The 56,359-nt window shown below is 64.5% G+C and carries 53 protein-coding genes, 1 tRNA gene and 1 riboswitch (1 of these 55 cut by a window edge); of the genes, 36 read left to right on the top strand and 18 right to left on the bottom strand.

The annotated features are described in order from the left end of the window. A protein-coding gene (locus ACFFJ7_RS20495; protein WP_377594893.1) for an efflux RND transporter permease subunit crosses the window boundary here: on the top strand, positions 1–169 show its 3' portion. The gene continues 2,954 nt to the left of window position 1, outside the view; only the last 169 of its 3,123 coding nucleotides appear in the window; its start codon lies off the left edge, out of view; the stop codon is at positions 167–169. Positions 170–319: 150 nt separating this feature from the next. On the opposite strand, the gene ACFFJ7_RS20490 is transcribed toward ACFFJ7_RS20495, so the two are convergent. Further along, positions 320–700: a response regulator gene (locus ACFFJ7_RS20490; protein WP_166951558.1), complete on the bottom strand. Its 381-nt coding sequence runs from the start codon at positions 698–700 to the stop codon at positions 320–322. A gap of 178 nt (positions 701–878) precedes the next feature. Between ACFFJ7_RS20490 and ACFFJ7_RS20485 the strand changes: the two genes are divergently transcribed. After that, entirely contained in the window at positions 879–1,598 is a 720-nt protein-coding gene (locus tag ACFFJ7_RS20485; protein WP_166951555.1) for a protein phosphatase CheZ, read from the top strand. 25 nt (positions 1,599–1,623) lie between these two features. Here the strand turns inward: ACFFJ7_RS20485 and ACFFJ7_RS20480 are convergent, their stop codons facing one another. Continuing rightward, complete coding sequence (locus tag ACFFJ7_RS20480) at positions 1,624–2,562, bottom strand: LysR family transcriptional regulator (protein WP_166951550.1); 939 nt, start codon at positions 2,560–2,562, stop codon at positions 1,624–1,626. 142 nt (positions 2,563–2,704) lie between these two features. Between ACFFJ7_RS20480 and ACFFJ7_RS20475 the strand changes: the two genes are divergently transcribed. The 3 genes from ACFFJ7_RS20475 to ACFFJ7_RS20465 all read left to right on the top strand — a co-directional run bounded on the left by ACFFJ7_RS20475 (position 2,705) and on the right by ACFFJ7_RS20465 (position 7,997). Beyond that, entirely contained in the window at positions 2,705–3,892 is a 1,188-nt protein-coding gene (locus ACFFJ7_RS20475) for an acyl-CoA dehydrogenase (RefSeq protein WP_377594958.1), read from the top strand. Positions 3,893–3,986: 94 nt separating this feature from the next. After that, on the top strand, positions 3,987–5,189 hold the full coding sequence (locus ACFFJ7_RS20470) for a CaiB/BaiF CoA transferase family protein (protein WP_377594891.1): 1,203 nt from the start codon (positions 3,987–3,989) through the stop codon (positions 5,187–5,189). A gap of 330 nt (positions 5,190–5,519) precedes the next feature. Continuing rightward, positions 5,520–7,997, top strand: a complete 2,478-nt coding sequence (locus ACFFJ7_RS20465; RefSeq protein ID WP_377594890.1) for a DUF3141 domain-containing protein — start codon at positions 5,520–5,522, stop codon at positions 7,995–7,997. A 113-nt stretch (positions 7,998–8,110) separates the two neighbouring features. Here ACFFJ7_RS20465 and ACFFJ7_RS20460 read toward each other — a convergent pair whose 3' ends face one another. Then, positions 8,111–8,566, bottom strand: a complete 456-nt coding sequence (locus tag ACFFJ7_RS20460; protein WP_377594889.1) for a GlcG/HbpS family heme-binding protein — start codon at positions 8,564–8,566, stop codon at positions 8,111–8,113. Positions 8,567–8,637: 71 nt separating this feature from the next. Beyond that, a complete protein-coding gene (locus ACFFJ7_RS20455; RefSeq protein WP_377594888.1) occupies positions 8,638–9,909 on the bottom strand; it encodes a D-amino acid dehydrogenase in 1,272 nt (423 codons plus the stop codon). 166 nt (positions 9,910–10,075) lie between these two features. Further along, positions 10,076–10,165: riboswitch (glycine riboswitch) on the bottom strand. A 335-nt stretch (positions 10,166–10,500) separates the two neighbouring features. On the opposite strand from ACFFJ7_RS20455, the gene ACFFJ7_RS20450 reads away from it, so the two are divergent. From ACFFJ7_RS20450 to ACFFJ7_RS20415, 8 genes are all read left to right on the top strand, one after another. Continuing rightward, complete coding sequence (locus ACFFJ7_RS20450; protein WP_166951538.1) at positions 10,501–11,649, top strand: ABC transporter substrate-binding protein; 1,149 nt, start codon at positions 10,501–10,503, stop codon at positions 11,647–11,649. Between the two features lie 106 nt (positions 11,650–11,755). After that, positions 11,756–12,637 carry a branched-chain amino acid ABC transporter permease gene (locus ACFFJ7_RS20445; protein WP_166951532.1) on the top strand — a complete coding sequence of 294 codons (882 nt, stop codon included), beginning with the start codon at positions 11,756–11,758 and terminating at the stop codon, positions 12,635–12,637. Positions 12,638–12,639: 2 nt separating this feature from the next. Further along, positions 12,640–13,506: a branched-chain amino acid ABC transporter permease gene (locus ACFFJ7_RS20440; protein ID WP_166951529.1), complete on the top strand. Its 867-nt coding sequence runs from the start codon at positions 12,640–12,642 to the stop codon at positions 13,504–13,506. A gap of 4 nt (positions 13,507–13,510) precedes the next feature. Then, positions 13,511–14,290, top strand: coding sequence for an ABC transporter ATP-binding protein (locus tag ACFFJ7_RS20435; RefSeq protein WP_377594885.1), 780 nt, complete (start codon positions 13,511–13,513; stop codon positions 14,288–14,290). Continuing rightward, entirely contained in the window at positions 14,290–15,003 is a 714-nt protein-coding gene (locus ACFFJ7_RS20430) for an ABC transporter ATP-binding protein (protein ID WP_377594883.1), read from the top strand. Before ACFFJ7_RS20435 ends, ACFFJ7_RS20430 begins: the two co-directional genes overlap by 1 nt. Before the next feature lie 400 nt (positions 15,004–15,403). Next, positions 15,404–16,927, top strand: coding sequence for a hypothetical protein (locus ACFFJ7_RS20425; protein WP_377594881.1), 1,524 nt, complete (start codon positions 15,404–15,406; stop codon positions 16,925–16,927). Positions 16,928–17,081: 154 nt separating this feature from the next. Next, positions 17,082–18,074: a glycosyltransferase family 2 protein gene (locus tag ACFFJ7_RS20420; RefSeq protein ID WP_166951514.1), complete on the top strand. Its 993-nt coding sequence runs from the start codon at positions 17,082–17,084 to the stop codon at positions 18,072–18,074. 11 nt (positions 18,075–18,085) lie between these two features. Then, positions 18,086–18,475: a GtrA family protein gene (locus ACFFJ7_RS20415; RefSeq protein WP_166951511.1), complete on the top strand. Its 390-nt coding sequence runs from the start codon at positions 18,086–18,088 to the stop codon at positions 18,473–18,475. Between the two features lie 18 nt (positions 18,476–18,493). Here ACFFJ7_RS20415 and ACFFJ7_RS20410 read toward each other — a convergent pair whose 3' ends face one another. Next, positions 18,494–19,141 (bottom strand): HAD hydrolase-like protein, encoded by a 648-nt coding sequence (locus ACFFJ7_RS20410; protein WP_377594878.1) that lies wholly within the window; start codon positions 19,139–19,141, stop codon positions 18,494–18,496. Positions 19,142–19,452: 311 nt separating this feature from the next. Here ACFFJ7_RS20410 and ACFFJ7_RS20405 point away from each other — a divergent pair, with 311 nt between their 5' ends. The 10 genes from ACFFJ7_RS20405 (at position 19,453) to ACFFJ7_RS20360 (ending at position 30,728) form a co-directional block, all read left to right on the top strand. Beyond that, complete coding sequence (locus ACFFJ7_RS20405) at positions 19,453–19,911, top strand: CesT family type III secretion system chaperone (protein WP_377594876.1); 459 nt, start codon at positions 19,453–19,455, stop codon at positions 19,909–19,911. A gap of 11 nt (positions 19,912–19,922) precedes the next feature. After that, entirely contained in the window at positions 19,923–21,578 is a 1,656-nt protein-coding gene (locus ACFFJ7_RS20400) for a hypothetical protein (protein WP_377594874.1), read from the top strand. 185 nt (positions 21,579–21,763) lie between these two features. Then, a complete protein-coding gene (locus ACFFJ7_RS20395) occupies positions 21,764–22,225 on the top strand; it encodes a CesT family type III secretion system chaperone (RefSeq protein ID WP_377594872.1) in 462 nt (153 codons plus the stop codon). Positions 22,226–22,409: 184 nt separating this feature from the next. Next, complete coding sequence (locus ACFFJ7_RS20390; RefSeq protein WP_377594870.1) at positions 22,410–23,918, top strand: protein kinase family protein; 1,509 nt, start codon at positions 22,410–22,412, stop codon at positions 23,916–23,918. A gap of 264 nt (positions 23,919–24,182) precedes the next feature. Beyond that, positions 24,183–25,697: a hypothetical protein gene (locus tag ACFFJ7_RS20385; protein ID WP_377594868.1), complete on the top strand. Its 1,515-nt coding sequence runs from the start codon at positions 24,183–24,185 to the stop codon at positions 25,695–25,697. Between the two features lie 133 nt (positions 25,698–25,830). Continuing rightward, positions 25,831–26,289: a CesT family type III secretion system chaperone gene (locus tag ACFFJ7_RS20380; RefSeq protein ID WP_377594866.1), complete on the top strand. Its 459-nt coding sequence runs from the start codon at positions 25,831–25,833 to the stop codon at positions 26,287–26,289. 11 nt (positions 26,290–26,300) lie between these two features. Further along, positions 26,301–27,923: a hypothetical protein gene (locus ACFFJ7_RS20375; RefSeq protein WP_377594863.1), complete on the top strand. Its 1,623-nt coding sequence runs from the start codon at positions 26,301–26,303 to the stop codon at positions 27,921–27,923. A 164-nt stretch (positions 27,924–28,087) separates the two neighbouring features. Then, positions 28,088–28,648 (top strand): hypothetical protein, encoded by a 561-nt coding sequence (locus tag ACFFJ7_RS20370; protein WP_166954889.1) that lies wholly within the window; start codon positions 28,088–28,090, stop codon positions 28,646–28,648. Between the two features lie 325 nt (positions 28,649–28,973). Then, positions 28,974–29,873 carry an HD domain-containing protein gene (locus ACFFJ7_RS20365; protein ID WP_377594860.1) on the top strand — a complete coding sequence of 300 codons (900 nt, stop codon included), beginning with the start codon at positions 28,974–28,976 and terminating at the stop codon, positions 29,871–29,873. A 306-nt stretch (positions 29,874–30,179) separates the two neighbouring features. Next, entirely contained in the window at positions 30,180–30,728 is a 549-nt protein-coding gene (locus ACFFJ7_RS20360) for a DUF1697 domain-containing protein (RefSeq protein WP_377594858.1), read from the top strand. A gap of 198 nt (positions 30,729–30,926) precedes the next feature. On the opposite strand, the gene ACFFJ7_RS20355 is transcribed toward ACFFJ7_RS20360, so the two are convergent. Beyond that, positions 30,927–31,001 (bottom strand) — tRNA-Gln (locus tag ACFFJ7_RS20355). Between the two features lie 350 nt (positions 31,002–31,351). Here ACFFJ7_RS20355 and cobT point away from each other — a divergent pair. Then, positions 31,352–32,407: a nicotinate-nucleotide--dimethylbenzimidazole phosphoribosyltransferase gene (cobT, locus tag ACFFJ7_RS20350; RefSeq protein WP_377594856.1), complete on the top strand. Its 1,056-nt coding sequence runs from the start codon at positions 31,352–31,354 to the stop codon at positions 32,405–32,407. Between the two features lie 18 nt (positions 32,408–32,425). Here the strand turns inward: cobT and ACFFJ7_RS20345 are convergent, their stop codons facing one another. Together ACFFJ7_RS20345 and ACFFJ7_RS20340 are read right to left on the bottom strand one after the other, a co-directional pair. Further along, entirely contained in the window at positions 32,426–32,728 is a 303-nt protein-coding gene (locus ACFFJ7_RS20345; protein ID WP_377594854.1) for a hypothetical protein, read from the bottom strand. 123 nt (positions 32,729–32,851) lie between these two features. Further along, positions 32,852–33,517 carry a J domain-containing protein gene (locus tag ACFFJ7_RS20340; RefSeq protein ID WP_377594852.1) on the bottom strand — a complete coding sequence of 222 codons (666 nt, stop codon included), beginning with the start codon at positions 33,515–33,517 and terminating at the stop codon, positions 32,852–32,854. 108 nt (positions 33,518–33,625) lie between these two features. Between ACFFJ7_RS20340 and ACFFJ7_RS20335 the strand changes: the two genes are divergently transcribed. From ACFFJ7_RS20335 to ACFFJ7_RS20325, 3 genes are all read left to right on the top strand, one after another. After that, on the top strand, positions 33,626–33,949 hold the full coding sequence (locus ACFFJ7_RS20335) for a BolA family protein (RefSeq protein WP_343042604.1): 324 nt from the start codon (positions 33,626–33,628) through the stop codon (positions 33,947–33,949). Positions 33,950–34,085: 136 nt separating this feature from the next. Beyond that, positions 34,086–35,366 carry a D-alanyl-D-alanine carboxypeptidase family protein gene (locus ACFFJ7_RS20330; RefSeq protein WP_377594850.1) on the top strand — a complete coding sequence of 427 codons (1,281 nt, stop codon included), beginning with the start codon at positions 34,086–34,088 and terminating at the stop codon, positions 35,364–35,366. A gap of 108 nt (positions 35,367–35,474) precedes the next feature. Continuing rightward, a complete protein-coding gene (locus ACFFJ7_RS20325) occupies positions 35,475–36,671 on the top strand; it encodes a CobW family GTP-binding protein (RefSeq protein WP_377594848.1) in 1,197 nt (398 codons plus the stop codon). A gap of 5 nt (positions 36,672–36,676) precedes the next feature. Here ACFFJ7_RS20325 and holA read toward each other — a convergent pair whose 3' ends face one another. Genes holA through leuS form a run of 3 tightly spaced genes read right to left on the bottom strand, consistent with a single transcriptional unit; the run spans position 36,677 to position 40,930 of the window. Continuing rightward, complete coding sequence (holA, locus tag ACFFJ7_RS20320; RefSeq protein ID WP_166954905.1) at positions 36,677–37,714, bottom strand: DNA polymerase III subunit delta; 1,038 nt, start codon at positions 37,712–37,714, stop codon at positions 36,677–36,679. A gap of 5 nt (positions 37,715–37,719) precedes the next feature. Next, positions 37,720–38,292 (bottom strand): LPS assembly lipoprotein LptE, encoded by a 573-nt coding sequence (lptE, locus tag ACFFJ7_RS20315; RefSeq protein ID WP_377594845.1) that lies wholly within the window; start codon positions 38,290–38,292, stop codon positions 37,720–37,722. Further along, a complete protein-coding gene (gene leuS / locus ACFFJ7_RS20310; protein ID WP_377594843.1) occupies positions 38,279–40,930 on the bottom strand; it encodes a leucine--tRNA ligase in 2,652 nt (883 codons plus the stop codon). The genes lptE and leuS overlap by 14 nt, the downstream gene beginning before the upstream one ends. Positions 40,931–41,126: 196 nt before the next feature. On the opposite strand from leuS, the gene ACFFJ7_RS20305 reads away from it, so the two are divergent. The 8 genes from ACFFJ7_RS20305 (at position 41,127) to ACFFJ7_RS20270 (ending at position 48,724) form a co-directional block, all read left to right on the top strand. Further along, positions 41,127–41,828, top strand: a complete 702-nt coding sequence (locus tag ACFFJ7_RS20305; protein ID WP_166954912.1) for a YggS family pyridoxal phosphate-dependent enzyme — start codon at positions 41,127–41,129, stop codon at positions 41,826–41,828. A gap of 257 nt (positions 41,829–42,085) precedes the next feature. Continuing rightward, entirely contained in the window at positions 42,086–42,649 is a 564-nt protein-coding gene (locus ACFFJ7_RS20300; protein ID WP_377594840.1) for a F0F1 ATP synthase subunit delta, read from the top strand. Further along, positions 42,649–44,178, top strand: coding sequence for a F0F1 ATP synthase subunit alpha (atpA, locus tag ACFFJ7_RS20295; RefSeq protein WP_166954916.1), 1,530 nt, complete (start codon positions 42,649–42,651; stop codon positions 44,176–44,178). The genes ACFFJ7_RS20300 and atpA overlap by 1 nt, the downstream gene beginning before the upstream one ends. Positions 44,179–44,247: 69 nt before the next feature. Continuing rightward, positions 44,248–45,126, top strand: a complete 879-nt coding sequence (locus ACFFJ7_RS20290; protein ID WP_377594837.1) for a F0F1 ATP synthase subunit gamma — start codon at positions 44,248–44,250, stop codon at positions 45,124–45,126. 120 nt (positions 45,127–45,246) lie between these two features. Further along, the gene (gene atpD / locus ACFFJ7_RS20285; protein WP_166954920.1) at positions 45,247–46,698 is read left to right on the top strand and encodes a F0F1 ATP synthase subunit beta; all 1,452 of its coding nucleotides are present in this window, start codon (positions 45,247–45,249) and stop codon (positions 46,696–46,698) included. A gap of 63 nt (positions 46,699–46,761) precedes the next feature. Beyond that, entirely contained in the window at positions 46,762–47,163 is a 402-nt protein-coding gene (locus ACFFJ7_RS20280) for a F0F1 ATP synthase subunit epsilon (protein ID WP_166954922.1), read from the top strand. Positions 47,164–47,315: 152 nt separating this feature from the next. Then, on the top strand, positions 47,316–47,918 hold the full coding sequence (locus tag ACFFJ7_RS20275) for a nitroreductase family protein (protein WP_166954924.1): 603 nt from the start codon (positions 47,316–47,318) through the stop codon (positions 47,916–47,918). A 107-nt stretch (positions 47,919–48,025) separates the two neighbouring features. Further along, entirely contained in the window at positions 48,026–48,724 is a 699-nt protein-coding gene (locus tag ACFFJ7_RS20270; RefSeq protein ID WP_166954926.1) for an orotate phosphoribosyltransferase, read from the top strand. A 126-nt stretch (positions 48,725–48,850) separates the two neighbouring features. Here ACFFJ7_RS20270 and ACFFJ7_RS20265 read toward each other — a convergent pair whose 3' ends face one another. After that, on the bottom strand, positions 48,851–49,813 hold the full coding sequence (locus ACFFJ7_RS20265; protein ID WP_166954928.1) for a tyrosine recombinase XerC: 963 nt from the start codon (positions 49,811–49,813) through the stop codon (positions 48,851–48,853). Between the two features lie 91 nt (positions 49,814–49,904). Between ACFFJ7_RS20265 and ACFFJ7_RS20260 the strand changes: the two genes are divergently transcribed. Continuing rightward, positions 49,905–52,127 (top strand): primosomal protein N', encoded by a 2,223-nt coding sequence (locus tag ACFFJ7_RS20260; protein WP_377594833.1) that lies wholly within the window; start codon positions 49,905–49,907, stop codon positions 52,125–52,127. Positions 52,128–52,151: 24 nt separating this feature from the next. Here ACFFJ7_RS20260 and olsA read toward each other — a convergent pair whose 3' ends face one another. The 6 genes from olsA to ACFFJ7_RS20230 all read right to left on the bottom strand — a co-directional run bounded on the left by olsA (position 52,152) and on the right by ACFFJ7_RS20230 (position 56,314). Beyond that, positions 52,152–52,958, bottom strand: coding sequence for a lyso-ornithine lipid O-acyltransferase (gene olsA / locus ACFFJ7_RS20255; RefSeq protein ID WP_377594831.1), 807 nt, complete (start codon positions 52,956–52,958; stop codon positions 52,152–52,154). 13 nt (positions 52,959–52,971) lie between these two features. After that, complete coding sequence (locus ACFFJ7_RS20250; RefSeq protein WP_246225410.1) at positions 52,972–53,346, bottom strand: Fur family transcriptional regulator; 375 nt, start codon at positions 53,344–53,346, stop codon at positions 52,972–52,974. A 219-nt stretch (positions 53,347–53,565) separates the two neighbouring features. Beyond that, complete coding sequence (locus tag ACFFJ7_RS20245) at positions 53,566–54,069, bottom strand: GNAT family N-acetyltransferase (protein ID WP_377594957.1); 504 nt, start codon at positions 54,067–54,069, stop codon at positions 53,566–53,568. A gap of 36 nt (positions 54,070–54,105) precedes the next feature. Beyond that, complete coding sequence (gene tsaB / locus ACFFJ7_RS20240; RefSeq protein WP_377594829.1) at positions 54,106–54,858, bottom strand: tRNA (adenosine(37)-N6)-threonylcarbamoyltransferase complex dimerization subunit type 1 TsaB; 753 nt, start codon at positions 54,856–54,858, stop codon at positions 54,106–54,108. A gap of 120 nt (positions 54,859–54,978) precedes the next feature. Further along, entirely contained in the window at positions 54,979–55,587 is a 609-nt protein-coding gene (locus ACFFJ7_RS20235; protein ID WP_166954938.1) for a malonic semialdehyde reductase, read from the bottom strand. Between the two features lie 157 nt (positions 55,588–55,744). Beyond that, positions 55,745–56,314, bottom strand: a complete 570-nt coding sequence (locus ACFFJ7_RS20230) for a NifU family protein (protein ID WP_377594827.1) — start codon at positions 56,312–56,314, stop codon at positions 55,745–55,747. Between the last annotated feature and the right edge of the window lie 45 nt (positions 56,315–56,359).

Here is a 56,359-nt window from a genome sequence, read left to right as displayed (position 1 = left end):
GACGCTGGGGACATTGCTGACGCTGTTCGTGGTGCCCACCGTCTACAGTTTCCTTGGAAGGCGCTTCTCGCGGGAGCACGGCAACGACGAGGCGCAGGCTGCCCTGGCAGGGCATGAGGCGGGCCGGGCGTCGGGAACCGCGGGGGCGCATACCGTCCCGGCCGAATAACACTGCTCCGCGATGAGCCTGGTTCGTCGCGGCACGGTCAAGCCCGCGCGGTGCTTGAGCAAAGCCGCACGCGAACGGCCCAAGACCGGGAGCGTTGGGACGAGGCGTTCCGCGCCTCCGCCGCGCTGCCTCCGCGCATTGGCCTGCGTGTCAGGCGAACACGGCCTCGATCTTGTCCTTCAGCGTCTGGGCGTTGAACGGCTTGACGATGTAGTTGTTCACGCCGGCCTTCTTCGCGGCGACGACGTTTTCGCTCTTGGCCTCCGCCGTGACCATGATGAAGGGGATCGCTTCCAGCGCCGGGTTTCCGCGCACCTGCTTGAGCAGTTCGTATCCCGTCATCGGCTCCATGTTCCAGTCGGAAATGACGAGGCCGTACTTGCGTTCGTTCAGCTTCGCCAATGCCTCGCTGCCATCGGCCGCGTCATCGATGTCCTGAAAGCCCAGTTGCTTGAGCAGATTCCGGATGATGCGAATCATCGTCTTGTAGTCGTCTACGACGAGAATAGGCATCGAAAGATCAAGGGCCATCGATAACTCCGATCGTGGATACGCTGTACATTGAGATCCGCCGCATATGCGTCGCACAGGCAGTAGATTGCATCTCAGGCTTGCCTGAAGCTTGCATCCGGAAGCTTGCGAATATTGCGAATTTGCTGCCGATCGTCTATCTGTGGGTCAGGTATTGCTGATGGCGGGAGAAAAGCCGATGCCAGCAGATCGTCGGCCGTTCCGGATCGAGACGGGCATGGACGCGGAGCACGAGGAGCGCGACTTGCGCCCGGCGGTCGAGCCGGTCGACAGCACGGCGCTGTTCGAACGGGTGTTCCAGGAGTTGGCGGATATCAAGGGGCTCGTGCAGCAGGGCATGGCCGTGGCGCCTGCCGACGCCCGGGCGGCCAACGGCCCGATGCGGTCGGAGGTCGCGCTGATTCATCACGCGATATCGCAGACCAAGCGGGAAATACTCAACCTGCAGGTGAAGGGGTTGAGGGGCGACTCGTCCAGCCGTGCGCTCGACGAGCTGGATGCCGTGGTCAACGGCACCGAGGCGGCGACGGAGACGATCCTGTCCGCCGCCGAAACGGTCGAGGAAACGGCGGGCAGGCTGCTGGCCAAGCTGGGCGGCGCCGATCAGGCGATGGTGGTGGAAATCCACAAGCAGGCCATCCGCATCTTCGAGGCCTGCAACTTTCAGGACCTCACGGGCCAGCGCATCGGCAAGGTGGTGCAGGTGCTCCACTTCATCGAGGACCGCGTGGCAACCATGATGTCGATCTGGGGCGGCGAGGAAGGGTTCTCCTTCATCCCGGATCAGGACGCGGCGTCGGACAGGCGCGAGGGCGACGCCGCCCTGCTGAACGGGCCGCCGCTGAAGGCGGACGTCGATGTCGTCTCGCAGGACGACATCGATTCGCTGTTCTCGTGACGCGGGCGGACAGGGGCGTTTGCCGTCAGGTTTCCGGCCCACCCTCGTCGTATCCGCCCTCGCTTTTCCAGGTGTCGACTTCCGCGATGAGCCAGCGCCGGAACGCCGCGACGGGGGCGAGGCGCGCCCGCGCGCGTGGCGAAATCAGATAATACGAGCGTGGACTTCTGACCGGATGGTCGAAGGCGACGACGAGCTGGCCGCTGCCGATTTCCGACGCGATCAGGAAAAGCGGCAGCAGCGCGACGCCCACACCGGCCATGCAGGCCTGCGCCACCGTCGAAAACTGTTCGAAGCGCATGCCGCGCATCGCCGCCGGCGCCGAAACGCCCGCCGTCCTGAACCAGTGATCCCATGCCTCCGGCCGTGACCCCATGTGCAGCAGGGGCAGCCTGGCGAGATCGTCAGGCGCCGTAATCGGATGCTCGCGCAGGAAGGCGGGGCTCGCCATGGGTGCCACCGTTTCGTGCATCAGGAACGTGCTTTCCGTTCCCGGCCAGTCCGCGGTGCCGATGTGGGTCGTGGCGTCGAAACCCTCCGCCTCGATGTCGAAGCGCCCGATGCGGGTGGCGAAGTTGAGTGTCACTTCCGGATGCCGGGCGATGAAGGAGGGGATGCGCGGCATCAACCAGCGCGTGCCGAAAGTGGGCAGGATCGCGAGATTGAGCGTCTGGCGGGCTTCGCCCGCCATGGCGCGCAGGGAGGCGGCGCGGATGGTCGCCAGCGCATCGGCGACGGCGACCGCATAGGCTGTTCCCTGCTGCGTCAGCGCGACGCCCCGGCCCGTGCGCTCGAACAGCGCGATACCGAGCTGCCCCTCCAGCGCGGCGATCTGCTTGGAGATGGCGCTCTGGGTGAGGGACAGTTCCTGCGCGGCGGCGGAAAAGCTGCCGAGCCTCGCCACGGCATCGAAAGCGGCCAGCGCCCCCGTGGCGGGCAGCAGGCGACGTTGCATCGCAATCATGATACATGAATATATCTCATGGGGACGGTGAGTAAACATCGTTTGAGAGAGGCGGCAAAGCTTTGCATGATAGCCGTATCGATAGGGGAGATCGCCGGGAGCCCGGCGCGTGACGCTGTTTAAGGACTGGGAGGGACATGCCGTGGCGGAATACAGCGCCTTTACGTGGAACGATCCGTTTCAACTCGACAACCAGTTGACGGAAGACGAACGCATCATCCGCGACTCCGCGGCCGCCTTCGCGGCGGACCGGCTCGCGCCGCGCATCCAGGAAGCCTACCTGCACGAGAAGACGGACCCGGCGATCTTCCGCGAGATGGGCGAGGCCGGGTTGCTTGGCCCCACGGTGCCGGAAGAATATGGCGGCGCGGGCGCGAGCTATGTTGCCTATGGCCTGATCGCCCGCGAGGTCGAGCGTATCGACAGCGGCTACCGGTCGATGATGAGCGTGCAGTCGTCGCTCGTCATGTATCCGATTTATGCCTACGGCTCCGAGGAACACCGCCGGAAGTACCTGCCGAAGCTCGCCTCGGGCGAGTGGATCGGCTGCTTCGGCCTTACGGAGCCCGACGCCGGTTCCGACCCCGGCGGCATGAAGACGCGCGCGGAGAAGATTGACGGCGGCTATCGCCTCAACGGCTCCAAGACGTGGATTTCCAACGCGCCGATCGCCGACGTGTTCGTGGTCTGGGCGAAGTCGGCGGCGCATGACGGCCAGATTCGCGGCTTCGTGCTGGAAAAGGGCACCAAGGGCCTTTCCGCGCCCAAGATCGAGGGCAAGCTCAGCCTGCGCGCCTCCATCACAGGCGAGATCGTGCTGCAGGATGTCGAGGTGGGCGAGGAGGCGCTGCTGCCGCACGTCGCCGGGCTCAAGGGGCCGTTCGGCTGCCTCAACCGCGCGCGCTACGGCATCTCGTGGGGCGCCCTCGGCGCCGCCGAGGACTGCTGGTTCCGCGCCCGCCAGTATGGGCTGGACCGCAAGCAGTTCAACAGGCCGCTGGCGGCGACGCAGCTCTTCCAGAAGAAGCTCGCCGACATGCAGACGGAGATCGCGCTGGGCCTGCAGGCTAGCCTGCGTGTCGGGCAGCTGATGGACGAGGGCTCCTTCGCGCCCGAGATCATCTCCATCGTCAAGCGCAACAACTGCGGCAAGGCGCTCGATATCGCCCGCACGGCGCGCGACATGCACGGCGGCAACGGCATCCAGATCGAGTATCACATCATGCGCCACGCGCAGAATCTGGAAACCGTGAACACCTATGAGGGCACCCACGACGTGCACGCCCTCATCCTCGGGCGCGCCCAGACCGGGCTGCAGGCGTTCTTCTGACGCGCGTCCACTACCCTGACTTCCCCAACTGGTCCGCGCCGGCGCCTTTTCAGGCAGGGCGGCGCGGGCCGATCTTTTTCGAGGTCTAACAGCCATGCCCGACATCAACTGCGGTTCCGGCACGGGCGAGGCGCCCCTTTCCGGGCTCAGGGTCGTCGAACTCGCGCGCATCCTCGCCGGCCCGTGGATTGGCCAGACGCTCGCCGATCTGGGCGCGGACGTGATCAAGGTCGAGAGCCCGCAGGGCGACGACACGCGCGGCTGGGGGCCACCTTTCATCGATGTCGAGGGTGAGCGGTCCGCCGCCTATTTCCATGCCTGCAACCGGGGCAAGCGTTCGATCGCCGCCGACTTCACCACGGACGAGGGGCGGGCGCTGGTGCGCCGCCTCGTGCAGGACGCCGACGTGCTGGTGGAGAATTTCAAGGTTGGCGGCCTGGCGAAATACGGCCTCGATTACGAAAGCCTGCGGCAGATCAACCCGCGGCTCGTCTATTGCTCGGTCACCGGCTTCGGCCAGACCGGCCCCTACGCGAAGCGGGCCGGCTACGATTTCATGATCCAGGGCATGGGCGCCATCATGGATCTGACGGGCGAGCCCGATGGCCCTCCGCAGAAGATGGGCGTCGCCTTCGTCGACATCTTCACGGGCCTCTACGGCGTGATTGCCATTCAGGCCGCGCTCTGGCAGCGCCAGCGCACGGGCGTCGGTCAGCACGTGGACATGGCGCTGTTCGACTGCATCACCGGCGTGCTCGCCAATCAGGCAATGAACTATCTGGCCTCCGGCGCCGTGCCGCACCGGCTCGGCAACGCACACCCGAACATCGCACCTTATCAGACTTTCGCCGTCGCGGACGGCTTCGTCATCGTCGCGGTCGGCAACGACGGCCAGTTTCGCCGCTTCGCGCGCGTGCTGGGCCGCGAGGCGCTGGGCGGCGATCCGCGCTTCCTCACCAATGCCGACCGCGTCGCCAACCGCACGGCACTGACGGAACTGCTGGGCGAGGCTATCGCCACCTGGCAACGCGATGCGCTGCTCGCGGCGCTGGAGGCGGAGGGCGTTCCAGCCGGGCCGATCAACACCGTCGCCGACGTTTTCAGCGATCCGCAGATCGAGGCGCGCGGCATGCAGATCGCGCCGCAGGGAGTGCCCGGCGTGCGCACACCCGTCACCCTCTCGGGCGCGAGCCTCCGGCTCGACCGCCGCTCTCCCCGGCTCGGCGAGCATACGGCGGAGATTCTGGCGGAACTGGACGCGGCCGGGGAGAGCGGCGAAACCGGCAAGGCGTCCTGAACGGCCGGGAGGGCGGCGGCCGCGCCGGTGGTTCGCCGTTCCATATGACCAGGAGGGTGCCGGCGCGGTGCCAGAGCCCCTGTTGGCGGCGCTGTTCTATCCGGCCGGCCCCTTGCCCTGTTCTATGTATGACACTTAAATGACAGTCGTCGGACCGTTTTGATCTCGCCCGGCTATGTATAGATACTTATGTATGGTCAGTATTGCTGCCGTCTTGCTTTTCGCGATTGATATGGATCATGGACGTATCACCGTTATGATATCTACGTATATCGTGATGTAAGAGTTCCGACCTCAGCTTCCCGGTGGGGCGAGGCTCTGGAGGCGTCAATGACATCGCAAGCAGCAGAACTGGGTCGGGGTAGTGCCGAGGGCCGCGACGGTGCGGGCCTTGAGGAAGACGTGTTCCTGATCGCCCGCATTCTGGACGGCCAGCGCTTGACTGCGGAGCAGCGGGCGCATGCGTTGAAGGCGCAGCTCTCGGAGTATTCGGCGCTGGGCGATCTCACCACCCAGTCGTCGAGCCACCATATGGCGAGCATCGCCTCCAACCACAGCGAGCGCGTCCGCGCGGCGCTCGACGAGGCCCGGTCCATCACCGATGCGTTCGGGCGGCGTGTGCGCACCGGCGGGCTCGATCTCGCCGGAGACCTTGGCCATTACTGGGCCGACCGCGCACAGCGCGCAGTGCTTTACGCCGACACGATCCGTGAACGCGGCGACATCTTTCTGGTGCACGAGGCCGCTGGATGCCCGCCCGTGCTCATCTACGACTACGACGTGATCATGGACGGTGTCGACCAGCCGCGGCCCACAAACTACGTGCTGCTCAAGATTCGCCCGCCTGCGGGCATGCAGACCTTCGACTGGAAGCGCCCCTACATCATCATCGATCCGCGCGCGGGGCAGGGGGCGGGCATCGGCGGCTCGCAGATGGACAGCCAGGTGGGCGTGGCGTTGCGCGACGGCCACCCGGTGTATTTCGTCAGCTTCCGCCGCGAGCCCGAGCCCGGCCAGACGCTTGCCGACGTTACGCGCACCGAGGCCGCCTTCGTGCGCTACGTGCAGTCCCTGCATCCCAAGTCCGCGAAGCCGGTGGTGATCGGCAACTGTCAGGGCGGCTGGGCAACGCTGCTGCTGGGCGCCAGCAATCCGGACATCACCGGGCCGCTGGTGCTGAACGGCGCCCCTGTCGAGACGTGGTCGGGCGAGATCGGCCGCAACATCATCCGCTACAACGCCGGGCTTCTCGGTGGCCAGATACTGCCGATGTTCTGGTCCGATATCGGCAACGGCGTTTTCGACGGCGCGTGGCTGGTGCTCAACTTCGAGTTGATGAACCCCGGTCGCAACTATTTCCGTAAATATTACGACTACTTCAACGAAGTGGATACCGGTCGCGGGCGCTTCCTCGAATTCGAGAAGTGGTGGGGCGGCTTCTTCCTGATGAACGAGGAAGAGATCGTCTGGATCGTGCGCGATCTTTTCATCGGCAACCGGCTGGCCCGCAACGAGGCCCGGCTTGAGCACGGGCGCAATCTCGACGTCAAGCAGATCCGCTCCCCGGTGATCGTGTTCACGAGCCTCGGGGACACCATCACGCCGCCCAAGCAGGCGCTGAACTGGATCGTCGATACCTACGCCGACGAGACCGAGATCAGGATTCGCGGCCAGCGCATCATCTATATGGTGCACGAGAAGGTGGGGCATCTCGGCATCTTCGTTTCCTCGTCCATCGCCAAGCGCGAGCACACCGAAGTGGCGTCCACGATGAAAACCATCGAGGCGCTGGCGCCGGGCCTCTACGAGATGAAGATCGAGGACATCATCGGCGAGGGCGAGAATCAGCAGTTCAGCGTCTCCTTCGCCGAGCGCAAGATGAGCGACCTGCCGGGCGCGAACGAGGGGCGGCGCGACGAAGTGCCGTTCGCGGCGGTGGCGCGCATTTCGGAATTGCAGGCCGACTTCTACGACATCGCGCTGCGGCCCGTCGTGCAATCGGGCGTGACCCAGGCGACGGCCGAGCTGGCGCGGACATTGCATCCGCTGCGCCTGCAGCGCAGCCTGCTGTCGTCGCGCAATCCGCTGCTGCAGCCGATCGAGCTTCTCGCCGACATGGTGGGCAACAACCGCACCGCCGCCGGGGACGACAACCTGTTCGTGCGGACGGAACACTGGCTCGCCAACGCCTTCGAGCAGTCCGTCGACATCGCGCGCGACCTGCGCAACGCCTGGTGCGAGACGCTGTTCTTCAGCATCTATGCCACGCCTTACATGCGCTGGTTCGGCCGCCGCTACGAATTCGGCCGCACGCGCAAATCCAAGGAAGAGCTGTTCGCGCTGCCGGAGGTGCAGTCCGCGCTGTCGCACATCGGTTCCGGCGGCTATGTCGAGGCGGTGATCCGCATGCTGATCCTGCTGGCAGATTCGCGTGGCAACGTGCGCAGGGACAGGCTGGAGCGCTCGACGCATCTGCTGAACAAGACCGAACCTTTCAGCCATCTTGCGCCCGTGGAGCGCGCCCGCGTCATCCACGAACAGAGCCTCACCGCCCAGTTCGCCCGCGAGGAGGCGCTTGAGCGCCTGCCTGACCTGCTGCACACGGAGGAAGAACGCGAACAGGCGATGGAGGCCGTGCAGTTCGTGCTCGGACCGCTTTCCGACGCTTCCCCGAACGTGGCGGCGACCTTCCATGCCTTCCGCCGCGTGCTCGGCCTCAAGCCGGCGCTTGTGGACGTCGCGGCGGGAACGCCGGAAGAAGGGAAGCCCGCAGGGGAGAAGCCCGAGGGGGAAGCCGCCCCGGCCTGACCGGATCGCGTCTCTTCGCGGGGAGCCGTCGCTCTGGAGTATGCCGCCATTTTATGGAAACGACGGCATGCTCCAGGCTTCTGATTTTGAGCGAATTCTGATCGGCACGCGCTCTAGCCGCGCTTTGCCAGGAAATGGTCGATGCCCGCCTGGGCGCATTCCTGATCCTGCGCCGGCGTGCCGGAGCTGATGCCTATTCCCGCAACGACGTCACCGTCGACGACGACGGGAAGGCCGCCACCGACCACCATCAGGCGTCCGTGCACGGCGGAGTTGATGCCGTGGGTGGGCCCGCCGGGCTGGCTCGTCGTGCCGTAGTCGTGCGTGGCCTTCTTCGCAGCGGCGGCGGTGAACGCCTTGTCGATCGCGATGGTGATGCTGGTGATCTTGCCGCCGTCCATGCGCTCGAAGGCGACGAGGTTGCCCGATTCGTCGGTGATGGCGATGCACATCGGCACGCCGATCTCGGCCGCCCGGGCGCTGGCGCCTTCGATCAGCAGCCGCGCGTCGTTCCGGTCGATCCTGCGGATGGTCAACATGGTACTCTCCCGATCAGATGGTTTCGTCATGCATCGACTCCGGCTTTCGGCCGGCGCCAGGTGGATTTCGCTCAAACGCCGCGCGGGCTTGACCCAAGTGCCTACGCCACCGGGTAATCGGCCTTGACCTGCTCCGCGATGAGTTCGGCGGTCGCGGCCGACAACGTCCAGCCCAGATGGCCGTGGCCGGTATTATAGAACACGCCCTTGACGCGCCCGCGACGCACGCGCGGCATCATGTCCGGCATCATCGGCCGCAGGCCTGTCCACGGCACGGCGCGGTCGGTATCGACGGCGGGGAACTCGCGGCGCACCCAGTCGATGAGCGGCTGGATGCGGTCTGCGCGAATGTCACGGTTGAAGCCGTTGTACTCGGCCGTGCCCGCCACGCGCAGGCGATTGACGCCAAGGCGGCTGGTGACGATCTTGGCTGCCTCGTCCAGCAGGCTCACGGTCGGCGTCGCCGCCTGCGACTCGGCCCGGTCGCTATGCACGGTGATCGAATAGCCTTTCACCGGATAGATGTTGAGGCGGTCGCCGAGCGAGGCGGCGAGGTTGCGGCTTGCCGCGCCCGCGCAGATGACGACCGCGTCGGCCTTCAGGTCCTGCTCCGCCGCCGTCTGTTCCGGCGCGAGGCCGGCATCCGGCAGGGCGGGCGTGTAATGGATGACGAAGCCGGCCGCGTCGTCCCCGCCTGCGCGGGCGATGCGGGTGACGATGGCGTCCTGGATGAAGCGCACGCCGCGCCGCTGGCAGGCTTCCGCGAGGCCGCGGGTGAACTTGTGAATATCGCCGGTGGAGTCGGACGGCGTGAAGAAGCCGCCGAAATAGCTGCCCATCAACGCGGGCTCGATGTCGCGCATTTCCGCGGGTGTGACCGCGTGGCGTTCGAGGCCGCCCTCGGTCAGCAGCGTGTTGACGCGGGCGCTGGCGTCGAAACTCTTCTTGTCGTGGAAAATATGCAGGATGCCACGCTTTTCGAGATCGAAATCGATGTTCTCGGTCTCGGCGACGGAAAACAGATGCTGACGTGCGGCGATCGCCAGGCGCGTCGTCTCGATGGTGTTGGCGCGGTAATGCGGAATGGCGGCCACGAACTCCGCCATCCAGGAATACTTGTGCCAGGAGGGCATGGGGTTGACGAGGAGCGGCGCATCCTTGCGCAGCATCCACTTGAGCCCCTTGAGGATGGTGGACACCCTGTTCCACACCTCCGCGTTGCAGGCGGACAACTGGCCGCCGTTAGCGAAGGATGTGTCCATGGCGGGATAGCGGCAACGGTCGATGACGGTGACGTCATAGCCGCGCGTGACAAGGGAATAAGCGGCGGTCACGCCTGTGATGCCGGCGCCGACGATGGCAATATGGGACATGGTCTCAGGTCCTGTATGAAGCGGCCGGGCGACCGGAAAATCCGGTCGGTCGAGCGCCCCATCTGTCCCTGTACCTGAGAGCTTGAGCCGTTCGTGCAGTCACCCGCGCGAACGCCTTCCCCTTCGGTGGGCGCGTCCGGCAGCCGGCGCGCCTCTCTCCAGATCGTCCTGACGGATGGTCCCTTGTGCCTGAGAGTTTCCGGGGCGGTTGCTCCATCGGCGTCGGACTGGACCGAACTCTCCCGATCCGTCATATCGAACATCGCAGTGATAACAGAGATGTCGCAGCTCTGCAATCGGCCGCGAACCGGCAGGGCGGTTGGTTGCGTTTCAAACTATTGGCGTATGGCGCTTTTTCGATCTGCTCTGCCCGCCGGCGCTGCCCGGAATGGCGGCAGCGCTGCGATAATTGACACCTGTTGCAATTTTATTACGCAAGCATCTTGACGGAATGCGGCGCGTGATCAACAACGATAATCCGAACGAAATTTCGTGTCGCGCGTCCGGCGGGTGCGTGCCTTGATTCTGGGCATTGCGTGTACTCCGCCGGGAAGCGATTTCCACAACCAGATCGATCCCGGGGAGAGTTCGATGCAGTTTATGAGATCGGCGATCGTTGCGCTTGCTATCGGTGCAAGCACGGTGGCGTCACAGGCGGCCGAGGTCAAGCTCGGCGTCGCGGCTGCGCTGAGCGGGCTCGCCGCCCAGTACGGCGCGGCGATTCGCAACGGCTTCGAACTCGCCGCGGAGGAGATCAACGCGGCCGGCGGCGTCAACGGCAACACCATCAAGCTCGTGGTCGAGGACGAACAGGGCAAGAAGGAAGAGGCGATCAACGTCTACAAGAAGCTGATCTTCCAGGACAAGGTGCTGCTGATCTTCGGCCCGACGCTCTCCAACTCCGCCTCTGCCGCCAACCCCATCGCCCAGGCCGCGAAGGCGCCGGTTTTCGGCACCTCGAACACGGCGGACGGCATCACGGCGGTCGGCAACTACATCTTCCGCAACTCCGTCACCGAGGCGGACGTGCTGCCCGTGACGCTGAAGACGGTGGTGGAAAAGGAAGGCGTCAAGAAGGTCGCGGTGCTCTACGGCAACGACGACGTGTTCACCAAGTCCGGCTACGACAACTTCGCCAAGGCACTGAAGGACCAGAACATCCCCGTCACCACGACGGAAACCTTCGCCAAGGGCGACGTCGATTTCAAGGCGCAGCTCACCAAGATCAAGGCAAGCGGGCCGGATGCCATCGTGCTCTCGGCGCTGCTGGCGGAAGGCGCGCCGATTCTCGTGCAGGCGCGCCAGCTCGGCATCGATCTGCCCTTCGTCGGCGGCAACGGCGTCAACTCGGTGAAGATCTTCGAGCTTGCCAAGGGCGCGTCCGACAATCTGTGGGTCGGCAGCCCGTGGTCGGCGAGCAACGACACGCCCGAAAACAAGAAGTTCATCGAGGCCTATACGAAGAAGTTCGGCTTGGCGCCCGACCAGTTCGCCGCGCAGACCTACGACGCCCTCCACATCGTGGCCGAGGCGCTGAAGAAGGTCCAGCTTTCGGGCGACATCGCCAAGGACCGCGCCGCTCTGCGCGATGCCTTGCCGGATGTTTCCTGGACCGGCGTGACCGGCCCCTTCAAGTTCCGCCAGGCGGTCGACAAGAGCGGCAAGCCGGCAGGCTACGACGCCGATCAGCAGCCGATCGTCTCCGTGACGAAGGACGGTGCCTACCAGATCGTCAAGTGATCGTCCGCGCCCGGCGTGCTGCCGGGCGCGTTTCTTGTTCGTCAAGGGGAGTTTCCCCGGCACCGGAAGCGGCGGGTTTTCGCCCGCTGCGGGAACTGTTTTTGAGATGCTTGCCCAACAACTCGTCAACGCGCTGTCGCTCGGCAGTGTCTATGCGCTGTTCGCGCTGGGATTCACACTGATCTTCGGTGTGCTCGGCGTGATTAATCTCGCGCATGGCGCTGTGTTCATGGTCGGCGCATACGCGGCGCTGCAGGCCGTGGTTCTGGCCGGGCTGCCGATCTGGGCGGCGCTGATCGTCGCCTTCCTCGTCAGCGGCCTCTTCGGGCTCGTCATCGACATCCTGGTGCTGTCGCCGCTGCGCAAACGCCATGCGCCGCACCTTATTCCCATGATTGCGACCATCGGCGTCGCCATCGTGCTCAACAGCGCGGTCCAGGGCATCTTCGGGGCGGACAACCTGCGTTTTCCGCCGGGCGTGGTGCCGGATGAGGCCATCGAGGCCGGCGGCCTGCATATCACGGCGGTCGAGATCGGCATCATCCTGCTCACCTTCGCCATCATGGTGCTGCTGCTGCTCGGGCTGCGGCGCACCTCCATCGGCAAGGCGCTGCGGGCGGTGGCGGAGTCGCCGAAGGCGGCCGCGCTGCTCGGCATCGATGTCGAGGGCCTTCTGCGCAAGACTTCGTTTCTCGCGGCCGCGCTCGGCGGCGCCGCGGGCGTCATGATCAGCCTCTATTCCAATGCGGTCTATCCGCTGATGGGACAGCCGATGCTGCACAAAGGCATCGCGGTCATCATCCTCGGCGGCATGGGCGACATTCGCGGCGCGCTCATCGGCGGGCTGTTCCTCGGCTTCGCTGAAGTGTTCGCAGTGGCCTATATCGGCTCCACCATGCGGGATGCGGTGGCCTTCGGCCTGCTGTTCCTGATCCTGCTCGTGCGGCCCACCGGCCTGTTCGGCAAGGCGAGCGAACGGAAAGCCTGATCATGGACGCATTTCTTCTCTGGTTCGACGAGTTCTGGGCCGTTTATTCCAACCTCATCCTGACGCTCGGCATCAACGCGCTGCTCGCGCTCTCCATCTGGCTCACGCTCGCCTGCGGGCTGCTGGCGCTGGCGAACGCCGCGTTCATGGGCATCGGCGCCTATGCGGGTGCGCTCGCGACGATGAACTACGATTCGCCCTTCGCGCTCTCGCTCGTCGTCGCCATGGCCGCGCCTTCGCTGGTGGCGCTCGCCATCGGCGTGCCGGTGCTGCGGCTCGGCGGCGTCTATCTCGCCATGGCGACGCTCGGCTTCGGCGAGGTGGTGCGCGTCGTCATCCTCAACACGGAAAGCATCACCGGCGGCGCGCTGGGGCTGAACGGCATTCCGCAGCAGACGCAGTGGTGGCACGTGGCGCTGGCGCTCGCCATCGTGGTGTTCATGCTCGCGCGGCTGCATCGCTCGAAGACCGGCCGCGCCTTCGAGGCGATCAAGGTGGATGAGACGGCGGCGGGCCTGATGGGCATCGACCTGCGCGCGCACAAGCTGCTCGCCTTCGTCCTGGGCGCTGCCATCGCGGGGCTCGCGGGCGCGCTCAACGCGCATCTCACCTTCTTCATCGGCCCGCAGGAATACGGCTTCGACAGGGGCGTCGAAATCCTCACCATGGCGATCCTCGGCGGCATCGGCTCGCTGATCGGGCCGGTGATCGGCGCGTTCTTCCTCACCCTGCTGCCGGAACTGCTGCGCGGGCTTGCCGATTTCCGGCTGATCGTCAACGGCCTCATTCTGGTGTCGGTGGTGCTATTCCTGCCCAACGGCCTGTGGGACCCGGCGCGCATCCGCAACTGGTTCGGCGCGAGGAGGTAGGACGATGCTGGAACTCGCCTCCATTTCCAAGTCGTTCGGCGGCCTCAAGGTGCTCGACCACGTGAGCCTGAAGGTGCCGCAGGGCGCGATCTTCGGCCTTATCGGCCCCAACGGCGCCGGCAAGACGACGGTGTTCAACCTGATCACGGGGCTGATCCCGCCGACTTCCGGCACCATTACCTTCGACGGCACAGACCTCGCGGGCCTCGCTCCGCACAGGATCACGCGGCTCGGCATCGCGCGCACTTTCCAGAACATCCGCATCTTCAACGAGATGTCGCTGCTGGAGAACGTGCTCGTCGGCCGGCACCGCCACATCAACTACGGCGTCGCCGAGATGCTGTTCTCGCTGCCGCGCTACCGCGCGCAGGAGGAGGCGGCGCGGGCACGGGCGCTGGAACTGCTCGGCTGGGTAGGCCTCGCAGGCAAGGCGGGCGAGATCGCGGACACGCTCTCCTATGGAGAGCAGCGCCGGCTGGAGATTGCCCGCGCGCTGGCCACCGAGCCGCGCCTCCTGTTGCTCGACGAGCCGGTCGCCGGCATGAACCCCGCCGAGAAGACTGAGCTGATGAGCGCCGTGCGCGCCATCAACGCGCGCGGCTATACCATTTTCCTGATCGAGCACGACATGCGGTTCGTCATGGGGCTGTGCGAGCGGGTCGCCGTGCTGAACTTCGGCCGCATCATCACCTGCGACAAGCCCGAGGCGGTGCGCAACAACCATGACGTCATCGAGGCCTATCTGGGCCGCGACGACGACGCTGATACGCGGGAGACGGCCTGATGGGCGCGCTTCTGGAGGTTTCCGGCCTCAAGGTCAATTTCGGGCATGTCGAGGCGGTGAAGGGCATCGATTTCGTGCTGAACGAGGGCGAGATCACCACGCTCGTGGGCGCGAACGGCGCGGGCAAGTCCACGACGCTGCTCGCGCTCTCCGGCCTCGTGCCGAAAGCGGGGGGCAAGGTGCTGTTCGCGGGGCGGGACATCACCCGCCTTGCCCCGCACCGGATCGTTCACCTCGGCCTGTCGCAGGTGGCGGAAGGTCGCGCCATCCTGACGCGGTTGACGGTACGCGAAAACCTGGAACTCGGCGCTTATCACCGCAACGACACGGATGCCATCGCCGCCGACTTCGAGCATGTGCTCGGCCTGTTTCCGCGACTGCGCGAGCGGCTCGACGGCTTCGCCGGCAACCTCTCCGGCGGCGAGCAGCAAATGCTGGCCATTGCCCGCGCCCTAATGGCGAGGCCGCGCGTCCTGCTGCTGGACGAGCCGTCGATGGGCCTCGCGCCGCTGATCGTGCAGGAGATATTCCGCATCATCAGGACGATCAACGAGGCGGGACTGACCATCTTCCTTGTGGAGCAGAACGTGCGCCAGGCGCTGAAGATCGCCCACCGTGCCTACGTGATCGAAACCGGGGAGATCGTGCTGAAGGGCACGGGCGAGGAACTGCTCGACCATCCGCGCGTGCTGGAAGCGTATCTGGGGGTGTGAGGGTACGCCTTCATGTGGCGGGCGCCGGAGCGCTTTCCGAGCTGATGGAGCCATCCGGACAATAAGAGTTTGCTCAAAGTCAAATACTTGCAGAGCATGATTCTGGATTTTTCAAATCAGAATCATGATACTGCCTGGACCATTTATTTTTGTGTCAAATTTAGCCAAAGAAATGGTGCCTGTTTCTGGTTTGATGCGTCAGGCCATTTCTGCGTTTCACTGAAATGCAATAATGGTCTATGCCATTGTTTTTTTACGCAATTTCGGACGCGAAAGCGGCGTTCACTTTCGCTGAATTTGCTTTATCTGCAGCCTGTGTTGACACCTACGGAGTGCAGCGCTATCGTCGGCAGCGGTCTGTAAATACGGCCATTGTCGTCAATAATTCTCAAAGAAGTCCATGATGAATATGAACCGTAGCGGACCCGGTCCACATATGGAGCCGCCTGCGAACGCCATGGGGCGCGCTGTCATCATTGGGCTGATTGCCGCTATAGTTTTTATGAGCATGCGTCTGTACGTATACGGGTACAGGATAGCAGCGGACGATGTCGAGTTTTTCTTCAATTATCTGTCCGGGCCGGAAGCTGTCGAAGCTCACGTCCGGTACCTTGCCACCTATCAGGGGCGTGTTGGCCAACTGCTGATGGCTCGCCTCAATACCTTCGGCGCGTATCTCGCTGGCGGCATCGGCGGCATGTCGGTCATCCTGCTGCTGTATCTGCTTCAGTTCTGGCTGTTTTCCATCTACGTATCCAAGCTCGTCAGGGCGGATATAAGCGTCCTCCTGTTCATTTTGCTGGTTGTTCTTCATCCTCTTGCGTATGAGCACATGCCGCCGAACAGCTATCCGTTGCAGAACACCGTTCCCTTCATCTTCATCATTGTTTCCCGCCTTGTTTTTTTCAGGTTGTCCGATGCCGCAGACACGCTGTGGCCTCGCCTCCTGTCGGCCCTCGCGTGGATGCTTTTCGTGCTGGGCATGGTTTTTGGTGAGTTTTCCTTCGTTTTTGGAACCGCGCTGCTCCTTGCGGAGTATGTGACTCGCATCGTCCGCGCGTCCCGCTCCGGTGACAGCTTCGAGCGGATCGTGCGCAGCCTCGCTCGTGCGCCGCGCTTCCACGACGATGTATGGGCCGTGGCGCTGGTGCTCGTGGCCTATGTCGGATTCGGCCTGGCCCATCCGACGCAATACGGTGGGCACGATGTCGCTCTCGACGCGCCCAGGCTGCTGGAGACGGTTGCCAGACACATCCTGGCGGGCACCGTGTTGCCTCGGATCGATGTCCTGTATATCCCGTTCCCGTGGACGGCGTATCTGCAGGCTGCGGCAGTAGGGGCGGGAGCCGCTGTCTGTATCTATTACTGTTCGAGTGGTCTGGAGGGCATCCGTGCACCAGCTCTGACGGGAGTTCTTGCTCTGGTCTGCGCGGTCTACGTCACGCTGCCGCTTGCGGTGACGAGCAAGCAGCAGCTTTGGTGCGTCGAATGGGACTTGTGCGGATATCTCGACACGCGCGTCTCCTATCTCTGGGTCATCGTCTTTGTGGTTTGTTGCATGGCCCTCGTTCTGCGGGCGGCCTCAGGCGCGAGGCTGGCGCGCATCGCCCTCTGCATCGTGCTGGGAACCGCGGCGGCGGCCACCCATCTCCATAACTGGAGCGTGTCGCGACAGATGCGCCAGTCGCATAACGTGTGGAAGCGGGCATCCATGCTGGCGTGCGATCCGGCAGTGCAGGCTGCGGACAACGACCGGCTCATGCAACTGGTCGATCCGGAAGGACGCATCATTCTCCACTCGTGGCTGCCGCCGGTTGCGGACATGTGGCGTCTGTTCATGCGCCGCGAAGCGCAGGGAAGAAATTGCCCGGCGTCGCTGCAAGGCGCCGGCCCGTCGCCGACGGGCACTCACGGCGGGAAATGACCTGCCTTCCGCGCCCGTCTGCCGTGATGTCCCGGCGGGAAGTGCGCATTTGTACGTTCATCCATTCCGTAGTATGCCGCAATGACAGGCGGATGCATCAGCGTGGTCTCTGCCTCCACAGGTTCTGATGCGTTGAGGGAGCGGGAAGCAGGGCATGCTGTTGTCGATCGTAACGCCCTTTTACAACGAGGAGGAGGCTATCGACGCTTTCTTCTCACGCCTGACGGGGCTGCTCGACCGGACGCTGCCGGCGTACGATTTCGAATTCGTCTGCGTCGACGATGGAAGCCGGGACAGGACGCTGGAGATCCTCAAGGCGCGTGCCGCCGCTGATGCGCGCGTGCGTGTGGTGGAGCTGGCGCGCAACTTCGGCAAGGAGGCGGCGCTGACCGCCGGCCTGACGGTGGCGAGGGGCGACGCCGTGATCCCCATCGACGCCGATCTGCAGGATCCGCCGGAGATCATTCCCGAGATGGTGCGCCTGTGGGCCGACGAGGGCTACGACGTGGTCGAGGCGCGGCGCGCCGACCGCAGCTCCGACACCTGGCTGAAGCGTTTTTCGGCCGAATCGTTCTACAAGCTCAACAACGCCATCGCCGAGACGCCCATCCCCGAGAACACGGGCGACTTCCGCCTGATGTCGCGGCGGGTGGTCGATGTCATCAACGCCCTGCCGGAGCGCCAGCGCTTCATGAAGGGCATCTTCGCATGGGTGGGCTTCCGCCGGGCACGGGTGGAATTCGTTCGAGAACAGCGGGTCGCGGGCTCGACGAAGTGGAACAAGTGGCGGCTGTGGAATCTGGCGCTCGAAGGCATTACCAGCTTCAGCACCTGGCCGCTGCGGGTATGGACATACGTCGGCGCGGCCATCGCTGGGCTTGCCTTTCTGTATGGACTCATCCTCATCGTCTCGACGCTCATCGGCGGTCGCAGCGTGCCGGGCTATGCCTCGCTGATGTCGGCAATCCTGTTCATGGGTGGCGTGCAGCTGATCGGCATCGGCATACTGGGTGAGTATCTCGGCCGCACCTATCTCGAAACCAAGCAGCGGCCGGTCTTCGTCATTCGTGAGATCTACGGGCGGGGCGAGGGCGGGCAGCAGGAGGCCGCCCACGGCGGCGCGCCGGGCGGGGCGGGGCAGACGTGACGGCGGAGACGATGCGAACCCTCGTGGAGCGCTTGCTCCGTCACCGTTTCGTGCGCTTCTGTGCTGTCGGCGGCGTGGCGACGCTGGTTCACGCCGCGGTTTTCTTCCTCGTCGTGGCGGCGGGCGGTTCGCAGCTTGCCGGCAATTGCCTCGGCTATTTCGTCGCCAGCATCTGGTCCTACTACATCAACTGCCTGTGGACCTTCGCGGCGGCTCTGTCCTGGCAGGGCTTCGTGCGCTTCCAGATCGCGAATTCAGTCGTGCTCGTGTGGGGTGTCATCGCGGCCCTTATCGGCGAAAGGTTCGCCTTCCCGCCTGCTGCGACACTGGCGCTGACGGTGATCGTAGGCCCGGTTCTGAACTACCTCGGCCACAGTCGCCTGACGTTCCGCAAGGCATAGCTGCGGCCGGCCTGTTCGCTACGCAAGCAGGCCGGCTACGATGTCCGGCAGCGCGGCGGGTTGTTCGCAAAGCACTGTCGCACCGGCCGCCACGAGTTCATCGCGCCCACCGTAGCCCCACAAGGCCCCGACGGATTTCACGCCATGCCGCCGTGCCGCGTCGATGTCGTGCAGACGGTCGCCAATCATGCAGGCCCTGTCCGGGGAGAAATCCTCGCACTCCCGGATGTGCGCGATCAGATCGCCCTTGTTTTCGAAACGGCCGTCGGGTTCCGCGCCGTAGATGCCGTCAAATAGAGGAAGCAGGCCGAAGTGCCCGGCCACACGCTGCGCGAAGGGCCGCAGCTTGGACGTGCAGATGAAGAGCCGGGTATCTCCTGCCTTGAGGGCGCGTATGGCGTCGTGAACGCCCTCGTAGGGGGTGGCCTCGAAAATACCCTGCCCGGAATAGAATGAGCGATAGTGCGCCAGCGCGTCCTGAACGCGCTCGTCGCCACCGAGCAGCCGCGCGAAGCTCTGCCGGAGCGGCGGACCGACGATCCAGCGCAGTTCCGACGCCGGCGGCTCTTTTTCGCCGAGCGCTGCCAACGCGATCTGGCAGCTGCGAATGATGCCGGGCGCCGCATCGACCAGCGTGCCGTCAAGATCGATCAGGATTGTCTTCATGATTCTACCGCCTGCCTCCCGCGTTATCCGGTGGTTAGTTGCAGTCGCCGCCGGAGGCAAGCCGGCATCGGCATGATCGCCCGGCCACCGGAAACGGAATCATTCTTCCGCCGCGGCTTTCGCTCGCAGGCGCCGAAAGTAACAGGGAAGAAAGCCATTTAAAAAGCCATGTAATGTAAAATAGAGAAAATTATTTCTGGTGGCATAAAGAAAGTGAATGCGGCCTGCGAAAAATATATCGCCATGGCGACATATCTTGCTATATATAGAGAGGTCTCCTGGCATGGAGCGTCACATTTTGAGGGTGCCGCATGTCTCTCGAAAAATTGTTGTCAATACTGTCCGATCGGTCCGGGGTGGATCTGCGTCTCGACCCCAACGGCAATTGCGCTCTCGAATACGGGCCGGGCCTGGAGCTGACCATCTCGTCGACAGACGCAGGCAGCGCTCTCCTGCTGCATCAGCCCGTTCAATTCATGAGTCCGGCCGTGCCGGAATCCCTGTTTCGCAAGTGCATGGAGCTGAACCTCTACGGCACGCAAACGTACGGGGGCGCTCTTGGGCTCGATTCGCAGAGCGGCTGGATCGTGCTGGCGAAGCGGCTTGCTGTCGACGCGCTCGATCCGCAGCGACTTGAGGAGGCGCTCATGCAGTTCATCGCCGCCGCCGGGCATATCATGGGCGAATTGGGAGAGGAGGCGCGGAAAGAGGCCGTGCAGACCCCTGTCCATGACGAGGCGGTTTACATGTCCGGCGCCATCCGCGGATAGGAGCAGGCACTATGGTGGGCCCGGTTCAAAAACAGCAAATTCAAAATCATGCTGCAGCGCCTCCGAACAATGCGTCCCGTGCATTGGGATTTGACCTGAGGCGGGCGGCCGCAGCAAGGCCTCAGGACATAGATTTGCGTGTCCGGAATGTTATTGGAAAACTGTCAACAATTATGACAGGGGCTGCATTTGACTTTTCATCAACGCAGAAAGCAGAGTTCATTCTGCATATCGTAGGGAATAGGCTTGCTTCCACCCAGATTGAATACGAGCGCCTGGAGCACGCGCTTCAGGAACCAGAACAGTTGAAGGCGCTGCTGAAGCACAAGTCGGAGGATTGCGGCGGCTCGGCGGTCGAACGCATGTCGAACCGGGCTTTGCTGTTGCTTGATCTGGCTGCTGGGGTCGATCCGCGCTCCCTGAAGCAACGCAAGGAAGTCTATCTGAATCTTTCGCCGGCGGAGCGGAAGACTTGCCTTCAGTTGCCGTCCGCTGCCATGCGCGGTGCCTTTATCGACCTGTCCGCGGATATGCGGGGCGTCGTTGTCGAGAAGTTGTCGCAGTCGGAACGGGAATGCTGCCTCGGTTTGTCATCCGCTGTCATGCGCGGTGCCTTTCTCAACCTGCCCCCCGACCTGCGGGGCGAGGCCATTAAATTGTCGAGGACGGAAAGGGAAGCGGTCATGGCTTCGCCTAACGCCGGACAGTTACTCGAGGAAAGGCGCTATAAGCAACTTTACAAGGATCTTTATACACGAAATGGCATTCCCTGGATACGCGATACCAGGCCTGCGATAGTTAGCGAAGGGTTGAAAAAGCTTGGATCCGGTGCGTTTAATACGGTTTTTTGCACCAAGATCGATACGCCGGACGGAACGCGGGGTGTCGTCATCAAGCCTCTTAACAACTCTGTGTTCGGCACCGCGTCGCAGGCAATTGGCATCGTGCCACCGCCGCACTATGAACTGCGCAACATTGCCACCTCCCTCGTCGCGAAGCGCCTGGGGTTCGATGTCGTGGTTGATACGCAGCTATGTCTTTACAAATCAGCGCCGGAGCGTGGCTATCAGAGCCGGCTGCCCACGCCTGCTAAAGTTGGCATCATGATGGAATTTGCACAGGGGCGGGCGGTCTATGCGGAGCCCGTCAGGACTCTGGGGAACGCCAATGTTCGCTGTGAGATGACCAAGTTGCAGCTGGTCGATGCGATTGTCGGGCAAGCCGACAGGCATAACGCCAACATGCTGATCTATCTAGGCGGAGGCAAGGCCGTCGTGAAAGGCATCGATAATGATCAGTGTTTTGGAATATATCCTTCGAATCCCGATAATCTCTATCAGCCCCATGACCGTTTTGGTACCAGGCGCGACAACGGCCTTCGCGGCGTCAGGCTCCCGGGGGTCATCGACAGCGGGATGGCGTCTGCTATCAACAAGCTGAGGCCGGCTGATCTGCAGGCCATGCTGTCGGACAAGCTGAGCCAGGCAGAGTGTCGTGCCGCGGTTAACAGGCTGAATAATGTGAAGGCGCACGTTGAAAGGCTCGTCTCCGCCGGGCGCGTCATCGCGCCGGAACAATGGAGTCATTCGCCGCTTGTCAATATATATTGCAATAGAGAAAATAGTTATTTCGCGCGCGCTATAGCACAAAGAGAACGTATCATATGAAAATAGCTTTTTCAGTGAACGTACCCGCTCGTCAGCAGGCTATTATAGGTCGTCTGTTGGACGTCATAACTGCCTGGAATCGGCCTATCTTCCTTTGTGAGGCTTTCTGAAACGCATTTAAAGAAAAAACCGCAAGTATATATGCAAGAAAACCAAAGGGTGCGGCGTAAGGTCTGGGGGTTTGCATGTCTCTCGAAAAACTGCTTTCAACACTTTCGGAGAAATCGGGGGCGGACTTTCGTCTCGACTCCAACGGTGCTTGCGCCTTTGAATACGGCCCAGGCCTGGAGTTGACCATCTCGTCGGTGGACGCGGGCAGTGGCCTGCTCCTACATCAGCCTGTTCGATTTCTGAGCCAAGTGGCGCCGGAAGCCGTTTTGCGCAGGTGCATGGAACTGAACCTCTACGGCATACAGACGCATGGCGGCATGCTCGGGCTTGATCCGCAGGGCGGCTGGATTGTGTTGGCGAAAAGGCTTGCCGTCGACTCGCTCGATCCTTCCCGGCTTGAGGATGCGCTCGTGCAGTTCATTGCCGCCGCTGGACGGATCGTGGGCGAGTTGAGTGAAGGGGCGCAAGTAACAGAGGCCCTGAAAACGCCGTTTCACGACGAGGTGGTCCGCATGTCCGGCCTCATCCGTGGCTAACGCTAGACGTTCCGACGCAATCAGGCCGTGCGCTCTAATCGATGGATCGACTTGAATGAAAACTGCTCCAGGACATGACGCGATTCCAAGAATGCAGGCCATGGTCAACAGGTTTTGATGTCGAGAGAGTTTTCACCAACCAGATGATTCCATCCGATCGGAAGGCGGTCCAGGAGCAAGCACCATGTTGGGCCCTATCACGCGACAGGATATTCAGAATTATGCCGCGGTGCCTTTGAATAATACGACTCCTGCTTTGGGAGTTGATTTGAGACGCACCTCCGCAACGACGCCTCAGAACATCGACTTGCGTATCCGGAATCTCACCGGCGGACTGGCGGAACTCATGACAGGGGCGACTTTTGGCTTGTCTGCCAGGCAGAAGGCAGAGAGACTTCTGGATATGTTGGGGGCGAGGCTCGCTCCCGGTGAGGCTGAGTGCAAACACCTGGAGCGTGCGCTTCAGGAGCCGGAGAAGTTGAAAGGGCTGCTAAAGCACAAATGGACCGATTGCGGCCAGTCGGAATACGAGCGCATGTCCAACAGGGCGCTGCTTCTGCTTGATCTGGCTGCCGGCGTAGACCTGGACTCCGTGAGGAAGCGCAAGGAAAGCTATGTGAATCTCTCGCCGCCGGAGCGGCTGGCCTGTCTTGCGTTGCCATCCGCCGCCGCGCGCGGTTGCTTCGGCCGCTTGTCCGCCGAGATGCGGGTTGAGTTCGTTAAACTGTCGAACCGCGAACGCGAAGTGATCGCGGCTTCGCCAAACCCCGAGCAGGCTATTCGGCATGGGGCGCAAAAAGAACTTTATCGGCAAGCCGGAGTTCCGTGGACAAACGATACAAGACCCACGATCGTCAACGGAGAGCTGAGGGAGCTGGGGGCCGGCGCCATCAATACGGTTTACAGGGCCATGGCGGATACGCCGGGACGCGCGCGGGATGTCGTCGTCAAGCCGCTCAACGATACTGTTCTCCGCACCGTGGCGCAGACCATTGGTATTACGCCGCCGCCGCATTTCGAGTTGCGCAACATAGCCACCTCCCTCGTTGCAAAAAGCCTTGGGTTCGATGTCGTGGTCGATACGCAGATGTGCCTCTACAAGCCGTCGCGAACGAGTGACAATCAACAAGTCGGCATCATGATGGAATTCGCGAGCGGCAAAAGCGCTGCTGACCAATCCGTCAAGACGCTGGAACACGGCAATGTCCGCCGCGAGATGACCAAGTTGCAGCTGGTCGATGCGATCGTCGGGCAAGCCGACCGTCACGGCGGCAATATGATGGTCCATCTGGCGGGCGGCAACGCTTCCGTAAAGGGCATCGACAACGATCAGTGTTTTGGAAGATACCCCTCGGACCCTAACGGTCTCTACCAGTCTCATCGTCTTATCAACACCGATTACGACAACGGTCTTCGCGGTGTCAGGCTCCCGGAGGTCATCGACAGCGCGATTGCGTCTGTCATCAGCAAGATGAAATCGGCGGACCTGGAGGCGATGCTGTCAGACAAGCTTAATACGGCAGAATGCAACGCTGCCGTCGCCAGGCTGACCGCCGTGAAGAAGCATATCGACACGCTTGCATCCGCAGGGCGGGTGATCAGGCCGGACGAGTGGGAATCCTCGCCGCTCATCAAAATCCACTGTACTCGGGAAAACAGTTATTTTGAACGTGCTATAGCGGGAAAGATATGAATAAATTATAGGGTATTAATATCTATAAACCCAGTGATTTCACATTTGTTGGTGTGCTCTATACTTAGCGGTTTCGGCGTATAACCGAGGTCACTATGACGCGATCATCAGCGGAACGCGCACGCGCGTTATTGCTGCACGACGGTTTGGCGCCTCCGCCGATGCTCGTCGCTTTCGCGGCGCGATGCAGACGGTGAGCGCTCCCGGTTTTCCCTATCAGTCCCTCGATGGCAGCCAAAGCGGCACCGACAAGGAGCAGCTATCATGTTGGGTCCCCTCAATCAAAAGCAGATCCTGAATCATGATGCGGTACAGTTGAAAGATGCGCTTCCTTCTTTAGGGAAAGAGCTGAAGCGGACCTCCGCGACACCGCCCCAAGATACGGATTTGCGCATCAATAATATTGCCAACGGACTGGCCAAAATTTTGCACGGATCATTCTTCGGCCTGTCTGCACAGCAGAAGGCGGAGAGACTCCTGGGCATGGCGAGGGCCGACCGCAATCTTGGTCAGGTGGAATGCGAGCGTCTGGAGCGCGCTCTTCAGAATCCCGATCAGTTGAAAGCTCTGCTGACGCACAAGTCGGAAGATTGTGGCGGTTCGTCGGCCGAGCGCATGTCGAATCGTGCGCTTCTTCTGCTCGATCTGGCTGCCGGCGTAGACCAGTACTCGTTGCTTGAACACAAAGAAATTTATTTGAAATTTTCGCCATGGGAACGGAAGTGCTGCCTCAATTTGCCGTCTGCTGGCATGCGATGGGCTTTTATTGACCTGTCTCCCGCCCAGCGGAGTGAGGTTAACAGCCTATCGCAAGCAGAACGTGAGTCGGTCATGGCCTCGCGTGATCCTGAACAGGTTCTTCACGAAACGCGGCAGCACAGGGAGCTTTATGAAAGAAACGGTATTCCATGGACACGCGATACCAAGCCTGCAATTGTCAACGGGGAGTTGAAAAGTCTTGGGAGCGGTACCTCAAATACAGTTTTCTCTACGAAGATCGATACGCCCACCGGAAACCGGACTGTTGTCATCAAACCGCTTAACGACTGGATTGGCTGGGGTTCTGAAATACTGGGCGTCCAGCCGCCGCCGCATTATGAATTGCGCAACATAGCCACCTCCCTCGTCGCAAAGAGCCTTGGATTCGATGTGGTGGTCGATACGCAACTGTGCCTCTACAAGTCATCGCCGCTGCACGCCGATCAACAGGTCGGCATCATGATGGAGCAAGCACGCGGCAGTTGCGTTTGCGGGCGCTCCATTGCGACGCTGCAAAATGGTAACGTTCAGCGTGAAATGACCAAGTTGCAGCTCGTCGATGCGATCGTGGGGCAAATAGACCGCCACGGCAGCAACATGCTGATCCATATGGTCGATGGCAAGGCCGTCGTAAAGGGCATCGACAATGATCAATGTCTTGGAAGACATCCCTTGCATCCCAACGAACTCTTTCAGCCCCATTCCTTTTTCAATACAGTCAAGGAAAACGGGCGTCGCGGCGTCGAGCTTCCGGGCGTCGTCGATACCAAAATGACTGCCGCCATCTTGAAGCTGCGGTCATCGGATCTGCGCGTCATGCTGGCGGACAAGGTGAATGAGGAAGAATGCGATGCGGCTGTTGCCCGACTGGCCGCCGTGAAAGCGCATCTTGCGAAGCTCGCCTCCGCAGGAAGGATCATAACGCCGGAGGAGTGGGGCTCTTCACCGCTTATCAAGAAGCACTGCAATCCGAAAAACAGCTACTGCGCACGCGAGATAGCCATCCAGCTCGGAATATAGAAATTATATTTACAGAAAAAATAAATTTAAATAGGGTGATAAATCAATGTAATATCTATATTTTTTAATGAAAAATTACGATTTTTAAATCGTAATATAATAATATCGCAATCTTACCGGTTTGAGGCGTAGCATGTCTCTCGAAAAATTGCTATCAATACTGTCCGATCGGTCCGGGGTGGACCTGCGTCTCGACCCCAACGGCAATTGCGCTCTCGAATACGGGCCGGGCCTGGAGCTGACCATCTCGTCGACAGACGCAGGCAGCGCTCTCCTGCTGCATCAGCCCGTTCAATTCATGAGTCCGGCCGTGCCGGAATCCCTGTTTCGCAAGTGCATGGAGCTGAACCTCTACGGCACGCAAACGTACGGGGGCGCTCTTGGGCTCGATTCGCAGAGCGGCTGGATCGTGCTGGCGAAGCGGCTTGCTGTCGACGCGCTCGATCCGCAGCGACTTGAGGAGGCGCTCATGCAGTTCATCGCCGCCGCCGGGCAGATCATGGGCGAATTGGGAGAGGATGCGCGGAAAGAGGCCGTGCAGACCCCTGTCCATGACGAGGCGGTCTACATGTCCGGCGCCATCCGCGGCTAGGAGCAGGCACTATGGTGGGCCCAGTCAACAAACAGCAGATCGGGACGGCCGGCTCAGGTCAATGCGATATGGCATCGGGTGCCTTGGGTGTTCATCTGAAATGGGCGCCGCCTGCGACGGGTCAGGACATAGATTTGCGTGTCCGGAACCTTGTCGGCGGGTTGTCCACCCTCCTGACAGAGCATTTTCTCGGCTTGTCTGCGAAGCAGAAGGCGGAGAGAATTCTGAGCATGGTGGGGGCCAGGCTTACTTCGGGGCTGGACGGGTGCGAGCGCCTGGAGCGCGCGCTTCAGGAACCCGAGAAGTTGAAAGACGTGCTGAAGCACAAATGGACCGATTGCGGCCAATCGGAAATCGAGCGTATGTCGAACCGGGCGCTTCTGCTGCTTGATGTGGCTGCAGGAACGGGCCACTACGCCCTGAAGGAGCGCAAGGCAAGTTATCTGAAGTTCTCGCCGGAGGAACGAAGAGCCTGCCTCGACCTGCCGTCTGCTGAAATGCGCGGCGTCTTTAGTGAGTTATCCGCCAGCCTGCGGGACGCCGTTGTTAGTCAGTTGACGCCGGCGGAGCGGGAATGCTGCCTCAGTTTGCCATCCGCTGCCATGCGCGGTGCCTTTATCGATCTGTCTGAGGAGACGCGCAGCGAGGTTATTGAGCTGTCGCAGGCAGAGCGGGAAGCGGCCATGGCCTCACCAGACCCCCGGAAGGCGCTCGTGGAACGGCGGTACAAAGAGGTTTATGCGGAGAATGACGTTCCATGGACACACGATACAAGACCCGAAATTGTCGATGAAGACTTGAGAATAGTGAGGGCCGGTTTTCATGGAACGGTTTTTTCGGCCAGGATTGATGCACCGGACGGAAAGCGGGACGTCGTCATCAAATCGCTTGACGGGTCGGTGGGCTGGAGGGCGCACCTGATCGGCATCGGGCCGTCGCCGCATTATGAACTGCGCAACATAGCTTCCTCCCTTTTGGCAAGGCACCTGGGATTTGACGTGGTGGTCGACACGCGGCTATGCCTCTACAAGCTGTCGCCGCGCAGCGTCGAGCGCCGTGTCGGCATCATGACGGAATTGCCCCGGGGCCAGCCTGCCTATGATCTGCCCGATGCAATACTGGAGAACGGCGCAGTTCGGCGTGAACTGACCAAATTGCAGCTCGTCGACGCGATTGCCGGCCAAATCGACCGGCATGGCGGCAATATGCTGATCCACTACGACGGCTACAGAGCCGTTGTGAGGGGCGTCGACAACGATCAGTGTTTTGGAAAGCATCCTTCGGATCCCGATGTTCTCTATCAGCACCATGGCAGCTTTGGCACCGCGCACGACAACGGCTTTCACGGTGTCCGGCTCCCGGGCGTCATCGATACGGGGATGGCGTCCGCCATCGCAAAGCTGAAGCCGCAGGATCTGCGGGCCATGCTGTCGGACAAGCTGCAAAAGGAGGAATGTGACGCTGCCGTTGCCAGGCTGCACTTCGTGAAGGCGCATGTTGGCAGACTCGCGTCCGAACAGCGCATTATCGAGCCGGACCGGTGGGAAAATCCGCGCTCGATGCACCTTTTCCGAATGTATTGCAACGCAACAAATAGTTACGGCGCGCGTGAGCTGGCAATAAGATCCGGCTGACAAAAAAGAGTTTTACAAGAGTTTACTTTCTCCATCCGAATCTCATGTCCTGCCACAGCCTGCTTATCGACCGGATGTGCAGATATCGCCCCGGGTACAGCAACGAGGTTATTATGACACAGTCTCCAACGGAACTTGCACGTACGCTATTTCAGGAGGAGGGTTTGCCGTTCCCGCCCGCGCCGGCCGCCCTCGCGTCGCAATTGCAGACGGCGGGCGATCATGTTTTTGCGACCCGCAAGATCGATGTGACACCCTACGGGATCGAGTCCTTCCGGAACGAGGCAAGCAGCGATCCCGCCCTGCAGGATTACGTCCTTGTCGGGTTTGACGGATATGGCGTCAATAGCTGGGCGGTTCATTATTATCTTGTCGAGGGCCCCTTGGCCCTGTTTGTCCAGCTTCCATGGGGCGGCGCCTATGTTGACGCCGATCAGGCCCGCGAGCGCATCGCGCGGGTTTTCACCTGGGCTGCGCGGCTGCAGGAGCGGGTAGGGGAAGCGCGTGAGCGGGCACTCATTCCGCCCGGTTGGCGTCTGCTCGCCGTTGTGAGCACCTTTGCCCACCCGGGCTTCGCATGGCTGCCGCCGCAACGGGACGCCGCAGCTCCCACCGCGGAAGACGATTCCGAAAGTGCAAGTGCCGGCAACCTGTTGGCCGCAATTGATGAAGCGGTCGACCAGTTACTCGCCCGTGGCGTGCCTCTCGGTCAGGCGTCTCCCTGAAAGCGATGGACGATGTTGGCTGACGAGGCAATCCGGCACGAACCGGTCGGGGGGCTCCGCTTTCCGGGAAGCAACCGGGAAATTTCGATGAAATCGGCGCTCCAAGCTCGTGTTGCCGATTTTAATTTCCTTGCCTCAATGCCGGCGTCCTCTGCCGTCGTCGCACAAAGTTCACGTGCATAAAACCGCGGCGCGACATATATTCCGCAGCGCGCGGGCGGAGGTTTGGCATGGGCTCGGAGAATACGCGAAGGGCGCTCGTCGCCGGGAAAGACGGCGATCCGCCGCTCGCTCGTGGCTGCGCGGCGCGCCAGGGGACGTCCGTATGAGCACGAACGTTCTCGGGCTGACGCGCGCTCTCGTCTACGCTGCCGAGGCCCACGCCAACCAGCGGCGCAAGGGCGCGGCGCAGGAGCCTTACATCAACCACCTGATCGAGGTGCTTGATCTCGTCGCCCGCGCCACTGGCGGCGAGGACGGGGAACTCCTGATCGCGGCGCTGCTGCACGACGTCGTCGAGGACACGCCGATATCGGCCGAGGAGCTTGCCGCCGCTTTCGGGGCGCGCGTGGCCCGGATCGTCATCGAGAACTCCGACGACATGACCCTGCCCAAGGATGAGCGCCGCCGGCAGCGCATCGCCGCCATGGCGCACAAGTCGCCGGAAGCCCGAATCGTCAAGACCGCCGATGTGATCTCGAACCTGCGCGCAATCGCGGTCTCGCCACCGGCCGGCTGGGCGATGGACCGCCGTCTCGGCTATCTGGAGGGGTGCCGGCAGCTCATCGACGCCGGCCGCGGCGCCAACGCCGTGATCGAGACGCTCTTCGACCAGACCGCCGCCGACGCCGAGCGGGCAATCCGCGCCGACGCGGCCCTTGAAGTCGACGGTGCCGAGGTCATCGCCCGGCATCTCGACAGCGTTATCGGCCAGGCGGTGCACCTCGTCTACCTGCCCAACACTTCGAAACGGGCGATCACCGACGCGGATATGGACCGGCTTTGCGAGACCATCTCTCGCAGCTTTCCCTCCGCCACCGTGCAGCACGCCGACGCAGTCTTCGACGGAAGCCGGCGGCAGATACTGCTCGCACGCATCCGCAGCGACAGCACGGACGCGGTGGTGGCACTAGCCCAACGGCTCTGCATCGTCTTCGACCAGCGCTTCGTCGGAATCGAGGTGAGCGGGCGCTATATCCGTGTCTACGCCGACGACACCGGCTGACCACACGCGATCTCCACGCCGCTTCACCTTTCCGCTGCGCGCCCTTGCTGTGGGCGATCGTGCCCGACCTCCCGCTTTCCGGGAAACGTTCGGCGCCTCCAGCGTTGTCGGCGTCATCGCGATCGCCGGACCGGGCGCTATTGCATCAAGCCTGAACATGGGAACGGTTCTGGATAAATCTGATGCGCTTTGCTCTATCTTCGGTGGCGGAGGGGTCGATGCCGTCCGTAGTTAGCAAGAGGCTGTCGCCGATGATATAGTCGGGGCGCGTAGCGATGTTCCGCCGGTATGAAGGAAAGGGATCGGATGAACAGGGAAACCGTTTTCATCATACTCTTCCGCGGTATTGGCGGCAAGACGCAGCTCCCCGTGAAGCCTTTGCGCGAAAAACTGACGGATGCAGGCTTCCGCCATGTTGTGACCTACATCAACAGCGGCAATGCCGTGTTCGGAAGCGTGCTGTCGCGCGATGCGGTAGTCGCGACAGTCGCGGAGGTATGCGCGCAAGAGTTCAACTTCGACAAGCCAATCTATGCGCTGACGCGGTCGGAATGGGACGACTTGATTGCGCGAAATCCGTTTCCGGATGCCGTTGACGTGCCTAAGCACCTCCACGCGGCCGTGCTTGCCGCGCAGCCTGCCGAGGCGGTCGTCGAGACCCTGCGCACCTTTGCATCGGAGGGGGAACGCATCGCCGTGGTCGACAATGTCGCCTATCTCCATACGCCCGGCGGGTTCGGCCGGTCCAGGCTTGCTGAAAAATTCGACAGGGGCATAGGCGTGCCAAATACCGCACGCAACTGGAATACTGTACTGAAGCTGGCCGAACTTGCGTGCGAGGTAGCGCGAGGATAGCGACACCGGAGCAGGTTGGACTTGCGCCTGAGACATGGAAATCAGCGGCGGTCATGGTTGGTCGCTCGCGGCAGGTGTGGCCGACAGCGGAAAATCGGCAGTCCCTTGGGCCACCGTTTTGGGCTGCCGGCGGGAAGTGTAGACCGAAGGGTGCCCGCTAACCCCTTGAAATAAAGCTTCCAGTCTGTGGAAAAGATTTGGCTGGGGCGGGAGGATTCGAACCTCCGCATGGCGGAATCAAAATCCGCTGCCTTACCACTTGGCGACGCCCCAATGCGCATTCCTGCCGGACGCTGTCCGTTAGCAGATAACGGATCGCTCACAAAGCCCAAACGTTATCCGTATCCCGACAATCCCCGGCATCTGCATCTGACCGTGCCGAATCTGTCGGGGAGGCCGGATCATAGTGCGGCATGTGTGCTATGGCAATTGCCGCGCGTGGTGTGGGCGTCATACTGTCCGCGCCGGTCTTCGGGCCGGGGGCGGATGAGCGCCGCTCAGACGCCGCGCAGCCTGATCGGGACTGGCAAGTCAGGCTCATTGGCCTCTTTGTATTATGGCTCGCCTACGTGCCGGACGCCTGTTATGCAGGGCGACGCCCGTATCATGATTCAATCTGCAGGATGATGAGAATGATCCCGACGAACACCACTGGAATGCCGTTCGATGACGTGCGTGGGCTGTTCCATGTCCTGCCCGGGCCGGACGAGTTCGCCGTCGCCGCCGTGAAGGCGCGCAATCGGGAGTTGACGAAGCCGGTTGGCTCGCTTGGCGCGCTGGAAACTGCCGTCGAATGGCTCGCGGCCTGGCAGGGCAATCCGAAACCCGCCGTGCGTCGGCCGCTCGTCGTCGTGTTCGCGGGCAACCATGGCGTGGCGTCGCGCGGCGTATCGGCTTTCCCGCCGGCGGTCACGCGGCAGATGCTCGACAATTTCGCCGCCGGCGGCGGCGCCATCAACCAGATCTGCGCGTCCTACGATCTGGGCTTCAAGGTGTTCGACCTCGCGCTCGACCTGCCGACCGGCGACATCACCCGCGAGGAGGCACTCGACGAGAAGGCGTGTGTCGCCACCATGGCGTTCGGCATGGAAGCCATCGCCGGCGGCACCGATCTGCTGAGCATCGGCGAGATGGGCATCGGCGGCGGCACGGTTGCCGCCGCCATTTACGCCGCGCTCTACGGCGGGCCGGCGGATCAGTGGGTCGGGCGCGGCGCCTGGGAAGGGCCGACGACGGCCGGAGATGCGGAGCGCCTTGCCCGCAAGATCACCATCGTGGAGGAGGCGCTCGCCTTCCATGCCGGCCACCTGACGGACCCGCTTGAGGTGCTGCGCCGCCTCGGTGGGCGCGAGATCGCGGCGGCGGCCGGCGCCATCCTGGCGGCGCGGCTCGAACATATCCCCGTGCTGCTCGATGGCTATGCCGTTACCGCGGCGGCCGCGGTCCTGCATGCCATCGATCCGCAAGCGATCGACCACTGCATGGCGGGCCATCTGTCGGCGGAGGGCGCGCATGCGCAGGTGCTGGAGCGGCTCGGCAAGAAGCCGCTGCTGTCGCTGGGCCTGCAACTCGGCGAGGGCGCCGGCGCGGCGCTCGCCGCCGGCATCGTCAAGGCCGCCGCCGCATGCCACGGTGAAATGGCGACCTTTACACAGGCGGGCGTGTCGCGGGCAGGCTGAATTGCCGCGCCCGCGTCTTCACCACGTTTCGCAGCGCAAGCCCCACGGCGTGTTCCAGCACCGGTCGGGCGCGGACATGAAGACGGGTGGCCCGATGGGGGCGTCGAGGAGGGCGTTGCGTTCGTCCTCCCGGCGCCGGTCGAGATCGAAGCGGCACTTCGCGAACGCTTCGGTGCCGGGCTTGAAGCCGTATTCCGAGCAGCGCGCCTTGTCGTTTTCGGCGTTCATGCGGGTGATCTCGGCGCTCGACATGCAGCCGCCCAGCAGCAAGACCGCCGCAATGGCGACCGCGCATCCCACGCCGAATCGGGTAACGTGCACGGCCTTCCGGCTGGTGCCGTTGCCTGAACAGCGGGAGGGAGCGGCCGTGCGGCTCCGCCTTCCTGTCCGTTGTTCCATGGCTGGCCGTGTCATGTCATCTCGCGTCCGGTATGCCCCTGCGGGTCAGCAAAGGCCGATGGCCTTCAGCGTGTTGTAGGCCTGAAGGATTTCCTGCAGCCGTTCCTCGAACGAGCGATCGCCGCCGTTGGCGTCCGGGTGGAAGCGCTTCACCAGCAGCTTGTAGCGCGCTTTGATCGTGGCGGCGTCCACGCCGGCATCGAGGCCGAGCTGGTCGAGCGCTTTCAGCGCCGTGCCCGAGAGGCGCGGCTGTGCGTCCTCCGCGGGAGCGTGCCGCGCCTGATACGTGCGGGCGCCGAAAAGCCCCAGCGAATCGTCGACCTCCCACGCGCCGGCGCCTGCCGTGCCGTCGGGATAGCCATCCGCCTCTCCGGGTTTCGTCTGCCGGCGGGTGCGACAGGTCTCGCGCGCCGAGGGGTTGACGCCCATGGCCCAGGTGGGGCGGTGGCCGACGGCCGCGTCCTTCTGGTAGGCGGCGACGTCGTTGTCGCTCATCCCGTCGAAATAATTGTAGGACTGGTTATAGGCGCGCACGTGTTCGAGGCAGAAGTTCCAGTATTCCTTCTCGCGGCCGCGCCCCTTGGGGGCACGGAACGTTCCCTTGGCTGCGCATCCCGCATGGTCGCACGCGACCGCTTGCGCCGAAGGGGCTTCCTCGGCGACTCGGGGGCGGACACGGATGCGATCAAAAATGGACGAGTTCAGATTCATGGGAGTGCATTTATGGGGATCGTTTCACCGCTGGACAAGGCCTAATGAAACACGACAATACCTCACCGAAGATAAACGAGTCCGTGAAAAACGACAGGGGAGACGACCGTGTCAACGACAGAAAATTCCACTCCGCCACGGCAGGACGGATCGCGCGCCGAGCGCATCGTCCGCGTCCTGACCGGGGCATTCGCACCCGAAACGCTTGCGGTGCATGACGAATCGCACCGGCATGTCGGCCACGGCGGATGGCGGGAAGGCGGAGAAACGCACTACGACGTCACCATCGTCTCGCGCGACTTCGCTGCTCTCAGCCGCGTGGAGCGCCATCGCCGGATCAATACCCTGCTGGCGCCGGAGTTCGAGACGGGCCTGCACGCCCTCGCCCTGACCGCGCTCACACCGGAGGAGGCCGCGCGGCGGGCGGGCTGATGCGGCAAACAGTCGCTGGCTGCCGTTTCCGCCCCCCGCCTCCGCCGGCGTCATGCTCACGCCGCATTGCGGGTGGCGTTAAGGGCGCGCACGCTGTAAAACGGTGCGGGCAAGTGCGGGAACCGGAACGATGCGGATGACGAGAAACGGGCTGCGTGGGACTTTGGCGGGCGCGGCGCTGCTGGCCGTGCCGGCGCTGACGGCGGGCGGCGCGCACGCGGGACCGGCCCTGCTCGTGGATGCCGCGAGCGGGCAGGTGCTTTACGAGGAGCAGGCCGTCGACCCTTGGTTTCCCGCCTCCGTCACCAAGCTGATGACCACCTACGTGGTGCTGAAGGAAGTGCGCGACGGGCGCCTGTCCCTCGACACGCCGCTCAAGGTCTCGGCGAACGCCACGCGGACGCCGCCTTCCAGGATGGGCTTCAAGCCCGGCACCGTGCTGACCGTCGATAACGTCCTCAAGATGATGCTGGTCAAGTCCGCCAACGATCTCGCGGTCGTGCTGGCGGAGAATGTCGCCGGCAGCGTGGATGCCTTCGCCGCGGTGATGAACGGGGAAGCGCGCCGGCTCGGCATGCACGGCAGCTATTTTGTCAACCCGCACGGCCTGCCGGATACGCGCCAGCGCGTCACCGCGCGCGATCTCGCCGTGCTTGCGCGCGCGCTGTTGAACGATTTTCCGCAGTTCCGCCCCTATTTCGGCATCGGCGGCGTTCAACTCGGCAAGAAGATCTACCAGAACACCAATGGCCTGATCGGACGCTATCCGGGCGCGGACGGCATGAAGACCGGCTTCATCTGCGCCTCCGGCTTCAATGTCGTCGCGACGGCGCGGCGCGGCGGCCAGCAGTTGATCGTGGTGTTGCTGGGCGAGCGCACCGCCGCTGCCCGCACCATCCACGCGGCGGAGCTGTTCGATCGCGGCTTCTCCGGCCCGCGGACGGGAACGCGGCAGCTCGATTCCATGCCCCCCGGCCCCGTTGCCGCCGCGCCCGACATGCGCGAGGAAATCTGCGGCAAGAACCGGCAACACCTCGCCGATGACGACAACGCGCCAGTCCACGCCGGCGTGGCCGACGACGGTTCGGCGATCGGTTTCCTGACCGCCACGGCGCAGCAGCAGCGGCCGACGACGGTTGTCGAGGGCGAGAGGCCCGGCACGCTCATCAAGCGCGCCGCCGTCGCGCCGATCCCCGTTTTCACCGGTCCCGCGCCGGGCTGGAAGCCGGCTGTGGCGCCGACGACCGTGGCGGCTGCCCCCGCTGCGCCGGAGTCGGCGCAGGCCTTCGCGGCGGCGCCCGCTGCCGAGGCGGTTGCGGAGGGCTCCGCGCCCGTCGCGCTGCAGGGGGCGATCAGGCAGGGCGCGGCGCGACCGGCCCGCGCCGCCGGGATGCCGCTGCCGCCCCGCAGGCCGTGATACCGCCGGGGCGGAATCGATGGCGGAAAGGGCGTTTTCGCACTTTCGCCGACGCTGTTCCGTTGTATGATCCGATGTAACATTGTTTCATTGGGATTCGGAACATCCATGACCATTGCTTCAGGCCCGTCTGATTCGGGCCGCCCCCGGGGTGCCGCTCCTGCGCTGCCGCTCACGGTGCTGACGGGCTTTCTCGGCGCGGGCAAGACGTCGTTGCTCAACCGGTTGCTGCGCGATCCGGCGCTGGCGGACACGGTGGTGATCGTCAACGAGTTCGGCGAAATCGGCATCGACCATCTGCTGGTCGAGACTGCGGACGAGGGCCTGCTGCTGCTGTCTTCGGGCTGCCTGTGCTGTTCGATTCGCGGCGACCTGATAGCCACGCTGGAGGACCTTCTGCGTCGGCGCGACAATGGCCGAATTGCACCCTTCCGGCGCGTCGTCATCGAGACGACAGGGCTTGCCGATCCGGCGCCCATCCTGCACACAATCATCTATCACCCGTATCTGAGCCTGCGTTTCGCCCTCGACGGCGTCGTCACGGTGGTCGACGCGGTGAACGGTGCCGCGACGCTCGATGCGCACGAGGAGGCGGTGAAGCAGGTTGCCGTCGCCGACAGGATCGTGCTGACGAAAACCGACCTCATCGATACCGATTCCGCCGCCGCGCCTGCGGAAAGGAGTGAGACGGGGGAGTTGCGTGCGCGTCTGCGCCGGCTCAATCCGGTCGCGCCCGTTCTCGACGCCGCGCAGGGCGAGGCGACGGCCGCCCGCCTGCTGGATGCCGGTCTTTATGACGCGGACGGGAAGATCCCCGATGTGCGCCGCTGGCTGAACGCGGAGGCGCTGGCCGAGGGGCACGGTCATCGCGACCATCACGATCACCACCACCATGACCATGATGATCATGCACATGACCATCGCCATGATGTGAACCGGCATGACGAGCGCATCAGGGCCTTCTGTCTCACGAGTGCGCGGCCGGTCGGGCGCGGGCGGTTCGAGGCTTTTCTCGACCTGCTGCGCGCGGCCCACGGGCCGCAGCTTCTCCGTGCGAAGGGGATCGTGCAACTCGCCGACGATCCGGAGCATCCGGTCGTCGTGCAGGGCGTGCAGCATCTCTTTCATGCGCCGGTGACGCTGCCGGCGTGGCCGGACGAGGATCACACGACGAAGCTCGTGCTTATTTTGCGCGATCTCGACGAGGCGTTCGTACGCCGCCTGTGGGGCGCATTCACGGGCGAGGTGGCGGTGGACACGCCGGACGCCGCCGCGCTGACGGCCAATCCGCTGGCGTTGCGCTGAGGCGTTCAGGTTCTCGCGGCGGCGCGGCGGGCGGTGAGGGCGATGGCCCACAGCGCCTTTTGCGCCAACGCCTCTGCGAGCGCGGGATTGCGGCGTGTGGCGGCGACAGCGGTGCCGAGGTCGCGCACGGCGCGAGTCAGATTCGCATGCGTCCACAGCCGCAGATGGCGCTCGACGGCTGCCTTGCGCCGGAAGTGCAGGGTGCGCATGCCTTCCACCTGCGAGGCCGGTGAGCCGTTTCCCGCCTCGATGGCGATGCGCGCCTGTGCCAGCATCAGGCCATGGCGCAGCACGAAGCCGAGCAGCACGCCCGCATCGAAGCCCTCGCGCATCAGCCGTGTGAAGGCGCCGTCGAGCGCCGCCAGATCGCCGCCGAAAGCCGCATCCGACACCGCGTCGAGCGCCAGCGCCGACACGTCGCCGACAACCGCGTGCACGTCCGCGAGCGTCACCGCCCGCTGGCCGCGTGCATAAAGGGCTAGCTTGTCGATTTCCGCCCGGCTCGCCACGCGGTCGCCGCCGAGCAGGGAAACGAGCGTCTGCCGCGCGTCGGCCTCGATGCCCAGGCCGTGGTCGCGCATGGCGGCATCGACGAGCCCGGCAATGTCGCGCGCCCCGTCCGCGTAGCATGGAATGGCGAGGGCGACGGCCGAACGTTCGCATGCGGCGCGCAGCGGCGAGGAGCGCGGCAGGTCGCCCGCCTCCACCACCACCACGGCGTCCTGCGGCGGCGCGGCCAGCAGCGGCGCGAGCGCAGGCGTGAGATTGCGCGATGTCGCGCTGACGCGGATCGCGCGTTTTCCGCCGAACAGCCCGATGGTGTTGGCCTCGTCCGCAAGCCGCAGGGGATCGGCGGCGACGTCGTCGCCTTCGAGGCGCACCATCTGGAACGGATCGGCCGCATCGTCGACCGCCGCCTCGGTGAGGCGCCGCGCGCGTTCGGAAACGAGGCCGGTGTCGGGGCCGTAGATGAGGAACACAACGGCTTTCGGGTCCGGCTTCGCCAGCACCCGCTCGACATCTCCCGCCTTGACCGCGACCATGGCGTCTATCGTCCGGCTGGAATCGCACCCGATGCGAATTTGGCGGCGAGGCGCGTATGGATCTGGTCGGCGAGCGCCTTCGCCACCCTGATCTGCGCGTCGCGGGCGGCGCGCAGCGAGGCGAAGCGCTGGGGCGTGCGGTCATAGGCGGAGGAGGCCACTGCCGTGGCGGACATGACGGGATCGCCGCCGCCGGCCGGCAGGAGCTTGAACTCGGCCGTGCCCGTCAGCAGCGCCGCCTCCGCGTTGCCGGTCGAGGTATTGACGATGGTGGAGGAGACCGATTCGGACACCTTCGCCTCCAGCCGGAAGCGCTTCGTTGCCGCGTCCGGTGAGCCGCCGGTAAGGCGGTAGCCCAGCTCGCTCTGCAGGTAATAGGCAAGCCTGTTGTGATCGCGGTTGCCCGGATCGACGGTGGCAAGCTCGATCGCCGCCAGTTGCTCCTGCACGGACGGCCCGTTGGCCGATACGCCATACAGAGGCCGGAAGCAGCCGCCGAGCAGGGCGACTGCGAGCATCGCGACGGCGACGCGGACGAGCGGGCGCAAGGCCGGGCGGAACGTGTCAGACGACGACATTGATGATCCTCTGCGGGACGATGATGACCTTGCGGACCGCACGTCCCTCGGTCGCCTTCTGCACGGCTTCGAGAGCGAGAACGGCTGCCTCGATGGTGGCCTGGTCGGCATCGCGCGCCACCTCGATGTCGGTGCGCTTCTTGCCGTTGACCTGCACCGGCAAGGATATCACATCCTCCACCGTCAATGCACGATCCGCGACCGGCCACGGCGCCTCGGCCACAAGATCGGCATGGCCGAGCGCGGCCCAGCATTCCTCGGCGAGGTGCGGCATCATCGGCGCGGAAATCTGTGTGAGGAAGGTGGCGGCCTCCCGCGCCGCTTCCACCAGCGCGGCGCCCGCGCCGTTCTTGCGGGCCGGCACCAGCGCGTCCTGCAGGGCATTGGCGAGTTCGTAGATCTGTGCCACGGCGCGGTTGAACCGCAGGCGCTCGATATTGTCCTCCACGCCGATCACCGTGCGGTGCGCGGCCTTGCGCAGCGCCAGCGCCTCCGCCTCGTCTGCAACGCCCGCCGCCACGGCAAGGCCCGCCGTCTCCTGCACAAGGCGCCACAGCCGCTGTACGAAGCGGTAAGCACCCTGAACGCCTTCCTCCGTCCAGATGAAGTCGCGCTCGGGCGGCGAATCGGAGAGCATGAACCAGCGTGCCGTATCGGCGCCGAAGGTATCGATGATCTCGTCCGGGTCGATGACGTTCTTCTTCGACTTCGACATCTTCTCGACCGCGCCGATCTCGATCGGCTCGCCGGTCGTGATGTGGAACGCCAGCCGGCTGTCTTCGTCTCCCGTCTCGAAGCGCACCTGCGCGGGTTCCACCCACGTCTTGCCGGCATCGCGGTAGGTCTCGTGCACCACCATGCCCTGCGTGAACAGGCCGGCGAACGGCTCCTTCACATTCAGGTGGCCCGTGACCGACATCGCCCGGCTGAAGAAGCGCGAATAGAGCAGATGCAGGATCGCGTGCTCGATGCCGCCGATATACTGGTCCACCGGCAGCCAGTGGTCAGCGATCTTCGGGGTCGTCGGTGCGGTCTCGTTCTTCGGATCGGTGAAGCGGGCGAAGTACCACGACGAATCGACGAACGTGTCCATCGTGTCCGTCTCGCGCCGCGCCGCGCCGCCGCATTGCGGGCAGGGAACCTGCTTCCACGCCTCATGACGGTCCAGCGGATTGCCCGGCACGTCGAACGTGACGTCGTCCGGCAGCTTCACGGGCAGATCCGTTTCGGGAACCGGCACCGGGCCGCAGCTTCCGCAATGGATGATCGGGATCGGGCAGCCCCAGTAGCGCTGGCGGGAGATGCCCCAGTCGCGCAGGCGGAAGTTCACCTTGCGCTGTGCGACGGGCCGGCCGTCGTACTGTTCCCTCTCCAGGCGGGAGGCAACCTCCTCCTTGGCCTCGGCGATGCTCAGGCCGTCGAGGAAGCGCGAGTTGACCAGTACGCCGTCGTCCGTGAAGGCGGTGTCGGTAATCGCGAGCGTCGACAGATCGGTCCCGGGCGGGCAGACGACGGGCGTGTTGCCGAGGCCGTAGGCGTTCGCGAAGTCGAGGTCGCGCTGGTCGTGCGCGGGGCAGCCGAACACGGCGCCCGTGCCGTAGTCCATGAGCACGAAATTGGCGACGTAAACCGGCAGCGTCCACGCGGGATCAAAGGGATGCAGCACGGACAGGCCGGTGTCGAAGCCTTTCTTTTCCGCCTTTTCCAGCACTTCGGCGGCCGTGCCGGTGCGGTGGCACTCGTCGATGAAGGCGGTCAGCGCGGCGTTGCCCTCCGCGAGGCGCTTCGCCAGCGGATGGTCGGCCGAGATGGCGAGGAAGCGCGCGCCGAAGATCGTGTCCGGGCGGGTGGTATAGACCTCGACCTCGGAAAAGCCTTCTGCCGCCGGCTCCCGCGAAACGCTTGCGGCGTCCAGCGCGAATCGCAGCAGCAGGCCCTCGGAACGGCCGATCCAGTTGCGCTGCATGGTGCGCACCTTTTCCGGCCAGCGGTCGAGCGTGTCGAGCGCGTCGTGCAGATCCTGCGCGAAGTCGGTGATCTTCAGGAACCACTGCGTCAGTTCCCGCTGCTCGACAGGCGCGCCGGAGCGCCAGCCGCGTCCGTCGATGACCTGCTCGTTGGCGAGCACCGTATGGTCGACCGGGTCCCAGTTGACCTTGGACGTCTTGCGGTCGACGAGGCCGGCCTTCAGAAAATCGAGGAACAGCTTCTGCTGGTGCCTGTAATAGGACGGGTCGCAGGTGGCGAACTCGCGGTTCCAGTCGAGCGACAGCCCCATCGACTGCAGTTGCTTGCGCATCGCGGCGATGTTGGCATAGGTCCATTGCGCCGGGTGGACCTTGCGTTCCATGGCGGCGTTCTCGGCCGGCATGCCGAAAGCGTCCCAGCCCATGGGGTGCAGCACGCTGAAGCCCTTCGCCCGCTTGTAGCGCGCCACGACGTCGCCCATCGCATAGTTGCGCACGTGGCCCATGTGGATGCGGCCGGAAGGGTACGGAAACATCTCAAGCACGTAGTAGGGCGGGCGCGAATCATCGTTGCGGGTGTTGAAAAGCTGCTTCGCCTCCCACGCCGCGCGCCACCGGGGTTCGACGTCCTTGGGGTTGTACCGTTCCGTATTGACTGGGTCCGCACTCATGGTCTTGCTATCTGGAATCCGCTGTCGCAAATCATTGTCGGCCGTCGGGCCGGCGGGAGAGCGCAGCAGGCCGTCCCGGCCGGTCGGACGCTGCGCATTTTGCAGGACTTAGGGCACGAATGGGACTGGCCGTCAACGTGCTCTCCGGCGCGGTGGGTGCGAAACGGCTGCCGGAATGGGGAAAGGCGGGAAGGTTATGGGGCCGACATCCGAAAACGGGGACAATGCCGCCGCGCGCCTCGCGGCCGTGCGCGCCGCCGTCGCGCGCACGGCGCGCGAGGAAGGGCGAGAGCCCGGCGAGGTCACGCTGATCGCGGTCTCGAAGACCTTCGACGTAGAGGCGATTCGGCCTGTGCTGGAGGCCGGACAGCGGGATTTCGGCGAGAACAGGGTGCAGGAGGCGAAGGCCAAGTGGCCCGCGCTGAAAGAGGAATTTCCTGCGGTGCGGTTGCACCTGATCGGGCCGCTGCAGACCAACAAGGCGCGCGAGGCCGTCGCCCTGTTCGACGCCATCCACTCGCTCGACCGTCCCTCGCTGGCGCGGGAACTCGCCCGCGAGCAGGCGCGCGTCGGCGCCGCGCAAATGCCGCTGTTGTTCATCCAGGTGAACACCGGCGAGGAGCCGCAGAAGGCCGGCGTGGCGCCGCAGATCGCCGATGCATTCATCCGCGAATGCCGCGAGGAGCACGGGCTGGCGATCGAAGGGCTCATGTGCATTCCACCCGCCGGCGAACCGCCGTCTCCCCACTTCGCGCTGCTGCGCAAGATCGCGAAGCGGAACGATATCAGGGGGTTGTCGATGGGCATGAGCGGGGACTTCGAACAGGCCGTCATGCTGGGCGCCACCCATGTCCGCGTGGGCAGCGCCATCTTCGGCGAACGCAGTTATCCTGCATGACTCCGGACGTCGACCGGCCCCTCCATGCAGCCCGCGCAGGGCTCGCTCCTGGCCGGGCGTGGCGCCCGTGCAACGTGACGGCGGGATTGTGACATGCCGGGTTGCGCGGCGCTCAAGCCTATGTTAGGGCACCCAAACCGATGGGAATGCGGACCGCGTTCCCGTTCTCATCACAGAGTTATGCAATCGGGTTGGTATGATACGGCCGAATGTGGCCACTGGCGTCATACCTGCTCAATAACCCCGGAGAGAGGCCCGTGTCACAAGGCGGATCGATCGTTTCCGGCGTCGCGGGACGCTATGCCACCGCGCTTTTCGAACTGGCGGTTGAAGCCAATAGCGTCGATTCCATCAGCGCGGATCTCGATCGGTTCGAGGCGCTCATCGCCGAGAGCGCCGATCTTGCGCGCCTCGTGCGGGTGCCGGTGTTCACGGCCGAGCAGCAGCTCAACGCCATCACCGCCGTGCTGGAAAAGGCGGGCATCGGCGGCTGGGCCGGCAAGTTCATCCGGCTGGTGGCCTCGAAGCGCCGCCTGTTCCTGATCCACGAGATCATCAAGGCCTACAAGGCGCTGGTCGCTGAAAGCCGCGGCATCGTCCGCGCCGAGGTGACGGTGGCCGAGGAACCTTCCGCCAAGGTGCTTGAGGACATAAAGACGGCGCTCAAGAGTGCCGCGAACGGCGGCGAGATCGTTCTCGACGTCCGGGTCGACCCCGCCATCCTCGGCGGTCTCGTTGTCAAGCTCGGCAGTCGCATGGTCGACGCGAGCCTGCGCTACAAACTTAATTCTATCCGTCTCGCGTTGAAAGAGGTCGGCTGATGAGCATCCGCGCCGCGGAAATTTCCGCAATTCTCAAGGAGCAGATCAAGAACTTCGGTCAAGAGGCCGAAGTAACCGAGGTCGGCCAAGTTCTCTCGGTGGGCGACGGTATCGCCCGCGTTTATGGTCTGGATCAGGTCCAGGCCGGCGAGATGGTGGAGTTCGAATCGGGTGTGCGCGGCATGGCGCTCAACCTCGAGAGCGACAACGTCGGCATCGTGGTGTTCGGTAGCGACCGCGATATCACCGAGGGCGAGACGGTCAAGCGCACCAAGTCCATCGTGGACGTGCCGGTGGGCCCCGGCCTGCTCGGCCGCGTCGTGGACGCACTTGGCAATCCCATCGACGGCAAGGGGCCGATCCAGGCGACGGAGCGTCGCCAGGTGGACGTCAAGGCTCCGGGCATCATTCCGCGCAAGTCGGTGCACGAGCCCATGGCGACGGGCCTCAAGGCCATCGACGCGCTGATCCCGATCGGCCGCGGCCAGCGTGAGCTGATCATCGGCGACCGCCAGACGGGCAAGACCGCGATCGCGCTCGACACGATCCTCAACCAGAAGCCGCTCAACCAGGGCGACGACGAGAAGGCGAAGCTTTACTGCGTCTACGTCGCCGTGGGCCAGAAGCGCTCCACCGTCGCGCAGTTCGTGAAGGTGCTGGAAGAGCAGGGCGCGCTCGAATATTCGATTATCGTCGCCGCCACGGCCTCGGACCCCGCGCCGATGCAGTACATCGCGCCGTTCGCTGGCTGCGCCATCGGCGAGTACTTCCGCGACAACGGCCTGCACGCGGTGATCGTGTATGACGATCTGTCGAAGCAGGCTGTGGCCTACCGCCAGATGTCGCTGCTGCTGCGCCGCCCGCCGGGCCGCGAAGCCTATCCTGGCGACGTGTTCTATCTGCACTCCCGCCTGCTGGAGCGCGCCGCGAAGCTGAACGAGGACAACGGCCTCGGCTCGCTGACCGCGCTGCCCATCATCGAGACGCAGGCCAACGACGTCTCGGCCTATATCCCCACCAACGTGATCTCGATCACGGACGGCCAGATCTTCCTTGAGACGGACCTGTTCTACCAGGGCGTGCGCCCGGCGGTGAACGTCGGCCTCTCGGTGTCGCGCGTGGGCTCCTCCGCCCAGACGAAGGCGATGAAGAAGGTTGCCGGCAAGATCAAGGGCGAGCTTGCCCAGTATCGCGAAATGGCTGCGTTCGCGCAGTTCGGCTCGGACCTCGACGCCGCCACCCAGCGTCTGCTGAACCGCGGTGCGCGCCTGACGGAACTGCTGAAGCAGTCGCAGTTCTCGCCGCTGAAGAACGAAGAGCAGGTGGTCGTGATCTACGCCGGCGTCAACGGCTATCTCGACGTCATCCCGGTCGCGAAGGTCCGTGAGTTCGAGAACGGCCTGCTCGCGTTCGTCCGTTCCAGCCACGCCGACATCCTTGAGGATATCCGCGTGACCAAGGACCTGTCGAACGAGACGGCCGCCAAGCTCAAGGCTGCGATCGAGGAGTTCGTCCGGTCGTTCAGCTGACCGGATCGGGTATGGATCGGGAAGGAGCGTGACAGGGTCACGCTCCCCGCGAGGAGATAGGCGTCAACCATGCCGAGCTTGAAGGACCTGCGCAACCGCATCGCCTCCGTGAAGGCGACGCAGAAGATCACCAAGGCCATGCAGATGGTGGCCGCGGCGAAGCTTCGCCGCGCCCAGCTCGCGGCCGAGGCCGCGCGTCCCTTCGCCCAGCGCATCGACCGCGTTCTGGCCAATCTGGCTCAGAGCATCGGGCCGGGCGATGGCGCGCCGCCGCTGATCGCCGGCACGGGCAAGGACGACACGCACCTGCTGATCATTGCCACCGCCGAGCGCGGTCTTTGCGGCGGTTTCAACTCGTCGATCGTTCGTCTGGCGCGCGAGCACATCCAGTCCCTGCTCTCGCAGGGCAAGACGGTGAAGATCATCACCATCGGCAAGAAGGGCTACGAGGCCCTGCGCCGCCAGTACGCGGACTACATCATCGAAACCGTGGATCTGCGCGACGTCAAGACGCTGACATTCGATGTCGCGGACCGGCTCGGCAAGAAGATCATCGCGGCTTTCGAGGCGGGTGACTTCGATGTAGCCACGTTGTTCTACTCGGAGTTCCGTTCGGTGATCTCGCAGATTCCGACGGCGCAGCAGCTTATTCCGGCCGTGCTGCCGGAGCGTCCGGACGATGCGGTGGCGGATGCGGTCTACTCCTATGAGCCGAACGAGGAGGAAATCCTCGAGACGCTTTTGCCGCGCAACGTGTCGGTGCAGGTTTTCCGGGCGCTGCTGGAGAACGCCGCTTCCGAGCAGGGCGCGCGCATGTCGGCGATGGACAACGCGACGCGCAACGCCGGCGAAATGATCAAGAAGCAGACGCTGATTTACAACCGGTCACGTCAGGCGATGATCACCAAGGAACTGATCGAGATTATCTCGGGCGCAGAGGCGATCTGACGCGGCGCACGGGAGGGCGCCTTGCGGCGCCGACGATATCGGGAAGGGTGCGGCCAGCAGTGGCCGGCGCCAGGTGTAGGATGAATGAGAGGCTCGGACGGCCTCGGACGGAGCAGCACCATGACTAATGTTTCCCCGGCTAAGAGTACTGGCCGCATCACGCAGGTGATCGGTGCTGTTGTCGACGTGCAGTTCGACGGGCAGCTGCCCGAGATCCTGAACGCGCTGGAGACCACGAACCGCGGCCACAGGCTGGTGCTCGAAGTGGCGCAGCAGCTCGGCGAGAACACCGTGCGCACCATCGCCATGGACACGACCGAGGGGCTGGTGCGCGGACAGGACGTCACCGACACGGGCGCGCCGATCAAGGTGCCTGTCGGCAACGCGACGCTCGGACGCATCCTCAACGTCATCGGTGAGCCGGTGGACGAAGCCGGTCCGGTCGAGGCCGAGGACATCCGCGCCATCCACCAGCCGGCGCCGAGCTATGCTGAGCAGTCCACGGAATCTCAGATCCTTGTTACCGGCATCAAGGTCATCGACCTGCTCGCCCCCTATGCGCGCGGCGGCAAGGTCGGCCTGTTCGGCGGCGCGGGCGTCGGCAAGACGGTGCTCATCCAGGAACTGATCAACAACATCGCGAAGGCGCACGGCGGCTTCTCGGTCTTCGCCGGTGTCGGCGAGCGCACCCGCGAGGGCAACGACCTTTACCACGAGATGATCGAATCGAAGGTGAATGTCGATCCCAAGGAGAACAACGGCTCTGCCGCCGGCTCCAAGTGCGCGCTGGTTTACGGCCAGATGAACGAACCGCCGGGTGCGCGTGCCCGCGTGGCGCTGACCGGCCTTACCGTCGCCGAGCATTTCCGCGATCAGGGCCAGGACGTGCTCTTCTTCGTCGACAACATCTTCCGCTTCACGCAGGCGGGTTCGGAAGTGTCGGCGCTTCTCGGCCGTATCCCCTCCGCAGTGGGTTACCAGCCGACGCTCGCCACCGACATGGGCGCGCTGCAGGAGCGCATCACCACGACCACCAAGGGCTCGATCACCTCGGTGCAGGCCATCTACGTGCCCGCCGACGACCTGACCGACCCGGCACCGGCCACGTCCTTCGCGCACCTTGATGCCACCACCGTGCTGTCGCGCGCCATCGCGGAAAAGGGCATCTACCCGGCCGTCGACCCGCTCGACTCCACGTCGCGCATCCTGTCGCCGCTCGTCGTCGGCGACGAGCACTACGGCGTTGCCCGCTCGGTGCAACAGGTGCTGCAGCGCTACAAGGCCCTGCAGGACATCATCGCCATCCTTGGTATGGACGAGCTGTCGGAAGACGACAAGTTGACGGTGTCCCGCGCCCGCAAGATCGAGCGCTTCCTTTCGCAGCCGTTCCACGTTGCCGAAGTGTTCACCGGTTCGCCCGGCACGCTGGTCGGTCTTGAAGACACCATCAAGGGCTTCAAGGGGCTGGTGGAAGGCAAGTACGACCACCTGCCGGAAGCGGCGTTCTACATGGTGGGTACCATTGAGCAGGCTGTCGAGAAGGCGCAGAAGCTCTCCGCCGAAGCCGCGTGACGCGATGAAAAGGGCGGGGCGGTGAAGCGCCCCGCAGGCTGAAGAGAGGTCGGGAGTACCGTCATGGCTACCTTTCATGTCGAGCTGGTCTCGCCTGAGAAATTGTTGTTCGCGGGCCAGGCCGAAAGCGCCACGGTTCCGTCCGTCGATGGCGAGATGACGGTGCTGGCTGCGCATGCACCCCTGATGGCGGTGCTGAAGCCCGGCGTCGTCCAGATTCGGGACGCGAACCAGAACATCCGGCGTCTGTTCGTGCGCGGCGGCTTCGCCGACGTGAACCCTGCTGGCCTCACCGTGCTTGCGGAATACGCCATTCCGGTCGAGGAGATCGATACGGCCTTCGTCGACAGCCAAATCCGGGACGCGGAAGAGGACGTGCGCGACGCCAAGACTTTCGAGGACAAGCAGGCTGCGTCCGAGAAAGTGGTGCAGCTTCGCGACCTGCGGGCTGCCGCCAGCCGTTGAAGCCGGAGCGGTTCCGGGTGCTGAAAGGCGGCGCAAGCCGCCTTTTTTATTGGCCGGACTGCCCTTGTTTCGTGCGAATATAAAGAGATATCAGCTATTTACTCTCTTCCGCCGTCGGCTATGGTTGATGCGGACAAATGAGGGAGGCGGCGATGGTGGATGAGGCACAGGTCGACAAGCGGTTGAAGAGGCTGGAGCGCCGCCGCTCGGCGGCGCCGCTCGAACTCGGCGCGCCGGGGCCGGATGCCGCGCTGCTGCGGCGTCTGCTGGCGATTGCGCTGCGCGTTCCCGATCACGGCAAGCTGGAACCGTGGCGGCTCATCGTCCTGGAGGGCGCGGCCAAGCGCGAGGCGAGCGAGCGGCTGGCGCGGCTCTACGTGTCGGAAAATCCTGAGGAGGACGATGACAGGCGGGACAAGCAGGCTGAGAAGATTGCCGGCACCTTTGCTGCGGCGCCGGTGACGATCGTCGTTGTCAGCCGGGCGGACCCGCAGGCGCGCAAACCCGAATGGGAACAGATTCTTTCGGCCGGCGCGGTCTGCATGAATTTGCTGACGGCGGCGACGCTCGCCGGATTCGACGGCGTGTGGCTGACGGGATGGCCGGCCTACAACGAGGCGGCCAAGGGCGTCCTCGGCATCGCGACTGACGAGCGCGTTGCCGGCTTTATCCACATCGGCACCGGGAGCGAAAAGCAGAAGGACCGTCCCCGTCCCGACCTCGACGAGGCGGTGACCTGGTGGCAGGCATCCTGACACGCTCCGTCCCGCCATAAAACATTCTTGCCGAACGGGCCGGGTCGTGATTGAAGGCTCTTGACCGATTCAGCCGCGCCAGCGGGCGACGCCTTCAGGAGACCCCCATGACCACCTTGCCGCCTCCCATCGATCGCGAACTCATCGCGCGCCAGGCCGCGCGGATGCTGCTTGAAATCAAGGCGGTGCATTTCAACGCCGAGACGCCCTACATCTTCACCTCCGGCTGGGCCAGCCCGGTCTACATCGACTGCCGCAAGATCATCTCCTATCCGCGCCTGCGCTCGTCGCTGATCGATTTCGCCGCCTCCACCATCGTGCGGGAGATCGGTTACGAATCGATCGACATCGTCGCCGGCGGCGAGACAGCGGGCATTCCCTTCGCGGCGTGGATCGCAGACCGGCTCGAACTGCCGATGCAGTATATCCGCAAGAAGCCCAAGGGCTTCGGCCGCAACGCCCAGATCGAGGGCGAGGTACATGTCGGTGCGCGCACGCTCCTCGTTGAAGATTTGGCGACGGACGGGCGCAGCAAGGTGAACTTCGCCGAGGCGCTGCGCACGGCGGGCGCCCAGGTCGACCATTGCTTCGTGCTGTTCTTCTACGACATCTTCCCGCACAGCCGCGAGGTGATGGAGAAGCTCAACGTCAAGCTGCATTACCTGACCACGTGGTGGGATGTGCTGGCGGCGGCGAAGGAGAGCGGTCATTTCGATCCGGGCGTGCTGGCGGCGGTCGAGGCCTTCCTCAACAAGCCGGCCGAGTGGTCCGCCGCGCACGGCGGCATTTCCTCGTTCGCGAGCTGATCGGATCGGCGTCGGCCTAAACATCTGGATCGTTACGTCGTTTCATAGAGACGATGTAATGATCTAATTCTTTGATATTGAACAAATTTTCATCGCTAAAATCAGTCTGTTGGATTGGAGCGCGCTTTACCGCGCCCGTGCGCGGGGATGGGCCGCGTCGAAAGCTGCCATCAGCCGGGCGGCGTCTACTTTCGTGTAGCCCTGCGTCGTGGACAACGAGGCGTGGCCGAGCAGTTCCTGAATGGCGCGCAGGTCGCCGCCGCGGCCCAGCAGATGCGTGGCGAAGGAATGGCGCAAAGCGTGCGGTGTGGCGCTGGCAGGCAGGCCGAGCGCGCCCCGCAGCGTCTGCATGGCGAGTTGCACGATTCGCGGCGACAGGGGGCCGCCCTTCGCGCCCCTGAACATCGGCTCGTCCGGCGGGAGCGGATAGGGGCAGAGCGCGAGATAGTCGGCGATCGCGCGGCTCACTTGTGGCAGTACGGGGACGGAACGCATCTTGTTGCCCTTGCCGACGACGGTGACGCTGTCGCGGCCATCGATGGGCGCGTCCTTGCGGGGGATCGACAGCGCCTCGCCGATGCGTAGCCCGCAGCCGTAGAGCAGCGACAGCACGGCGGCATCGCGCATCAACACCCATTGAGGCTTGTCTTCGCCGGCGCGCAGGTCCGCGTCGGTCACGGCGCGCGCGGCGTTTACGGGCAGCGGTTTCGGCAGCGTGCGGGTGATGCGCGGGCCGCGCACGGTGGTGAAGGCGGCCGCCTCGCCGCGCTCGGTGCGCTCCAGAAACCGGGCGAAGGAGCGCAGCCCGGCGAGCTGGCGCATGAGCGTGCGGTTGCCGATCTCATGCTGACGGCGCTCCGAGAGAAAGGCGCGCAGGTCCGCGGGCGTGAGGTCGGCGAGGCCGGCAAGCGCGGGCGGTTCGCCGCGATGGGTGGCAAGGAAAGCGAGAAACTGGCGTGTATCGCGCTCGTAGGCCACCAGCGTTCTCGGCGAGAGGCGGCGCTCCGATCCGAGGTGCCGCAGCCATTCGGCCAGGGCCGCCTGCACGTCGGGAGACAGGGGGAAGGAGAGGGCGGCGACGTTGCTCATGCGGAAATGATACGGGCGCGGCGCTAATCGCGGGTAAATGGCGCGCCGCGTGCCTGTTCCGCGCCGGCGCGGAATCGCGTATCCCGTTACCATGATTCATCCTGTCCCGCCCGATCCGGTTTCCAACTGCCCGCGGACCGTCGACGTCCTGCTGCCGGTGGCGCTCGACAAGGCCTATTCCTATGCCGTGCCGGAAGGCATGGCGCTGGACGCCGGGGACGTGGTGCGCGTGCCGCTCGGCAAGCGCGAGACAGTTGGCGTCGTCTGGACTGCGCATGCGGAAGCGGGCGAGGGCGCGGGAGGCCTCAAGCGGGTGATCGGGCGCATCGACGTGCCGCCCTATAGCGAGCGGATGCGCGCATTCATCGACTGGATTGCCTGGTATACGCTCGCCCCGCGCGGCCTTGCGATGCGGCTCGCGCTGCGCGTGCCGGAGGGGGGTGGCGAGGATAACGCCCGCCTGCTGGAGCCACCGCGCATCGGCGTGCGGCGTGCAGGCGATTCGCCCGCACGTATGACACCGGCGCGCGCGCGGGTGCTGGCGGCGGCGATGAACGGACACGTCTTCCTGAAGCGAGACCTCGCCCGCGAGGCTGGCGTGTCGACGACCGTCATCGATGGGCTCATCGACGAGGGCACGCTGGAGACTGTGCCACTGCCGCCAATGCCGGTGGTGCTGCCGCCCGATCCCGATTTCGCGCGGGCGAAGTTGTCCGATGTCCAGCGTGCGGCGGCGGAGGCGCTGCGCGCCGCCGTGCGGGAGGCGGCATTTTCGGTGACGCTCGTCGAGGGCGTCACAGGCTCGGGCAAGACGGAAGTGTACTTCGAAGCGGTGGCCGAAGCGCTGCGGGCGGGGCGGCAGGCACTGATCCTGATGCCGGAAATCGCGCTCACCTCACAGTTTCTGGCGCGGTTCGAGGCGCGCTTCGGCGCCAAACCCGCCGAATGGCATTCCGGCGTGACGGGCCGCAAGCGCGCGCGCATCCACGCCGGCACGGCGGATGGCACGGTGCGCGTCGTGGCGGGGGCGCGGTCGGCGCTGTTCATGCCGTTTCGCGATCTGGCGCTGATCGTGGTCGACGAGGAGCACGAGGGCGCCTACAAGCAGGACGATGGCGTCATCTATCACGCCCGCGACATGGCGGTGGTGCGCGGGCGCTTCGAGCAGGCGTCCGTGGTGCTCGCCTCCGCGACGCCGTCCATCGAAAGCAAGGTCAATGCCGACCGGGGACGTTACAGGCATCTGCTGCTGCCTGAGCGCTTCGGCGGGCGGACGCTGCCGGAAATCCGAGCCGTCGACCTGCGCCGCCATCCGGCGGAGCGGGGGCGCTGGATATCGCCGCCGCTCGTCGTCGCCGTCAACGAGACGCTGGAGGCGGGCGAGCAGGCGCTGTTGTTCCTCAACCGGCGGGGCTATGCGCCGCTCACGTTGTGCCGCCACTGCGGCCACCGCTTCCAGTGCCCCAATTGCTCGGCATGGCTGGTGGACCACCGTTTCCGCCGCGCGCTCGTCTGCCACCACTGCGGGCATGTCGAGCGTCGGCCCGATGTCTGCCCCGCCTGCGGCGAGGCGGATACGCTCGCCGCCTGCGGCCCCGGTGTCGAACGCCTCGCGGAGGAGGTGGCGGAGGTGTTTCCGGACAGGCGCGCCATCGTGCTCTCCAGCGATTCGCCCGGCGGTGCCGAGCGCATTCGCGCGGAGCTGCAGGCGGTTGCCGACGGCGAGGTCGACATCGTCATCGGCACGCAGCTCGTCGCCAAGGGCCATAACTTTCCCGGCCTGACGCTGGTGGGCGTCATCGATGCGGATGTCGGCCTGGCGAACGGCGATCCGCGCGCGTCCGAGCGTACGTTCCAGCTCATGCAGCAGGTGACGGGCCGCGCCGGGCGCGGCGACAGGCCCGGCCGGGCGCTGATCCAGACGATGCAGCCCGACCATCCCGTGCTGCGCGCCATCCTCTCCGGCGACGTGGCGCGCTTTTATGCCGAGGAAATCGCCGTGCGGGAGGAAGCGGGCCTGCCGCCATTCGGGCGGCTCGCGGGCATCATCGTCTCCGGCCCTGACCGGGCGGAGGCGGAAAACTACGCCCGGGCGCTGGCGCGCATGGCCCAGGCGCCAGCCCATGTCGTCGTGCTCGGTCCTGCAGAAGCGCCGCTTGCCATGATACGCGGCCGCTATCGCTTCCGGCTTCTGGTGCGGACGGCGCGGACGGTCGATCTGCAGGCGTACCTGCGCGACTGGCTGGAGCGCGCGCCCAGGCACCCGGCGAAGCTCAGGGTGGCAGTGGACGTCGACCCATACAGTTTCATGTAGCCGTCTACCTTTTTATGTAGCCGACTATTGAGGTCCGATCTTGCCGCCGATGGCGAGCGCCTCGCGCACCTTCTCGCGCACCTCCTCTTCGGCGGCGCGGGTTGCCTGCTTGCGGTCGGTGCCGGCGGCGAAGGGAATGGGCGTGCCCCATGTCAGTTGCACATCGATGGGACCGCCGGAGAGGATGCCCTTGAGGTGGGGCGCGAGTTCCATGTCGCCGTGCCAGGCGATGGCGGGCTTGTCGGCCCGTTGCAGCGGCAGACCGTCGCGCCTGACATAAGTGATGGCGAGCGGTTGCAGTACGACGTCGAGCCCGCTGTCCGCGCCGGCCAGCGCCTCCCGCGCCGCGCCCACCAGCGCGGAACGGAAGGGCAGCACGCGCGTGCCGTCGCCGGTAGTGCCCTCCGCGAATAGCACGATGCGATCGCCGGCGCGCAGGCGCTGCGCCACGGCGTCGTTGGTGCGCGCCGTATCCGTGCGGCGTGCGCGATCGATGAAGACGGTGCGCTGCAGCCGCGCCAGCAGGCCCACCATCGGCCAGGTGCCCACTTCCGCCTTGGCGATGAACGACAGCGGCGTGAGCGCCGACAGCACGCAGATGTCGAGCCATGAGACGTGATTAGAGAGAATCAGTGCCGCCTTGCCGCGCGGCGGCTCGCCGTGGACGATGCGCCGGATGCCGAGCGTGGCGCAGACGATGCGGTGATAAAGTAGCGGAATGGCGCGCCGTCCCGGCCCGTCGAGGCGCACCGCCAGCCACTGCAGCGGGATGCCGACGAGCGTCACGGGAACCAGCACCGCAATGCGGCTGTAGAAACGCAGGCTGCTCAAGGCTGGATACCCGTTATTTAGACTTGTCGTCGATTGGAAGCGCGTAAAGCTCCAGCCGGTGATGCACCAGCCGGTAGCCGAGCTTGCGGGCGATCTCCGCCTGCAACGCCTCGATCTCGTCGGAGTGGAATTCGATCACCGCGCCGGTGTTCATGTCGATGAGGTGGTCGTGATGGACGGCTGGCGCGCTTTCGTAGCGGGCACGACCGTCGCCGAACTGGTGGCGCTCGATGATGCCCTGATCCTCGAACAGCTTGACAGTGCGGTAGACGGTCGACAGCGAGATGTTCTCGTCCACGACCGTGGCGCGGCGGTGCAACTCGACCACGTCGGGATGGTCGTCGGCTTCCGCGATGACCTTGGCGATGACGCGCCGCTGGCCCGTCATGCGCAGGCCGCTGGTGCTGCACAAGCGCTCGATGACGTTCTTCTCGTTGAGGCGCTTGTCCGTCCCGCCGGGGCCCGCCGCCTGCTTCTTCTCGTCGGCGACCGTTTTGGGGAGGGGGGACATCGCATTTCTCCGCAATATCGTTGTTGGGCGACAGCCGAACGCAAAACCATGCGGGAACAGGATTTCCCGCATGCAGAGTCTACAGGAAACGATACGTTAATCCAACTGGGCGCGCATGGTGATGGCCGTGGCGCGGCTGCCGTCCAGCCCGGGGTAATAGCCCGGGCGGCGGCCGATATCGACGAAGCCGGCGCGGCGGTAGAGCGCGCGTGCGGCAGCGTTGCCCTCGTCAACCTCCAGAAACACCGTGCGCGCGCCGAACTGTGCCAGCCTGTCGAGGTGATGCATCAGCAGCAGCCGGCCGGCGCCCTGTCCGCGCGCGTCGGGGGTCATGGCGACCGTCAGGATTTCAGCCTCGTCGACGACGATCCGGGACAGCGCGAAACCGAGCAGCGGCGCGCCGCCTTCCGGAAAGATGCCGCCCGCGAAAACGCCATCCGCGAAGTGGGCCGCGCTGGCGATCATGCGTTCCAGCTCCAGCGCATCCCACGCCCGCGCGAAGCACGCGGCGTGGATGGCGGATGCCGGAACGGCGTGGCCGGTGATCAACGGGGCGACATGCGGCGGGGCGCGGTGGAAGGTGAACAGGTCACGGAACATAGCACTCACGGTCGGATCGGGCATCGCCGGGAAGGGTCACTGGCGCGGGAGGCGCGCCTTGTCCTGGGGTTTTGCGTCCGCGCCGCGCAGATAGAGCGGCTGTGGCAGGGCGGTGCGCGCATCGGCGGCCATGCCCAGCCGCGCAACCCAGCGGATATCCGGCGCGGGCGCCGAATCGGCCACCCGCGTATCGAGGCCGACTGCCTTCGCCTCGGCGGCGAGCAGTTCGGCCGCCGGACCGGCGAGCGTTACCGCGCCCGTGCCGAGCAGGCGCGCGGCCTCCCTGATCGAGATATGGCGGGCCGGGACGATCACCCGCCCGCCGGGAACGCTTGCCTGAAAATAGATGGCGCCGTGGCGGGCATCGATGGCGGCGGCCAGCACCGGCTGGCGCGGATCGGCGGTCAGCACGAGTGGCGCGAGGCATGCGGCGAGGGTGGAAACGCCCACCGCCGGAATATCGGCGGCGAGGCCGATGGCGCGCGCTGCGGCGATGCCCACCCGGAGCCCCGTGAAACTGCCCGGACCGATGGTCACCGCGACGCGGTCGAGCGCGGCGAAACCTTCCTGTGCCGTGCCGCCTTGCGACGCGACGGAACGGGCAACCACCCGTTCGACGAGCGGCAGCAACGCTTCCGCATGGCCACGGTCGATCAGCAGCGATTCGATCGCCAGAACGTCGCGGGAGAAGGGATCGGTGGTGCTGACGTCATCTGCCGGCGGCGCCTGCGTATCGATCACGCAGGCGGCGCACGCGCCGAGCGCCGTATCGATGGCCAGTATCCGCAAACCCTTCCCCTGCCTGTCGTATCAATCGTTCTTCATCGTCATGTATGATACGAAGCGCAGGCCGTGTCACCCCCCGCAGCCGGCAGGACAGCCAATATGCGGGGGATGACGGAGGGCGGGTCAGTCGATCCGCGCGTACTCGTCGAAGTCGAGGCGCGGCAAGCGCTCGAACAGCCCTGCGGGATCGCCGTAACCGATGTTGATAAGGAAGTTGGACTTGACCTTGCCTTCGGGGAAGAAGGCGGCGTCGACGCCCGCCTTGTCGAAGCCCGACATCGCGCCGGTGTCGAGGCCGAGCGCGCGCGCCGCGAGGATGAAGTAGGCGCCCTGCAGGGATGAGTTGCGCACCCCCGTTTCCTCGATGAGCGCCGGATTGCCGGCGAACCACGGGCGCGCGTCCACATGCGGGAAGAGCTTCGGCAGCTTGTCGGGGAACTCGGTGTCGTAGGCCACGATGACCGTGGCGGGCGCGGCCAGCGACTTGGCGCGGTTGCCCTCGCTCAGCAGCGGACCGAGCTTCGCCTTGGCCTCGGGCGAGCGCACGAAGACGAAGCGCGCCGGCGAGGCGTTGGCGCTGGTCGGCCCCCACTTGGAGAGCTCGGCCACCTGGCGCAGCAGGTCGTCCGAAACCGGAATGTCCCGCCACTTGTTGTGCGTGCGCGCGGTCAGAAAGAGCTGGTCGAGGGCAGCGGCGTCGAGCGGCGCACCGGGGGCGTTGTCGATTGTCATATCCATCTCCAGTGATGCATGAGAGTGATGATCGTCGGGAACAATATGCCGCAACGCAACATCATGTCATGCCCCGGGGCGCCCCGAAGCTGCAAGTGCCGCTTGCACGGATGCAAAGCCAGGTGCGGCGAAGCACGTGGCTGGATCCGGCTGGCGGTCAGACCGCCTGCACCTCCTGCACGTCGGGCAGGAAGTGCCTGAGCAGGTTCTCGATGCCGTGCCGCAGCGTGGCCGTGGAAGACGGACAGCCTGAGCAGGCGCCCTTCATGGCGAGATAGACGATCCCGTCGCGGTAGCCACGGAACGTGATGTCGCCGCCGTCGCCGGCCACGGCGGGGCGCACGCGCGTCTCGATCAGGTCCTTGATGATCTCGACCGTGTCGATGTCGGCGTCGTCGAAGAACTCCTCGCCGTCGTCGTAGCCATAGACCTCATGGTCGTGGCCTTCCGCGATGAGCGGCGCGCCGGACAGGAAATGCTCCATGATTGCGCCGAGGATGGCGGGCTTGAGGTGCGGCCATTCGCCCTCGCCCTTCGTCACGGCGACGAAGTCGCTGCCGAAGAACACACTCGACACGCCGTCGATATCGAAAAGCCGCTGGGCGAGCGGCGAATGGGCCGCCTCCGTGCTGGAGCGGATTTCGATGGGTGCGTCCGGCGATACGTCGCGGCCCGGCAGGAACTTGAGCGTCGCCGGATTGGGGGTGGCTTCCGTCTGAATGAACATGCTTTTCTCCTCACCTGACCGCTTCAAGGGCGGCGGTGAAAAACG

Origin of the sequence: Pseudochelatococcus lubricantis, from assembly GCF_042432495.1 — a bacterium.
Lineage (GTDB): Bacteria > Pseudomonadota > Alphaproteobacteria > Rhizobiales > Beijerinckiaceae > Pseudochelatococcus > Pseudochelatococcus lubricantis.
Note: the sequence above shows the minus strand (reverse complement) of the source record. Positions and strands in the feature narration are given on the sequence as shown.

Bases quoted from the DNA above. Each gene is read 5' to 3' on its own strand.
- ACFFJ7_RS20490 (WP_166951558.1), bottom strand. From the start codon at position 700: ATGGCCCTTGATCTTTCGATGCCTATTCTCGTCGTAGACGACTACAAG.
- ACFFJ7_RS20485 (WP_166951555.1), top strand. From the start codon at position 879: ATGCCAGCAGATCGTCGGCCGTTCCGGATCGAGACGGGCATGGACGCG.
- ACFFJ7_RS20480 (WP_166951550.1), bottom strand. From the start codon at position 2,562: ATGATTGCGATGCAACGTCGCCTGCTGCCCGCCACGGGGGCGCTGGCC.
- ACFFJ7_RS20470 (WP_377594891.1), top strand. From the start codon at position 3,987: ATGCCCGACATCAACTGCGGTTCCGGCACGGGCGAGGCGCCCCTTTCC.
- ACFFJ7_RS20465 (WP_377594890.1), top strand. From the start codon at position 5,520: ATGACATCGCAAGCAGCAGAACTGGGTCGGGGTAGTGCCGAGGGCCGC.
- ACFFJ7_RS20460 (WP_377594889.1), bottom strand. From the start codon at position 8,566: ATGACGAAACCATCTGATCGGGAGAGTACCATGTTGACCATCCGCAGG.
- ACFFJ7_RS20455 (WP_377594888.1), bottom strand. From the start codon at position 9,909: ATGTCCCATATTGCCATCGTCGGCGCCGGCATCACAGGCGTGACCGCC.
- ACFFJ7_RS20450 (WP_166951538.1), top strand. From the start codon at position 10,501: ATGCAGTTTATGAGATCGGCGATCGTTGCGCTTGCTATCGGTGCAAGC.
- ACFFJ7_RS20445 (WP_166951532.1), top strand. From the start codon at position 11,756: ATGCTTGCCCAACAACTCGTCAACGCGCTGTCGCTCGGCAGTGTCTAT.
- ACFFJ7_RS20440 (WP_166951529.1), top strand. From the start codon at position 12,640: ATGGACGCATTTCTTCTCTGGTTCGACGAGTTCTGGGCCGTTTATTCC.
- ACFFJ7_RS20435 (WP_377594885.1), top strand. From the start codon at position 13,511: ATGCTGGAACTCGCCTCCATTTCCAAGTCGTTCGGCGGCCTCAAGGTG.
- ACFFJ7_RS20430 (WP_377594883.1), top strand. From the start codon at position 14,290: ATGGGCGCGCTTCTGGAGGTTTCCGGCCTCAAGGTCAATTTCGGGCAT.
- ACFFJ7_RS20425 (WP_377594881.1), top strand. From the start codon at position 15,404: ATGATGAATATGAACCGTAGCGGACCCGGTCCACATATGGAGCCGCCT.
- ACFFJ7_RS20420 (WP_166951514.1), top strand. From the start codon at position 17,082: ATGCTGTTGTCGATCGTAACGCCCTTTTACAACGAGGAGGAGGCTATC.
- ACFFJ7_RS20415 (WP_166951511.1), top strand. From the start codon at position 18,086: ATGCGAACCCTCGTGGAGCGCTTGCTCCGTCACCGTTTCGTGCGCTTC.
- ACFFJ7_RS20410 (WP_377594878.1), bottom strand. From the start codon at position 19,141: ATGAAGACAATCCTGATCGATCTTGACGGCACGCTGGTCGATGCGGCG.
- ACFFJ7_RS20405 (WP_377594876.1), top strand. From the start codon at position 19,453: ATGTCTCTCGAAAAATTGTTGTCAATACTGTCCGATCGGTCCGGGGTG.
- ACFFJ7_RS20400 (WP_377594874.1), top strand. From the start codon at position 19,923: ATGGTGGGCCCGGTTCAAAAACAGCAAATTCAAAATCATGCTGCAGCG.
- ACFFJ7_RS20395 (WP_377594872.1), top strand. From the start codon at position 21,764: ATGTCTCTCGAAAAACTGCTTTCAACACTTTCGGAGAAATCGGGGGCG.
- ACFFJ7_RS20390 (WP_377594870.1), top strand. From the start codon at position 22,410: ATGTTGGGCCCTATCACGCGACAGGATATTCAGAATTATGCCGCGGTG.
- ACFFJ7_RS20385 (WP_377594868.1), top strand. From the start codon at position 24,183: ATGTTGGGTCCCCTCAATCAAAAGCAGATCCTGAATCATGATGCGGTA.
- ACFFJ7_RS20380 (WP_377594866.1), top strand. From the start codon at position 25,831: ATGTCTCTCGAAAAATTGCTATCAATACTGTCCGATCGGTCCGGGGTG.
- ACFFJ7_RS20375 (WP_377594863.1), top strand. From the start codon at position 26,301: ATGGTGGGCCCAGTCAACAAACAGCAGATCGGGACGGCCGGCTCAGGT.
- ACFFJ7_RS20365 (WP_377594860.1), top strand. From the start codon at position 28,974: ATGAGCACGAACGTTCTCGGGCTGACGCGCGCTCTCGTCTACGCTGCC.
- ACFFJ7_RS20360 (WP_377594858.1), top strand. From the start codon at position 30,180: ATGAACAGGGAAACCGTTTTCATCATACTCTTCCGCGGTATTGGCGGC.
- cobT (WP_377594856.1), top strand. From the start codon at position 31,352: ATGATGAGAATGATCCCGACGAACACCACTGGAATGCCGTTCGATGAC.
- ACFFJ7_RS20340 (WP_377594852.1), bottom strand. From the start codon at position 33,517: ATGAATCTGAACTCGTCCATTTTTGATCGCATCCGTGTCCGCCCCCGA.
- ACFFJ7_RS20330 (WP_377594850.1), top strand. From the start codon at position 34,086: ATGACGAGAAACGGGCTGCGTGGGACTTTGGCGGGCGCGGCGCTGCTG.
- ACFFJ7_RS20325 (WP_377594848.1), top strand. From the start codon at position 35,475: ATGACCATTGCTTCAGGCCCGTCTGATTCGGGCCGCCCCCGGGGTGCC.
- holA (WP_166954905.1), bottom strand. From the start codon at position 37,714: ATGGTCGCGGTCAAGGCGGGAGATGTCGAGCGGGTGCTGGCGAAGCCG.
- lptE (WP_377594845.1), bottom strand. From the start codon at position 38,292: ATGTCGTCGTCTGACACGTTCCGCCCGGCCTTGCGCCCGCTCGTCCGC.
- leuS (WP_377594843.1), bottom strand. From the start codon at position 40,930: ATGAGTGCGGACCCAGTCAATACGGAACGGTACAACCCCAAGGACGTC.
- ACFFJ7_RS20305 (WP_166954912.1), top strand. From the start codon at position 41,127: ATGGGGCCGACATCCGAAAACGGGGACAATGCCGCCGCGCGCCTCGCG.
- atpA (WP_166954916.1), top strand. From the start codon at position 42,649: ATGAGCATCCGCGCCGCGGAAATTTCCGCAATTCTCAAGGAGCAGATC.
- ACFFJ7_RS20290 (WP_377594837.1), top strand. From the start codon at position 44,248: ATGCCGAGCTTGAAGGACCTGCGCAACCGCATCGCCTCCGTGAAGGCG.
- atpD (WP_166954920.1), top strand. From the start codon at position 45,247: ATGACTAATGTTTCCCCGGCTAAGAGTACTGGCCGCATCACGCAGGTG.
- ACFFJ7_RS20280 (WP_166954922.1), top strand. From the start codon at position 46,762: ATGGCTACCTTTCATGTCGAGCTGGTCTCGCCTGAGAAATTGTTGTTC.
- ACFFJ7_RS20275 (WP_166954924.1), top strand. From the start codon at position 47,316: ATGGTGGATGAGGCACAGGTCGACAAGCGGTTGAAGAGGCTGGAGCGC.
- ACFFJ7_RS20270 (WP_166954926.1), top strand. From the start codon at position 48,026: ATGACCACCTTGCCGCCTCCCATCGATCGCGAACTCATCGCGCGCCAG.
- ACFFJ7_RS20265 (WP_166954928.1), bottom strand. From the start codon at position 49,813: ATGAGCAACGTCGCCGCCCTCTCCTTCCCCCTGTCTCCCGACGTGCAG.
- ACFFJ7_RS20260 (WP_377594833.1), top strand. From the start codon at position 49,905: ATGATTCATCCTGTCCCGCCCGATCCGGTTTCCAACTGCCCGCGGACC.
- ACFFJ7_RS20250 (WP_246225410.1), bottom strand. From the start codon at position 53,346: ATGACGGGCCAGCGGCGCGTCATCGCCAAGGTCATCGCGGAAGCCGAC.
- ACFFJ7_RS20245 (WP_377594957.1), bottom strand. From the start codon at position 54,069: ATGTTCCGTGACCTGTTCACCTTCCACCGCGCCCCGCCGCATGTCGCC.
- ACFFJ7_RS20235 (WP_166954938.1), bottom strand. From the start codon at position 55,587: ATGACAATCGACAACGCCCCCGGTGCGCCGCTCGACGCCGCTGCCCTC.
- ACFFJ7_RS20230 (WP_377594827.1), bottom strand. From the start codon at position 56,314: ATGTTCATTCAGACGGAAGCCACCCCCAATCCGGCGACGCTCAAGTTC.